The 49,921-nt window shown below is 40.4% G+C and carries 23 protein-coding genes and 1 pseudogene; 12 read left to right on the top strand and 12 right to left on the bottom strand.

From position 1 onward, the window contains the following. Window positions 1–104 precede the first annotated feature (104 nt). Window positions 105–2,036 (top strand): methyl-accepting chemotaxis protein, encoded by a 1,932-nt coding sequence (locus tag KEM09_RS20315; protein ID WP_212231395.1) that lies wholly within the window; start codon window positions 105–107, stop codon window positions 2,034–2,036. Between the two features lie 83 nt (window positions 2,037–2,119). Here the strand turns inward: KEM09_RS20315 and KEM09_RS20320 are convergent, their stop codons facing one another. The 4 genes from KEM09_RS20320 to accC form a co-directional block, all read right to left on the bottom strand. Beyond that, a complete protein-coding gene (locus KEM09_RS20320) occupies window positions 2,120–3,277 on the bottom strand; it encodes an aldo/keto reductase (protein WP_212231397.1) in 1,158 nt (385 codons plus the stop codon). Between the two features lie 192 nt (window positions 3,278–3,469). Next, entirely contained in the window at window positions 3,470–5,008 is a 1,539-nt protein-coding gene (locus KEM09_RS20325; RefSeq protein WP_212231399.1) for an acyl-CoA carboxylase subunit beta, read from the bottom strand. Between the two features lie 15 nt (window positions 5,009–5,023). Next, window positions 5,024–5,530 carry an acyl-CoA carboxylase biotin carboxyl carrier protein subunit gene (locus tag KEM09_RS20330; protein WP_212192965.1) on the bottom strand — a complete coding sequence of 169 codons (507 nt, stop codon included), beginning with the start codon at window positions 5,528–5,530 and terminating at the stop codon, window positions 5,024–5,026. 11 nt (window positions 5,531–5,541) lie between these two features. Further along, window positions 5,542–7,056 carry an acetyl-CoA carboxylase biotin carboxylase subunit gene (accC, locus tag KEM09_RS20335; RefSeq protein WP_212231401.1) on the bottom strand — a complete coding sequence of 505 codons (1,515 nt, stop codon included), beginning with the start codon at window positions 7,054–7,056 and terminating at the stop codon, window positions 5,542–5,544. Window positions 7,057–7,282: 226 nt separating this feature from the next. Between accC and KEM09_RS20340 the strand changes: the two genes are divergently transcribed. Further along, window positions 7,283–7,789, top strand: a complete 507-nt coding sequence (locus KEM09_RS20340; protein ID WP_212231403.1) for a ferritin — start codon at window positions 7,283–7,285, stop codon at window positions 7,787–7,789. A 123-nt stretch (window positions 7,790–7,912) separates the two neighbouring features. On the opposite strand, the gene KEM09_RS20345 is transcribed toward KEM09_RS20340, so the two are convergent. Beyond that, window positions 7,913–9,721, bottom strand: a complete 1,809-nt coding sequence (locus KEM09_RS20345; protein WP_212231405.1) for a glycoside hydrolase family 15 protein — start codon at window positions 9,719–9,721, stop codon at window positions 7,913–7,915. Between the two features lie 253 nt (window positions 9,722–9,974). Here KEM09_RS20345 and KEM09_RS20350 point away from each other — a divergent pair, with 253 nt between their 5' ends. Then, window positions 9,975–12,182 carry a bifunctional alpha,alpha-trehalose-phosphate synthase (UDP-forming)/trehalose-phosphatase gene (locus KEM09_RS20350; RefSeq protein WP_212231407.1) on the top strand — a complete coding sequence of 736 codons (2,208 nt, stop codon included), beginning with the start codon at window positions 9,975–9,977 and terminating at the stop codon, window positions 12,180–12,182. A 71-nt stretch (window positions 12,183–12,253) separates the two neighbouring features. Here KEM09_RS20350 and KEM09_RS20355 read toward each other — a convergent pair whose 3' ends face one another. Genes KEM09_RS20355 through KEM09_RS20365 form a run of 3 tightly spaced genes read right to left on the bottom strand, consistent with a single transcriptional unit; the run spans window position 12,254 to window position 17,915 of the window. Further along, on the bottom strand, window positions 12,254–13,627 hold the full coding sequence (locus KEM09_RS20355; RefSeq protein ID WP_212231409.1) for an efflux transporter outer membrane subunit: 1,374 nt from the start codon (window positions 13,625–13,627) through the stop codon (window positions 12,254–12,256). Further along, window positions 13,627–16,770 carry an efflux RND transporter permease subunit gene (locus KEM09_RS20360; protein ID WP_212231411.1) on the bottom strand — a complete coding sequence of 1,048 codons (3,144 nt, stop codon included), beginning with the start codon at window positions 16,768–16,770 and terminating at the stop codon, window positions 13,627–13,629. The genes KEM09_RS20355 and KEM09_RS20360 overlap by 1 nt, the downstream gene beginning before the upstream one ends. Before the next feature lie 2 nt (window positions 16,771–16,772). Continuing rightward, entirely contained in the window at window positions 16,773–17,915 is a 1,143-nt protein-coding gene (locus KEM09_RS20365; RefSeq protein WP_212231413.1) for an efflux RND transporter periplasmic adaptor subunit, read from the bottom strand. Window positions 17,916–18,105: 190 nt separating this feature from the next. Here KEM09_RS20365 and KEM09_RS20370 point away from each other — a divergent pair, with 190 nt between their 5' ends. The 9 genes from KEM09_RS20370 to KEM09_RS20410 all read left to right on the top strand — a co-directional run bounded on the left by KEM09_RS20370 (window position 18,106) and on the right by KEM09_RS20410 (window position 46,923). Further along, a complete protein-coding gene (locus KEM09_RS20370) occupies window positions 18,106–18,585 on the top strand; it encodes a PaaI family thioesterase (protein WP_212231415.1) in 480 nt (159 codons plus the stop codon). A gap of 1,500 nt (window positions 18,586–20,085) precedes the next feature. Next, window positions 20,086–21,018 carry a hypothetical protein gene (locus KEM09_RS20375; RefSeq protein WP_212231417.1) on the top strand — a complete coding sequence of 311 codons (933 nt, stop codon included), beginning with the start codon at window positions 20,086–20,088 and terminating at the stop codon, window positions 21,016–21,018. 161 nt (window positions 21,019–21,179) lie between these two features. Beyond that, the gene (locus tag KEM09_RS20380) at window positions 21,180–25,673 is read left to right on the top strand and encodes a hypothetical protein (protein ID WP_212231419.1); all 4,494 of its coding nucleotides are present in this window, start codon (window positions 21,180–21,182) and stop codon (window positions 25,671–25,673) included. A gap of 121 nt (window positions 25,674–25,794) precedes the next feature. Then, a complete protein-coding gene (locus tag KEM09_RS20385) occupies window positions 25,795–27,255 on the top strand; it encodes a fibrobacter succinogenes major paralogous domain-containing protein (protein ID WP_212231420.1) in 1,461 nt (486 codons plus the stop codon). Window positions 27,256–27,278: 23 nt separating this feature from the next. Beyond that, a complete protein-coding gene (locus KEM09_RS20390) occupies window positions 27,279–29,312 on the top strand; it encodes a fibronectin type III domain-containing protein (protein ID WP_212231422.1) in 2,034 nt (677 codons plus the stop codon). A 70-nt stretch (window positions 29,313–29,382) separates the two neighbouring features. Beyond that, window positions 29,383–36,858, top strand: a complete 7,476-nt coding sequence (locus tag KEM09_RS20395; protein WP_212231424.1) for a T9SS type A sorting domain-containing protein — start codon at window positions 29,383–29,385, stop codon at window positions 36,856–36,858. Window positions 36,859–36,899: 41 nt separating this feature from the next. Then, entirely contained in the window at window positions 36,900–38,705 is a 1,806-nt protein-coding gene (locus tag KEM09_RS20400) for an outer membrane beta-barrel family protein (RefSeq protein ID WP_244825135.1), read from the top strand. Between the two features lie 47 nt (window positions 38,706–38,752). Beyond that, window positions 38,753–45,010: a fibronectin type III domain-containing protein gene (locus tag KEM09_RS20405; protein WP_212231426.1), complete on the top strand. Its 6,258-nt coding sequence runs from the start codon at window positions 38,753–38,755 to the stop codon at window positions 45,008–45,010. Between the two features lie 110 nt (window positions 45,011–45,120). Then, on the top strand, window positions 45,121–46,923 hold the full coding sequence (locus KEM09_RS20410) for a fibronectin type III domain-containing protein (protein ID WP_212231428.1): 1,803 nt from the start codon (window positions 45,121–45,123) through the stop codon (window positions 46,921–46,923). A 655-nt stretch (window positions 46,924–47,578) separates the two neighbouring features. Here the strand turns inward: KEM09_RS20410 and KEM09_RS20415 are convergent. The 4 genes and pseudogenes from KEM09_RS20415 to KEM09_RS20425 all read right to left on the bottom strand — a co-directional run bounded on the left by KEM09_RS20415 (window position 47,579) and on the right by KEM09_RS20425 (window position 49,893). Then, window positions 47,579–47,851 (bottom strand): hypothetical protein, encoded by a 273-nt coding sequence (locus KEM09_RS20415; protein ID WP_212231430.1) that lies wholly within the window; start codon window positions 47,849–47,851, stop codon window positions 47,579–47,581. 132 nt (window positions 47,852–47,983) lie between these two features. Further along, window positions 47,984–48,526: pseudogene (locus tag KEM09_RS22150) on the bottom strand (DUF6933 domain-containing protein). A 243-nt stretch (window positions 48,527–48,769) separates the two neighbouring features. After that, complete coding sequence (locus KEM09_RS20420) at window positions 48,770–49,243, bottom strand: hypothetical protein (RefSeq protein ID WP_212231432.1); 474 nt, start codon at window positions 49,241–49,243, stop codon at window positions 48,770–48,772. Between the two features lie 215 nt (window positions 49,244–49,458). Next, window positions 49,459–49,893, bottom strand: coding sequence for a hypothetical protein (locus KEM09_RS20425; protein WP_212231433.1), 435 nt, complete (start codon window positions 49,891–49,893; stop codon window positions 49,459–49,461). Between the last annotated feature and the right edge of the window lie 28 nt (window positions 49,894–49,921).

Raw genomic sequence — 49,921 nt, forward strand, 5'->3', positions numbered from 1 at the left:
TGCAAATTGAAATCCGTTTAATCGAAAATGGCCTACAACTCACTAAATTTCAATATTTTCAAAGAACATTGTTAGAATTTAATGGGACAGTAATGTAGTTGAGTATGAAATTAGGATTAAATGCAAAACTGAATATTTATATTATCTCAGTTTTCATGGTTGTATTTAGCGTCACCTTGGGTGTGATTATTTACAATATACTTTCAAAAGCCAAGGACGATGCAGCCAATCTGGCTCAGGTGATAGGGGAGGATGAAGCAAAGAGCATTGAGAGTTACCTGAACCAGGCTCTTACAACCAGCGAAACACTGGCTCAAACCATGCTTACGCTAAGACAAAATGAAGCAGGGGACCGTTATCTGGTATTGGATCTACTGAAGGAATGTTTAAAGCAGAATGAGAACTACTTTGGGGTGTGGACCATGTGGGAACCCAATGCGTTTGATGATATGGATGCTTATTATGCCAAGAAATACAGTCAGGAGATTGGGCTTTTTACTGCCTCCTGCTTTAGAGAAGGTGATGAGTTGCTGTTTCAAAACTTGGGAACCGATATTGTGAGTCATGTCAGTGACGACAATACAGAAGAGTATGCAGAACCCTATTATGCAGTGCCAAAAGCAACAAAAAAGCAGTTTGTTGATGATCCTTCAGAGTATAGCTTTACAGGCCTCGAAGAAGATATGGAAACAACCATCTCTATTGTAACACCGTTAATTGTGGATGAGGTTTTTTTAGGCGTGGTTGGTATCGACCTCGACTTTGAAAAGCTGATGCAACTGAACGACAGGCTGGAAGTGTATGATACCGGATACGGGTCAATTATTACCAATAATTTAATTATTTCCGCTCATCCCGACAGAAGCCTTGTTGGTGCCAGAATTGATACCTTATTTACAGGCTTTGATGAGGAAACACTTAAGGCAATAAAAGCAGGCCGGTTGCATATCAAGCAAACAGAATCGCAGCATTTGAATACAACAGTAGCCCGCATTTATTCACCTGTTCATCCGGGTAATTCCAACAAACCCTGGACGGTGATGATTGATATTCCTGGTGACGAGATAATGGCGGATACAATTCATTTATCTGTAATGATTCTGGTGATAGGATTAATCAGTACCATTGTGATGCTGAGTATCATCTTAATCATCTCCAAAAATATCACTAAACCAATAGAAATTATCAGTCATGGTATGAATCAAATGGCTGATGGTGACTTAAGTGTTAATATTGATATCAATGAGCGAAGTGATGAAATAGGCACCTTACACTCTGCAGTCAATCGGATGCTCTATAAGATTAAAGAGGTAATAAATGGCATACACGAGGGTGCTGATGGCATTAATGCAGCCAGTCAGCAGCTTAGCTCTGCAGCACAGCAGATTTCTGGTGGAGCCAATGAGCAGGCGGCTTCCGTTGAAGAAATATCTTCTACAACAGAGGAAATTGCAGCTAATGTTGAGCAGAATGCCAGTAATGCCAGTGCCACCAAAACAATTGCCCAAGGCGCTAAGCAAGGGCTTGAGGTGGTGATGTCCAAGGCCTCTTCGAGTTTGGATGCCACACGTAACATTACCGATAAAATTACAATCATCAATGATATAGCTATACAGACTAATATTTTGGCACTTAATGCGGCTGTAGAGGCAGCAAGGGCAGGTGAACATGGACGAGGATTTGCTGTGGTAGCTGCTGAGGTCAGGAAACTGGCTGAGAATACACGAGTTGCTGCTGATGAAATTGTTAACAGTGCAACCAATAGTCTTCATATGGCTGAAGAAGCTGGTGGGCAGTTGCAAAAGATGATACCTGAGATAACAAAAACAACTCAATTGGTGGAGGAAATAGCTGCTGCCAGCAATGAGCAGAATAGTGCAACAACACAAGTGAATGCGTCTATTCTGGAGTTGAGTAATGTCACTCAGCAAAACTCAGCTTCAGCCGAGGAGTTAGCTTCCAGTGCCGAGGAGTTAGCTTCTCAATCTGAAAACTTAAAGCAGATGATTGCCTTTTTTAGAGTCAATAATCAATAAAAAAAATAACGTACCAATTAGATTAAAGCATCTTGTATTGTCCTGCAAATAAATGCATAGGCTAATAGCTAATTGGTGCGTTTTTAGCTTATTACTTTTAACTGTTGAGGAGCTTCATAAAAAGCCTCGTGCAGCTCATGCAGCATTTCTTTCAAAGGGATGTGTTCGGGAACTTTCGAAAAGTCCACTTTATTAATGGCATCAGGTGTGGCAAATACGCCGGGTACCCAATGGTTGGGTGTTTTTAATTCTTTGTAGCGGTAGCGGGCAAAGTTAAGCATGTCATAACATTTCCATAGCTTGCGCCAGTGTAGAAGCAGAGGAATATCCAAATCAGAGCTGTGCTTCAGGTCATAGCCGTCAAAATGTGCGTAAGGATCATCTTTTACCATTCCGTCCAGTTGTAATTTAGCATCAAAATCTGATTGAGCGAGTGGGATATGACTGGGAAATATGCCTTTCATCTCGTTAAAGTGACTGGCTTCGGTCATGCCAAACGATAAAGTATGCATCTCGGCGTGACTCAGACAAAAACGGGCATTCCATTGGATGGGTGTGGCATGTGGAATGGCTTTATGGACTTTTGCTGGTGCCTGAAACAATTGTCCGCCTTTGTCGTTGGGCGAAATAATAAAAACACCCATATCTTTTTCTTTTGCCAGTTGCACTGCAGCATGGTTGCGCTGGTAAAAATAGTAGTAGTGCAGATTAACAAATTCAAACATATCTGTTTGAATGGCTTTAACAATTGTTTCCACTGAGCCGTGGGTACTGAAGCCAACATGTTTGATAATGCCTTCTTCTTTCATCTTCAATAGCTCCTCAATTGCACCACCTGACTGACAGGCTTTATATAATAACTCGTTAGTATTAATGCCATGCCAGGCATAAAAGTCAAAATAATCAGTCTGAAGTGTTGTTAATTGCTCTTCCACCAGGCGACGTGTCTCATCAGCCGTAAGCGGATTTCCTTTGGTCATTAGGTGATACGACGAACGGTCAATATTAAGCTCTTTGTTTAAAGTTCGTCCAAAAACAGTTTCGCTTTTCACATAGCCGTATGCCGTTTCAAAATGATTGATACCCTGTTTGATAGCCAGGTCAACCATTTGATTGCAATGGTCCTGAGTGGCTGCAGGTATTGTTTGACGTGGATTGTCCCAGACGTTTTTAAAACGCATTCCACCAAGGGTGATAACACTAATGTGTTTGTTTGTTTTGCCAAATCGTCTGTATTCCATTTTGCTTTTGTATTGTTTGTATTTGCTTATTGGTTTGCAAAGCTAATCCAAAGTTCAACAACACAAGCAAACTGATGTTCAAATCTCGTGGGGTGTCAGCAGCAAACTGGCTAAAAAAAGAGGGCATTGTATCCTGTTAAGAACAATACCCTCCATGGAATATACGGCTGTAAAGTAAACGATAGTTAACTTTTATAATGGCATATTGCCATGTTTTTTCAGCGGTGCTGTTTCGCTTTTGTTTTGAGTCATTTCCAATGCCTGTATGAGTTTAAAGCGTGTCTCTTTAGGCAAAATGATTTCATCAATATAGCCTAATTCAGCAGCACGATACGGATTGGCAAAGTTCTCGCGGTAATCATCCACGCGTTCAGCTTTGGCAATTTCATCATGTTCGCCTCTGAATATAATGTTAACAGCTCCTTCAGGACCCATCACAGCTATCTCAGCTGTTGGATAGGCAAAATTAATATCTGCCATCAGGTGCTTGGATGCCATTACATCGTAGGCGCCACCGTAGGCTTTACGTGTTATAATAGTAATTTTTGGTACAGTTGCTTCGGCATAGGCATATAGTAGTTTGGCGCCGTGTTTGATAATACCGCCATACTCCTGCACAGTTCCTGGTAAGAATCCTGGTACATCCACAAAGGTCACAATAGGTATATTAAACGCATCACAGAAACGTACAAAGCGGGCTCCTTTAGTCGATGATTCAATGTCGAGGACACCAGCCAGGTAGTTAGGCTGATTGGCTACAATACCTACAGTTCGACCAGCCATACGTCCAAAGCCAGTGATAATGTTCTGGGCGTAATGGGGCATCACCTCAAAAAAGTGTTTGTTATCCACCACTTTGCTAATCAGGTCGTGCATATCATAGGGCTTGTTCGGATCGGCTGGAATTAGCTCCTGCAGCTCAGGACTTTCACGGCGGATATCATCAGTGGTTGGCAGTACCGGTGGGTCTTCCATGTTGTTAGATGGAATAAAGCTTAGTAACTCCCTAATCATCATCAATGTATGTTCGTCGTTATCAGCCATAAAGTGTGCCACACCACTTTTGGCATTATGCGTATGCGCACCTCCCAGTTCTTCCTTGGTCACCTCTTCGTGTGTGACTGTTTTAATCACATCAGGCCCTGTTACAAACATATAACTGGTGTCTTTCACCATAAAAATAAAGTCGGTGAGGGCAGGGGAGTAAACAGCACCACCTGCACAAGGACCCATAATGGCCGATATTTGAGGAATAACACCTGAAGCTTTAACATTAAGGTAGAAGATATCACCGTATCCGGCCAGGCTCTGAACACCCTCCTGTATGCGGGCACCGCCTGAGTCGTTTAGTCCGATAAGTGGGGCACCCATTTTTAGTGCCATGTTAGATATTTTAATGATCTTATCGGCATTGGTACGACTTAATGAACCCCCGAAAACAGTAAAGTCCTGTGCAAAAACATACACGAGTCGACCATCTACTTTTCCATAACCGGTAATAAAACCATCACCCGGAAACTGGGTTTTTTCCATGCCAAAATTATTGCACTGATGTTTTACTAGTTTATCGAGTTCCACAAACGTACCGGCATCCAAAAAGATGTCAATGCGTTCGCGGGCTGTCAGTTTACCACCCTTATGTTGTTTTTCAATACGTGCTTCGCCACCACCTGCTTCGGCTTCGCGGTTACGTTCTTCAAACTTCTTATATTTTTCTTTTAAATTTTGCATCTTTCAAACTATTAGTTATTCAATTTCTACTAGAGGCTGGTGACCTTCAACCGCTTCACCTTCGGCTACATAAACCTTCTTTACAATGCCATCAACAGCACTCTTGTATTCACTTTCCATTTTCATGGCAGAAACAATGACTACTGTTTGACCTTTTTCTACAGTATCACCTTCTTTAACAGGTATTTTAACAATTTTACCTGGCATAGGTGTTGAAATAATATTACCTCCGGCATCCAGTGAGGATTTCGACGAGTTACGATAGCGCGTAGCAGCGTCAATCACTTCAATTTCATAATAGTTACTGATGGTGTTAACCTTGTACTCATTCAGGCTGTCTCCTTCAATCATCTCCATGTTAATGGACTGACCATCCAGCAGTATAGAATACGTATCTGATTCTACCTTTATAAGATCCAGATCGTAAATCCGGCCATCAATATCAACTTTGTATTTCGAGCCATCCTGCTCAAGAATTTTAATTCTGGCAAGGCGCGTATCTATTTTTAATTCTATTGGCATAGTGGCTGATTTTATAGTCGTAAGATGTTTTTGCGGCGTGCATATTCTTTCCAGGCCGATTGATTTGGTGTGGCAACATTGCTTTTATCAGCCGCATCTTTTAGTTTCTGGGTATAATCCAGAAAGGCCACAAACAAGGCGATGTCTTCACAATAATCTGTACAATCGTCCTCGTCCGTCATCAAAAAGTCCATATTCTTTTCGATAAAGTGCGTATCGTAGTTGCCTTCAACAAAATCTTTGGCTTCCATAATGCGGGCTACAAATGGGATGGAGGTTTTTACCCCGGTGATTTTATATTCGTAAAGCGCACGTTTCATACGATCAATGGCTTCCATACGGGTGGGTGCCCAAGATATTACCTTTGATATCATTGGATCGTAATGGAATGGGATTTCATACCCTTCATATACATAGCCATCGGTGCGCATACCCAGTCCCATTGGTTCAGTAATGTTTTTCACTACACCAGGGCAAGGCATAAAATTATTCTTATGGTCCTCAGCGTAGATACGACACTCAATGGCATGGCCATTTTGTCGCAGATCGTCTTGTTTGAATTCAAGAGGTAGGCCGTTTGCAACATTAATTTGTGCTTTCACAAGGTCAACACCAGTGGTACGTTCTGTTATCGGGTGCTCAACCTGGAGGCGTGTATTCATTTCCAGGAAGTAAAAATTATGGTCATTGTCCACCAGGAACTCAACCGTGCCTGCTCCAACATAATCAACCGATTTGGCTGCAGCAATGGCTTGCTCACCCATTTTATTTCGCAGTTCTGGCGTCATAAGCGGAGATGGCGTTTCCTCAACCACTTTCTGATGACGTCGCTGCACTGAGCATTCGCGTTCAAACAGATGAACGTAATTGCCATGTTGGTCGGCCATTATCTGAAACTCAATGTGATGAGGCGATTCAATGTATTTCTCCATATACACAGCATCATCGCCAAACGCTGAACGGGCTTCAGACTTAGCCATGTTATAGGCATTCACCAGGTCTTTTTCTTCACGGACCAGTCGCATGCCTTTACCACCGCCACCAGCACTGGCTTTCAGCATAATCGGATAGCCTATTTCAGCAGCAATTGTTTTCAGCTTATTTGGATCATCAATATTTTCTTTTGTGCCAGGCACTACCGGAACACCTGATTCTATCATTAACTGCCTGGCTGTTAGTTTATCGCCCATGGTATTGATCGCATGAATCGATGGACCGATAAATATGATGCCCGCTTTGTCAACAGCTTCAGCAAAGTTGGCATTTTCAGACAGGAAACCATAGCCGGGGTGTATGGCATCAGATTTTGATACCTTGGCCACTTCAATGATTTTCTCAATATTAAGATAGCTTTCTGCTGATGTGGCCGGACCTACACAGTAGGCTTCGTCGGCGTACCTGACATGCATCGCAGTTCTGTCAGCTTCGGAATAAATGGCTACCGAGCGTAAGCCCATCTCGCGGCACGATCGCATAACGCGGACAGCAATTTCGCCTCGGTTAGCAACTAAGACTTTTCTGATCATAATGGAATAAAGATTTCAATTATAAAAAATTAGAAGTCAAAATGTTTTAAATAACATTAAAAGACCTTTAATTCCGATGTGCAAAAAAGCTGAATTTTATCAAACTTCCAAACGGTTTGATGAATTTGTGTGGAATGATTATAAATAAGAATGTGGCTAAACAGCTGACCGATTGGATGGTTTATTAAGTGTATATTTGCTATTAGAATCTTAATTTTTAACTGTTATGCTTAAGAAAAAAGTCGAAGAAATTCTGGTTAATCAGATTGAAAAAGAAGCTTATTCATCTAATTTATATTTGGCAATGGCTGTTTGGGCCGACACTAATGGGTATGAAGGAACAGCCAATTGGTTGTATGCCCAGGCAGAAGAAGAGCGTTTGCACATGATGAAATTTATTAAATATGTTAATGAGCGTGGTGGTAAGGCCATTATTCCTTCAGTAGAACAGCCACCGTCTGAATACAAAGACATTAAAGCTGTGTTTGCCAAGGTGTATGAGCATGAGCAATATGTGACTGAATTAATCAGTGGTATTGTAGGGGTTTGTTTAGAAGAAAAAGATTTTACTACTCATAACTGGATTCAATGGTTCGTTACTGAGCAGATTGAAGAGGAAGCTTCTGTAGCTGCCATTAACGATAAATTAAGACTGTTAGGTGATCACAACCTGTATATGTTCGATCGTGATATTATGGGTATGCGTGGTCAAGTGCCTGCCAGTGCTGAGTAATGACTTACCAGGTTGTTAATGCAGAGAATAAAATACATCCTGATATTTAAACATTAAGGATTATAAACAATAAAGCCGGCTTTTAGCCGGCTTTATTGTTTATAAGCTATGTAATGATCGCTTTTAATGATGAATCGATTTCATAATCTGAGCTTCTTTTGATATTTGTGCGCCAGATAAAGTAATGGCAGTTTCGATAATAGCCAGGTGTGAATAGGCCTGTGGAAAGTTACCCAACAAACGTCGTGTTTTAAAATCCAGGTCCTCACTGAATAATCCCAAGTGGTTTGAGCAAGCCAGCAAGGCATCAAATTTACGTTTGGCTTCATCTTTAAGCCCAATTTTATATAAGCTGTTAATCAACCAGAACGAGCAAATAGTAAACGCTGACTGTGGTTCGCCAAAATCATCTTCATTCTTATACCTATACATCAGTCCGTCGTGCTCCAGTTCTTTTTGAATAGCCAGCACCGTTTTCTTATAGCGCTGGTCATCAGCCTTAATAAAACCATAGGTTTCCATCAGCAGCACAGCTGCATCTAAATCATTGGAGCCATATGACTGAGTAAATGTATGCTTTTGATCTGACCAGGCATTTTTATGAATATCGGCAGCTATCTTTTCTTCCAGTTTTTTCCATTCGATTGCATAGGTGTCGCGCTTTAAGAGTGTCGCAATCTTGCGTGCACGGTCAATGGCTACCCAGCACAGAACTTTACTAAATGTAAAATGTTTGCCTTCGCTGCGAATCTCCCAGATACCTTTATCAGGTTCTTGCCAGTTCTCATCAACCACTTTTACAATATTACGCACTATGGTCCATAAGTCTTCACTGTTGCCAAGTGTTGAGCGGAATCGTTCGAAATACTGTAGTACCACATCCATCAGGATGCCATAAATATCATTCTGTTTTTGTACATATGCGGCGTTGCCAATGCGCACCGGTTTACTACCTTCGTAGCCTGCCAGGTGATCAAGCTCCACCTCGGTGAGTTCCTTCTCACCATGTATGCCGTACATAATCTGCATCTTCTGTCCTTTATCAGGCATCAGGCTGATGATAAAATTCAGGTAACGCTCGGCAATGCGCTCATGACCCAGTTCAGTCATGATTTTTACCACCATCGATGCATCGCGTATCCAGCAGAAGCGGTAATCCCAGTTGCGCACTTCACCAATGGTTTCGGGCAGTGAAGTGGTGAGTGCAGCCAGAATGGCACCTGATTTCTGGTAATTTAGCAGTTTTAGTGTCAGGGCGCTCCGGTTAATGGCAGCCTCGTAACTCTTAAAACTGGTAGTTTTGTCTGACCAGTTAAGCCAATACACTTTAGTGCGCTGATGCTTTAGGTAAGAGCGATTGGTCGATTGCTTCAGCAGTTTTTGGTTATAGCTTAGCAACAGGTATTCGTTTTGCTTAATGGTTACTGGCAGCTTGTCTTTGATACTTTTCTTGTCGAAAGACGAATACAGATAAACAGAATCGTATTCACCATCGGTGGTGTAGGCTTTTATATATTCCTCTTCAACATCAATAGCTGTGTTTGACATGGCATAAACCAGCTTTGGTTCGAAGTTGATAACCACATTTACCGAGCCTGAAATATGCTTGATGTACCTGACAATATCGGGTGGCGTATAATATACACCGTGCTCATTGCGGTAGCGTGGCATAAAATCATGCAATTCAAAAACACCTGATTCACAAGTGAATTTGGTGACAAGTATATTGGTGCGAGATATATAAAACTGCTCAGTTTCGTAGTCGCCTACCGGTTTAACACTAAAAAATCCGCCTTTCTTATCATCCAGAATTCTGGCAAAGGTTGAAGGAGCGGCAAAGTGAGGTAAACAAAGCCATTCGACAGAGCCGGTTTTCGAAACCAGTGCAGCACTTCTGCAATTCCCAATGATACCGTAATCAAGGTTCTTCATACGCAATCCAACTTATACTTGTATTCTGATAAAACTTCTACTAAGTAAACTTTGAAATAATCTATAAAAATGTATATTTGCTTAGTACTGCAAAAAAAATGGTATTTTTTTAATAATACTACTATTTGTAGTTTTCTTTTATAAAATCATTTATTTAGCGCGAATTGTAACTGTTTTTAGTTGTCAGGCCTTATTTGCAGAAGCATTTATAAAGGCTTGTGGTTGAGACTAAATAATAATCAAATATATCTCTATGTCGAAACTTCATATTGTGGCTAACAGATTGCCATATAGTTTAAAAAAAGAAGCAGATGGATACGAACTGATTGAAAGTGTTGGAGGATTAGCAACGGGCATGAAGTCGGTTTATACCGAGTATGGTGGAAAATGGATTGGCTGGTCGGGTGTAAATTCAGATGAACTTTCGCCCAAAGAAAGTGATGCCATTGACCAAAAGCTGCTTGAAAAAAGTTGCGTTACAGTGCCGCTTAGCGAACAGGAGATTCTGGAATATTATGAAGGATTTAGTAATAAAACCGTTTGGCCGCTTTTTCACTATTTTACCCAGTACGTTGATTATTCACCGGTTAACTGGGAAACCTATAAGCGCGTCAATCAGCGTTTTGCCGACCGTGTGCTGGAGGTAGCCGAAGATGGCGACCGGGTGTGGGTGCACGATTACCAGTTGTTGCTGGTACCCGAAATGATTAAATCTAAAAAACCCAATGTGACAGTTGGTTTCTTTTTGCACATTCCATTTCCATCGTATGAGGTGTTTAGGATACTTCCCTGGCGTATGGAGCTATTAAAAGGGATGCTTGGGGCCGATTTGTTGGGCTTTCATATTTACGATTATGAACGTCACTTTTTAAGCTCGGTGCGTCGCCTATATGGTTACGAAATTGCCTTTAACGAGATACATGCTGATAATCGTATTATCAAGGCCGACTCTTTCCCAATGGGTATTGACTATGCCAAGTTCAAAAACACTTCGGCATCGGTAATGCAGAAAACCATTCAGGAGCGCTCAGAATTACATAAAGAGCTGGAGAAATATTTCATGACATCGCCCGACAGACGCCTTATTCTGTCCATCGACCGTTTGGACTATACAAAGGGTATTCCACAGCGACTAAAGGCTTTCAGGAAATTTATGGAGAAGTATCCTGAATTTCACGGGAAAGTGACCTTGGTTATGTTGGCAGTGCCAAGCCGCGGGCAGGTGGAGGAGTACATGATGCTCAAGAAAGAAGTGGACGAGCTTGTAGGTAATATTAATGGTACCTATGGTAATATAAACTATACGCCTGTGTGGTATTTTTACCGGGCAATGCCGTTCGAGAACCTGGTAGAACTATACAACATGTCTGATGTGGCATTGATTACGCCGCTTCGTGATGGTATGAACTTGGTAGCCAAGGAGTATGTAGCTTCACGAGGTAATCAAACAGGAGTTATTGTGCTGAGTGAAATGGCAGGAGTTGCCAAAGAGATGGGAGAGGCCATTATTATTAATCCAATTAACGAGGATGAGATAGCTGAAGCATTGCACCGTGCGTTAACGATGCCTTTGGACGAACAAAAGCAGCGCATGGGTTACCTGCAGGAACGCATTCAGCGCTACTCGGTATATAAGTGGGCAGGGGAGTTTGTGGATGCTTTGGAAAATGTCAAACGTATTCAGAAAGAATTCCTGGTGAAAAAAATTACGAATAGTGTATTTGGCGAAATCAATAAACGATATGTTAATGCAGCCAAGCGGGCTATTTTCCTGGATTATGATGGTACACTCACAGCCTTTCACAAGAATCCTCAGGAAGCAACGCCCAATGATGAGCTTTATGAAATATTGAATAAGCTACTGGCTGATCAGAAGAATACCGTAACTATTATTAGCGGACGCGACCGTTATACGCTTGAAAAATGGTTTGCTGATGTACCCATTAACCTTATTTGTGAGCATGGTGTTTGGTTGCGTAAGCATGGTGGCGAGTGGCAAACACTTACCAATGTAAACAATGACTGGATGCCGGTGATTCGTCCAGTACTGGAGCGCTTTGTTGATCGTACGCCAGGCTCTTTTATAGAAGAAAAGAACTACTCGCTGGTGTGGCATTATCGTAAGGCAGAGCCTGAGCAAAGTCTTATTCGTGCCAATGAGTTGAAAGATGAGTTGCTTGACCTGGTTGGTAATCTAAACCTGGAGATAATGGAGGGCAGCAAAGTGATTGAGGTGAAGAGCGGAGGTATCAATAAAGGTATTGCAGCTAACCAGTTTATTCATAATGGGAACTTCGATTACCTGATGGCGATGGGAGATGACTGGACAGATGAATACATGTTTAAAGAACTACCGGATGGAGCAATAACCATTAAAGTGGGTATTCAGCGCACCAGCGCCAATTACAAATTAGAATCGGTTGATGCCGTAAGAAAGTTCTTGCGTAACTTGGGTGAATAAATCTCATATAGCATAAAAACTAAAAACGGCGCCTATTCATAGGCGCCGTTTCTGTATGCAGTTAAGTAGTATTATTGCCAGCCACCTCCCAGTGCCTGGTATAACCTAATGTATGCTTCCAGAATATCCTGTTTATTGCCGGTGAGTAGCATTTGAGCATCAAAAGCCTGTCGCTGACTTTCCAGAAACTCAATATAACTGGCAATCCCTTTATCATAACGGTCGGCCGAAAGACTGGCGGCTTCAGTGGCGGCTTCTACATGCTCCTGTATGGCCAACTCTTCCTCCTTCAGCGTTTTAATCGAGAGCAGGGCGTCTTCCACTTCTCTAAATGCATTCAATACGGCATTTTCATACTGATAGACAGCTGCTTCTGTTCTGGCCCTTTCTGCTTTAACGCGGTTGGTGTTTTTACCCCAATTAAAAATAGGTCCCAGTATGCTGCCACTGATATTCCATGCCGGGTCACCAGATGTTAAAGTGCTTAAATCATCGCTGGCCAAGCCAAACATACCTGTAAGGCTGATGGATGGCAGACGGGCAGCCTGAGCCACTCCCACCAGTGCATTTTGTGCCACAAGCTGTTGCTCAGCCATTAAAATGTCAGGCCGGCGATTAAGTATATCTGAAGGTATTCCAGCCGGAATGGTCGGGATGTCTATGAAATCATCAAGCTGAGCCTCAAAGGTATGCAGCTGTGGGTTTTCGCCAATAAGCATATTTAAGAGGTTCTCTGATTGGGCCGCCAATCGCTTGTATTGCGGTATAGCAGTTGCTGCCACCGCTTTTTGTATGCGCGAATGATTGACATCAATTGCAGGAATAATACCCGCATTAAAGCGCTCCTGCAGGATAAGGTATGAACTGTCGCGGATGGCATAGGTTTGTTCCGCGATTACCGTTTTGGTCCTAAACTCAAGTACCTGAAAATAGGTGGTGGCTACAGTTGTTATCAAAGACAAACGTAGTGCATTTAAACCATATTCAGAGGCGAGGTATTGTGCCCTGGCTGTTTCATTCATTCTGCGAAGCTTACCCCAGAAGTCAATCTCCCAGCTTGCTTGACCAATAATATTAAACGCATTCGTAGGTTCTGGTAGGCTGAATCCCTGAAAATTACCTCTTCCGGCAGTGCCTGAATAATTGAATTGCGGCAGAAGATCTGCTTTTTGAATGGCCAGCTGCAAACGCGCGGCTTCAACATTTTGGGCTGTTGCCAACAAGTCCTTATTATTATTTAGCGCCTTGTGGATAAGTGTATCCAAAACCGGATCATTAAACAGGTCCCACCACCTTAGTGTTGCATTGTAGCTTGTATCACCATTAGCGTATATAAAACTCTCCGGAGTGTCAAGCTCCGGTCTTGTATAGTTTTTGCCCATTCGGCAGCTGCCAAACAGCAATGTAATACCAATGACAGGCAGAATATATTTCAGTATCTTCATTACTCTTCTTTCTTTTGGTTAGCTAAGGCTCTTTTTTCTTCGTACCTGGCTAGTTTGCCGATAAAAACAAATAGCATAGGGTACATAACTACTCCCAAAATGGTAGCTACAGTCATTCCTCCAAGCAGTGCCATTCCCATTACTTTACGTGCTTCGGCGCCGGCACCTGAGGCCATCACCAGTGGTAAAACACCCAATATAAATGAGAAAGCCGTCATCAGGATTGGGCGGAAGCGTAGACGGGCCGACTCAATGGCTGCGTCAAATAAGCTGAGTCCCTCATCAAACTTAATTTTGGCAAATTCAACGATTAGAATGGCGTTTTTAGCTGCCATGGCAATCAGCATCACAAGCGAAATCTGCATAAATACATTGTTTTCGAAGCTAGGGCTGACAAAGCGAGCCAATAACACAAACAGCATTGCGCCCAGCACAGCAAAAGGAGTACCTAACAGGATGCTGAAAGGTAATGACCAGCTTTCGTACTGAGCTGCCAGGATTAAAAACACAAATATCAAGGCGAATACAAAAACGATAGATCCTGAACCACTTGCTTTTTTCTCCTGATAAGACATATTTGCCCATTCATAACCCATTCCAGGTGGAAGTACTTCTTTGGCCACCTCTTCAAGCGCGTTAAGGGCCTGGGCCGATGAATAGCCAGGAGCTGGTGTACCTGACAGTTCAACAGAGCGATAAAGATTAAAACGATTGGTAAAATCGGCTCCTGAACTTTTTTCGACTGTTACCAGTGAGGATAGTGGCAAGCTTTCTCCATCCTTGTTTTTAACAAAGAACATGTTCAGCTGCTCTCCATCCTGCCTGAATTCTGGTGCTGCCTGCAGGTAGGCCTTGTATAAACGACCAAAGCGGTTGAAATCATTGATGTAAGCACCTCCAAGGAAAGCACTGATGGTGGTGTACAAATCATTTAGCCTTACGCCGGCTTTTAGCGCCTTATCACGATTGATGTTAAGACGCCTTTGAGGTACGTTTGCCCGATAGGTTGTAAAGACATTGGCAATCTCGGGGCGCTGCTGTGCTGCCGCAATAAACTTAGCTGATTCTTCAGCCAGATATTGTGGCGATTTGCCCAGCTTATCCTGCAGCATTAATGAAAAGCCCGAGCCACTACCTAAACCTGGTATAGCCGGAGGACCAAAGGCAAATACCTGCGCTTCTTTGATGCCTTGATAGAACATAAAATTAAGCTTACGGGCAAGCCAATTGGCTTTAAGTCCGCGATCGTCCCAATTTTTAAGTGTAATGAAAATGATACTTGAGTTGGTTGACATACTACCCGATAGCAGGTTGAAACCCGATACCGAAGCCACACTGGCTATCTCATCCACTCCTTCAAGCATTGCCTCCACATTATTCACTACTTCCTGAGTGCGCTGAAGTGAGGCTGCATCAGGCAGCTGCACGTTCACAAACAGGTAGCCCTGATCTTCTTCTGGTATAAATCCGCCGGGTACAAATCGGCTGATGATAACAATTAGTACAACAGTGGCACCAATAAACAGCATGCTGCGGGTTATTTTACGGGCCACCACATTGGTAGCTTTCATGTATTTTACCGAGCTGCGATCAAATGCTTTATTGAATGATTTAAAAAAACGTCCAAGCAGTCCGCCGGGTAGCTCAGGTTTACGCAATAGAATTGAGGCTAAAGCTGGCGAGAGGGTCAATGCATTAACTGAAGAGAAGCATACTGACACAGCTACAGTTATTGCAAACTGCTGATACAAACGCCCTGTAATGCCCCCCATTGAAGCTACCGGTATAAATACAGCAATCAACACCAGCGTAGTAGCGATTACGGGAGCGGTTACTTCTTTCATGGCGGCAATGGTTGCCTCGCGACGATTCATGCCTTTCTCAATATTCACTTGTACAGCTTCTACCACTACAATGGCATCGTCAACTACAATACCAATGGCCAATACCAAACCAAGCAGTGACAAGGTGTTAATAGTGAACCCCAGCATAGGGAATACAGCAAATGCACCAATAAGAGAAACTGGAATGGCAATGGTAGGAATCAGCGTTGCCCGCCAATCCTGGATGAACAAGAATACTACAAGGATAACCAGTATTAGAGCCACTACTAAGGTGATAGCCACCTCTTTTAATCCAGCAGTAATAGGAGCTGTGGCATCTAAAGCTATATCATAGGTTACACCCTCAGGAAATGAACTGGCCAGTTCGTCCATGGTCTTCAGAATTTCTTCTCCCATGGTAACGGCATTGGTACCTGGTGACTGATAGATAGCAATCAATGCACACGGTTTACCCTGAAATTGTGCATTGGAGTTGTAACTTTCGGAGCCCAGCTCGATAGTAGCTACGTCTTTTAATTTAATCTGACTGCCATCTGGGTTGGTACGGATAGCAACTTCACCAAATTCTTTTTCAGTTACCAAACGGTTGGGCAGAGTGACAGTATATGTTAATTCGGTACCCGGAGGAGCTGGTTCAGCACCAAATTTACCACCTGGTACAATGACATTCTGTTCACGAATGGCAGCTGTAATCTCCGGTACAGTAAGATTAAGTTGCGACAGGCGATCGGGCTTAATCCATATACGCATAGAGTAGTCGCTGGCACCCATTACCTGCACACGTCCCACACCATTAACACGAGCCAGAATGTCCTGAATGTTAATAATGGAGTAGTTGCCCAGAAATTCCTGGTCGTAACGACCATCACTATATACTGCTAAGGCCAATACAATACTACTCATACTTTTTTGAGTGGTCACTCCAAGTCGTTTTACTTCTTCAGGGAGCTTGGCGGTAGCAGCTGATGCCCTGTTTTGGGCAAATACCGTGTTCATATCCGGGTCGGTACCCACTTCAAATGATATATTAATAGCCATACTACCATCATTGGCATTGGTCGATTTCATATATATCATGTTTTCCACGCCATTAAGCTGCTGTTCGAGCGGAGTGGCTACTGATTGCTCTACATTCAGTGCATTGGCACCTGTATAATTGGCTCTTACCTGCACCATAGGTGGTGTAATATCCGGAAATTGCTCCATTGGTAACTGAAGCATAGAAATACCACCTACAATAAGAATGACAATGGCAATAACCATGGCCACAATAGGCCTTCTTACAAAAAAACTTCCCATAACTATTGCTGATTATTGCGTACTGACTCAAATGCTTTATCTTGTGGCTGCACAGTCATGCCCGTTCTTACCCTACTAAGTCCTTCCAAAACAATGCGTTCATTGGCATTGAGTCCTGATGTGACAATTACCATATCCTGAAGTGTTTCACCTAATTCAACGGCCCGGAATTCAACTTTATTTTCAGCATCTACCACAAAAACACTGTATTCTCCTTGCACCTCCTGCAGGCATTTAACAGGTATAAGTAAAGTCTCAACTGGCTCGGTCAGCACCAGCCGAAGGCGTGCAAACTGACCTGGACGTACCAGTTCATCAGTGTTTGGAAACGATGCCTGCACCATTACAGTGCCGGTTGTCGGATCTATGTTACGACCAATAAAATCAAATTTGCCCAATTCGGGATGTTGGCTGCCATCTGCAAAGAAAAGTAGTATATCTGCCTGACGCTCTTTTGGTGGAGTCTTAAGTGTTTCCTGAGCTTTAGCATATTGAGCCAGGTTCAGGTATTGCTGCTCAGTTAAATGAAACTGAACCAGAATAGTATCCAGGCGCGAAACTGTATTTAGTACAACCGGATTGGGCTCACGACCCACGTAATCGCCCGCTTTAGCCATTGAACGCCCGATTATTCCATTGATAGGTGAGTATATTTTAGAATAGCTCTGCTGTATCTTGGCGTATTGTAAAGAAGCTTCAGCAGCTTCGAGTGAAGCTTGTGCGGCACCAAAGTTGGCTACAGCAGCGTCATAATCACTCTGACTGACAGCGTTTGTTTCGGCTAATGGTTTGTAACGGTTATAATCGCTTTCGGCTTTAACCAGATTGGTTTTGGCTTGTGCTACCATACTCAGGGCTTCAGCCACCTTGGCATCTAACGGTGCTGGATCGATGGAGTACAGTAGTTGTCCTTTTTTTACGCGTCCACCTTCTTTAAAATGTATGCCTTCCAGGTAACCATCAACCCTTGCTCTGATTGAAATGTCAAACAGCCCATATGTCTGTCCTACAAAGTCTTTAGTTAATTTGATTTGTTCTGTTTTAGCTGTAAACACCGGAATTACTGGAGGTGCCATTGCTGGTTGTTTGTTTTTACAGCCAGCAAATACAACCAGTACCATAAGAAGTGCTAGATAGTTTCTCATAATCATAAGTGTGAATGATCAATTTTTATTGTTCGTAAAAGTTCTTGTAAATGTAGGGAATTTAGCACGTAGAATGCAATTCTATCTACCATGTCTTTAACTTTTTGATAAAAACGATGCATATTTATAATTGTTTAAATAAACAGGTAGGAGTTGTTAATTTTTGATATGATATATGGTAATGATGGAGATGAAAAAAATACTTAATCCTTTTGAAGTCAATAAGGGTGCAGATTATCAGTGTTTTGGTTGTTCGCCGGCCAATTCAAATGGCTTACAACTGAGTTTTTATTCCGATGGTGAAAAGTTATTTGCCAACTGGTTGCCTCAAAAAGCTTTTGAAGGCTATACGAATGTGGTACATGGCGGTATACAGGCCACACTAATGGATGAAATTGCCAGTTGGTATGTATATGCATTGCTTGATACGGCAGGAGTAACCAGTGCTATGGAGTTGAAATACCACAAGCCTCTGTATATGACAAATGGTGAAGTGCAAATTGTAGCAGAGTTAAAGGAAAAGAACAGACGAAGTGCAATTATTGACACTAAAATATACAATGCCAGCGAGGTGTTATGCAGTTCAGCTTTAGTCGAATATTATTTGTTTCCTTCCAATGTAGCGTGCACTAAATACAAATATCCGGGTAAAGATAAGTTTTGGGAATAAAAAAGCCCCGCTCAATAGGAAAGAGTGTGAGAACGGGGCAAGGGGAAAACAACCTGTCAGGAAAGATGAAACGAATATAGTGAAAATCAATCGGAGAGCGGAATGTTTGGTTTTGTGATTGTGATAAACTGCGGTATTTTTTAGACTAAATTGAAGAATTATTCCATTAAAAGCATTTTATTTTATTGTCAATAGGACTGAAAGAAGAAGCTGTTTTTATTTGTAAATATTATTGCGAAAATGGGAATCTGTTCGGAGAATGATCTAGAGACAATAATGGTATCATACATTCTGCCTCTTAGGCTTGCTTATTAGTTAAAGCGATAATAAATAATGTTACTAAAGAAGCTGGAAATGGTTTTCAAATGGCGTGCTCTTAAATTACTAACTATAAATATATGTTTTGCTGCTACCAAATTAACCTGGCTATTTTCGTAAGTGGATCTTTAGTTTAGGCAAGGAGCAATAATTTAGTTGTAATTACATTGCTCTCAGGTGGGGAAATCTATGAAAATATTGTAATTTATTCTAAATCATAATACTTCGTCGAACATACCTAGTAGTTTGCAACTACATCATTTGTATGTCCGGGTTAAGAGTAATTTACGATAACTATCATAGTTATCCGTTCCGCCTGGCAACAAAAACGAAAAGTTCGGCGCAGCGTTTCGCTAGGTCTTATTCAATAGGCCTCTGGTTAATAATCATAGTTGATTAAATAATATCGCACTTTTAATGTGAGTAATGGCTATCAGATAGATGAATAAAAAGTTGCCTATTCTCAAGCCTTACAAAAGTTAATTGGGCTGATTTGTTTTGCGCAAGATTTCATCGGGGAGGAACATACTAACTACTCGCCGATAACGCATACACTATGGATACAAAAAACGATAACTATCCATTTCAAAACCGATAGGTATCGGTTGGCGATCCGATCACTATCGGTTTGTCGATCGATCACTATCGATATTTGAGCGCTTATCATGTGGCTAATTTGCAATAGTAGCGAAAGTAAAAAGGAAGCATCATTTGTGGCTTGGAGTAAAACCTAACATGGTTTCAATCCAAACTATATTAGGTTTTCAGAATGCATGTGCGTATACAAAAAAAATCCCCGTAAGTTCAACTTACAGGGATTCTTAATTTAGTGCGGAGAGAGGGATTCGACTAAATATGCAAAACCTGCAGTCAATCTCAATATTGTAAGATTTCATTTGGATTGTTCATCTCTGAGTTCACTAATTAATTACATACCTTCAATTTTAGGAATTAAGATATATATTATGTGTTTATTATTGTTGTTTGTATTGTGCAGATATCCAGTGTGGTATAATTTTTTATTCAAATTATTCACCAAAAATGTGTTACGTTTTTAAGGTTGTGTAATTAATAAGTAAGGGGAATGTTATTCAGATAGGATTCCAATATTATAAAACGTGAAACTATTGTATCTTAAATTAGTATTAGTAAGAAGAATAGATATAATTTATAACAAACCTAATGACAAAATACATCTTTAATATTATATCATTTTTGTGTTTTTCATTGTATTGTCAGGCGCAGAAAAGCATTTCCTTAGATAATATCTTTGAAAGTTTCAGACAAGGTAAGTATCCATATAGTGCAGTAAAGGAAGTGTTTAGGGAATATGAAAGCCAGGAAATTATTGATATAGCCAATAAGTATATTTCATCAGAAGATGAAAGAGACCGTCAATTGAGCTATCGATTATTATATGACATAGTTGAATATAACAAAATTAATAAAAGCTCACAAAATGCAGTTTATCACCTTATTGAGAAAGGACTTACTGATAAGTCATCTAAGTTAGTATCTTCAACATTGGATTACCTCGATGAATTTCCTGAAGAAGTATTTGATAACCGATGCAAGAATCGATTAGCTGGAATAATTATGGAATATCCCAGCCATTATAAGCGTATCGTGATGCTTTCGGGTAAGCTGAAAATGGAGCAGCTTACCTCATATTATAAGAATCGTTTGAAAAGAGATTCAATCATTAATTATAGAGATAAATGGGCATTGCAGTTGACCTTAGCCAGAATGGGAGATCCATTGATGGTTAATCAATGTATTGACCAAGTAGAAGCCATTGGTATAAATGATCAGGTTATTTATAACCTGATTCCTGATTTGCTTTATATAGAAGATAAGCAGATAACTGACTACTTATTAGATGAATTGGCTGTTGAGAATCTCAATTGTACATCTGCCGATCCTGATAATGATGTAGTCATTGACTGTGGTTATCGATTGGCAGAATATATTGCACCAGTTATACAAGGTTTTCCAATAAGTGTGGGGGCATCGGGGGACCTTGATTGTGACAACTATGAACAAGCTTTGCTAGCTATTAGAGCTTGGATTGCAGAGAATAGAGAGAGTTATAAAGTGGTATTTGGCCCTAAATAAGGAAGTAAGACTATGATAGCTCTCAAGTGAGAAATGAGTTAGGGTCGAAGATGCGATTAGGTCAAGCTACAAGATAGAATTAGAATAAAGAGATATTTAAAATGAGAATTATATGGATTATGAGGGGATAATCCGCATTAACTCACACACAATCCCAACATATGAATAAGCAGTTAACTGAAAATCTAAAACGGTTTTCTTTATCTATACTATTGGCTTTTTATTTTCTGAGCTCTCTGTTTAGTAATAACTATGAGGCACAGAACGTCCGTTATTTTGATGAGTTTGAATTACCTGATGAAGCTGTTTTTATTGCCGAACAGTTTGATATGCAAGAGCCTGCAAATACTATTGAGGCTGAGCATGAATATGATTTGATTCTTGATAAGGTAATCTCTGAAGGTCGTATAACCAATCAACTAAATAAATCCGCACTTTATAGTCTACCGATAGGGATTTCAGTTGGTGGCAATGCTTCATATATGATTGTTATTAATGAGGCGAAAATACTGAACAACCATGCCATCTTTAATGCCTTTATGGTATTGACCAACCCTCTTGATGGTTCCAAACTACGCTTTGAAGCCAGGAACATAGCTTTTACATTTGGAAGTGGCTTATTAGATGGGTTTCAACTTGAGTTGATTGAAAAGAAAGAAGTGAAAATCATTAACGATGCTTCACTCTGGATTAAAGAAGGTAGTTATGTTGATTGGGATTGTAACGGTTTTAATCAATTAGGTTTAAATGCTGAGTTAGAGTTAAACGAAAAACGTTTTAAGAAAGTCAATCCACAGACTGGACAGGAAGAAGGGAAAGTATCAGCTTTATTTAGTGTGACTGTATCTAGTTTTCAGGATATTTTAGTGGACTTATCACTGGCTCCTTTTAAAATGGTTGGATTTAATGAAGCCTATTTCTCATTTGAAAACCTGACATTTGACTATAGTGATGCCAGAAATTCATCTGAGTTTGCCTTACCAAGTGATTACCCGGGTGATTTTAGTGGTGAGATGACCACTCTTTGGAGAGGTATCTATGTTAATGAAGCACGTGTCTATTTATCTGGGAAGCTATCGAATAAAAATGGGCAGGTTACATCTATATATGCTAAAAAGTTTCTGTTGGACAATTATGGCTTGACTGGCTTTATAGGTGCCACCAATGTTCTCTCATTAAAAGATGGAGAGATGGGGAACTGGCCTTTTTCCATTAAAGAACTTGAGTTGGAGTTGTTCACTAGTGAAGTTCGTTACTTTGGACTTGAAGGACAAGTTCAAGTTCAGGGTGCAGATAAAACACTCGATTATGATGCTTTTTATGATGCAGAAGGCATTTATCACTTTGGAATTAGTGTTGGCGAAGATTTACCTTTTAATGCATTAGCAGCTGAGGTTAATCTGCATCAGTCGTCCAGAATTGAGGTAACAGTAGATAACGGTAAGTTTTATCCGGCAGCTGAGCTGCATGGTCAAATAACTTTCGCTTGTGCCAAAGGTGGAGGTGGTAAATTATTGAATATTCCTAAGCTTGATTTTGAGGGCTTACGAATCGCGACATTAAAGCCATACTTAGATATAGATTACCTGGGTATGGCTTCTGATGAGGATATGTCATTTAACGAATTTCCAATAACAATAACGGAAGCCTCTTTTCGGAAGACCTCAGATGCCGGTTTGTTTACCTTCGGTGTCAAACTTAACTTGTCTCCGGCAAAAGACGATGGAATTGTTGGTGAGACAGTGTTAGGAATAAAGACTGATACATCGGGTGATAAGTGGAAGTATGATGGCTTATCAATTGATAAGATATATGTCAAAGCAAGCAAAGAGGGTGCATTTGAAATTGAGGGTACCATACTGTTTGCTAAAGGAGATCCTGTTTATGGCGATGGTTTTCGGGGTGATTTAGATGCTAAGTTTGCCAACTCTTTTGATTTGCAGGCAATCGCTGTATTTGGAAAGGTTAATGGATTTCGATATTTCTTCGTTGATGCCTTCCTTACTTTGCCAAGTCCAGGTGTCACAGCCGGACCATTCATTATGAATGGCTTTGGTGGAGGAATGTATTACCGTATGAAGCAGAATGGCGATGGCGATCCGGGTGGCGAAATGGGCAAATCAATATCAGGCTTAACCTACTCTCCGGATAAAGATAGTCATCTGGCCATACGGGCGGCAGTGCAGGGCGGCATCGTTTATCCAAAAATCATAAGTTGTAAAGTTAATTTTCTTATACAGTTTAACCGACATGGTGGGATCAACTTGGTTTCATTTGATGGACAAGCTGTTGTTGCCACTCCACAGTTAGAAGCAAGTGTGGGTGAAGTGAAAGCCATGTCACGCACAGTTGTTGAAGGTAAAAAGCTAAAAATACCATCACATGAGGTAATGAAAGCCACCATCTCAATAGTAATGGATTTCGAACATGATGTTTTCCATAGTGAAATGGAACTATTTGTAGATGCGGGACTTATCAGGGGCATAAATAAAAACAATAGTGCTGGCCGCGGAGTTATGCACATCGATCCGAATAAATGGTACTTACACCTGGGACGCCCCGATGCACCCATTGGATTGGAACTGGTTGGTTTGGTCAAAGTGGGAGGCTATTTTATGGCTGGCCATGATATACCAGATGCGATGGTGATGCACCCGAAAGTATTGGAATATCTGAATATGGATAATTCCGACTTCAATGGTAATCGTTCAGAGGGTGAGATTATCATGGGTAAAGGCTTGGCATTTGGAGCTAATTTTGAACTGGATACAGGAGATTTACGCTTCCTGATATTCTATGCCCGCTTTGAACTTGGAGGAGGATTTGATGTAATGTTGCTTGATTACGGCGATAAGGCCTACTGTGAAGGTCTTAGCGGTGGCGTTGGTATCAATGGATGGTATGGTAAAGGGCAAGCCTATGCTTATTTTGGAGGAAAGATTGGCATTAAAGTTAAGCTTTTCTTCAAGACACGAAAGTTTGATATCATTAGTTTACAAACGGCAGCAGCCATCCGGTTAGAAGGACCTAACCCAACCTGGATGAAAGGCGTTGTAGGAGGGCAATATCGTATTCTTGGAGGACTGATTAAAGGTAAATGTAAGTTTGAGATGAGGGTCGGTACAAAGTGTGAGCTTCGCACCATGAGTGACCTGTCTGATTTAGAGATTATCGCAGACCTGGCTCCGGCCAGTGAATCAAAAGATGTTGACATATTTACTTTACCACAGGCGGTATTTAATATGCCAATAGATAAGGTCATCCGTATTTCGGAAGATGTAAAGCTGACAAAGACTTTTAAAGTTCAATTAGCCGAATACAGTATCTATAAAGACAAACACAAGATAAGCGGTTCCTATGAACTGGATGCTGAACAAACCACGCTAGCCTATACCCCAGACCGTATTTTCGATCCAAAATCTACTTATAAAGTGGTAGCCAAAGTTAGTTTCCAAGAGTATAAAGATGGCCAGTGGCAAGCCTATAAGGATGATTCAGGTAAGGTTTATTACGAAACTAAGGAAGCACAGTTTACTACAGGCGTATTACCCGACCGTATTCCAAGTGACTATATTCAGTACAGTTATCCAATGGACAGGCAAGTTAACTTTTACAAGAAGGAATATGGTACGGCTTATATCACCTTTAAGTCTGATCTGGAACCATTCTTTGTACCACAAGAAGGCTGGAAGCAACAGGCGCGATGGACGCCGGTTAATGGACAAGCCATTTATTCGGATATCAGTTATAGGGCCAATGATAAAACAGCTGAAGCAGTTGTGCCTGAAAGCCTGGTGAGTGGTAAAGTACATGCTTTTGAGTTAGTTAATGTTCCAATAGACAGTAACAATGCTATCAACCGAAATGTGAAAGAGACAACAAGCTCAACGGTTGATTCTAATACAGGAAGCACAACTGAGGTGACAACGCGTGAAGCTCTTGGTTCGATTAGTGAAGCTGAAGAAAAGGCCTTTTATACCATTCCATTCCGGGTTAGTAATCACGATAGATTCCTTGATAAAGTTTCGGCTAATGAGATGAATGTTCGATTCCTTTATAATGCAAGTCCGGGAGTGGACTTACTTGGGGCCACTTATTATGGGCCAGAATTCTTTGACCGCTATGAAATAAACGGTGATGGAGATATTCAACCATTGATACAGCGGGAAGCAGTGCTTAATGGAGCTGATTGGTACCAGACTAATATCTATCCATTGATATATGAAGGGTATCCGATTCATTCGAAAGCACTTATTGACTATCGTGATACAAACGAATATGGTGTGCCACCAGTTAAACGTATTGATATGTGGCAGGTTGGTTACAACTACCTGCTGACAGATGCAGATATTGAATCGGGGACTGTTACACAACAAGCCGAAATGACTCATCTCATATACACTTTGCAAGAAGTGTGGTCAGCTGACTATGCCAACATCAGAAACAATATTGCCAATACCGTAAGTAATGGTTTAACACCAACATCGCGCATGACGACCATTTTAAATAAATATCCGGCTCCGCAGGTTAGTGCAGGTAATTACCCGATTAAGTTGAGTTATGTATTGCCGGGACGAAATACTGTAACCAGCGAGAAGGTAATAAATATGAAGAATGGATTTGAAGTGAAGCAGGTGGATTTGATTGAGGAGTGAGAAGATAGAGATGAGTAGTGAGAGGTGAGTGAAAATGGAACACAGAGGCGCAAAGGCGCGGAGCTTAATGGTTAATGAGTTGAGGAGTTGAGGAGTTGAAAAGAAAACAGATAAAAATATAATGATGAAGACAAAAGGAATTTTTAGGGGTTTATTGATGGCTGCTTTGGTGGCGGTGGTTTTTAGTTGTGAGAAGGATGAAAAGAGTAATCCGACTATTAGCTGGAGCAACCCGGCGGATATCCAGTATGGGGTGGCGTTAAGTGCAGAGCAGTTAAATGCGACGGCCAGTGTAGAGGGTACTTTTTCATATATGCCTCGTATTGGGACTGTGCTGGAGGCAGGAGCTGAGCAAGAGTTGACGGTGAATTTTACGCCGGAAGATAAAGGAAGTTATAAAGAAGTAAGTGCTTCTGTTTTGATTAATGTATTACCAGGAGAGCCGGAAATAACATGGGAGAATCCTGCAGATATCGTTTATGAAACTGCTCTGGGGGAAACTGAATTAAATGCTACTGCCAATATAGCAGGTACATTTGTTTACACACCTGAGTTAGGTACCGTATTAACGGCCGGCAATGAGCAAGAGCTTATGGTAGCGTTTACGCCTGAGGATACCGACAATTACCAAGTAATTAGCAAAACTGTATTGATTAATGTACTCAAGCAAGATCCGGTTATCACTTGGGAGCAGCCAATGGATATGTTTTTTTACATGGGAGACCCTCAGCCATTAACTGAGAAACAATTAAATGCTACAGCCAATATGGAAGGTACAATGAATTATATCGGTATTGTAGCAGGTGCCACTGTATTACCACCCGGCAAAAAAGAATTACAGGCAGAGTTTGTACCAGCCGATGCAGATAACTACAACACCGTTACCAAGTCTGTTACTGTTCATGTATCGGAATCGGCAGGTATTGTAACCGATATTGAAGGCAATAAATACCACACGGTACAGATTGGTGAGCAGGTATGGATGGCCGAGAATTTAAGAACAACAAAGTTAAATGATGGGACGGAAATCACTTTATATGATGGTAGTAGAAACCAAATCCCAATGTATTTATGGCCTGATTTACAAGAGGGTATCAAATACCAAGATGCGGTTGGTGCTTCTTACAACTGGTATGTTGTTGAAACAAATAAGGTTTGTCCATCTGGGTGGCATGTTCCTTCAAGAGAGGAATGGGAAGTGATGTTCACATATTTAGTAAATAATGGATTTGCAGTAGGCGATGGTTATTTATATAATGACCCTAACCTACCAACTGTTAGTAAAGCATTGTGTTCTTCCAATTGGAATTCTGCCAATATTGAAACAGATGGAGCACCATGTGATAAAACTGATTCTGAGTTAATTAACAAAACAGGTTTCACGGCTTTAGAAAACGGTTTCACAAGATTTAATCATGGCAAGGAAGATGAGTTTGATAATTACTATGCTTTATGGCATAGTAGTTCAAAGAGAACATATAACAGAAGTGAGGTTATTAGAATATATGGTCGTAGTTCAGCAATTGCATTTTATGACTACACTGAAGATCATCAGATAGCAATAAGATGTGTTAAAGATTAATGACTGCTGTAACCAATAATCTTATGAAGTTGAGAGGATTTAAAATAACGATTTATTTATTTATTATTTGTTGGGGTGTTACGACAGGGCTAAATGCCCAGGACAAGCTTGAGCACGAGATGCGTTTACTGGCTCGTCCTCTACCAGATAGTATTGTATTGCGTTGGGCTCCTACCAGCTACCAATTGTGGTTAAACGGCAATGAATATGGTTATCACGTTACGCGTACTACCATTATTAAAAATGGGAAGTATATCAAGGAGAAAACCACGCGTTTAACCAAGCAACCATTAAAGCCGCGTCTGCTCGCTGAATGGGAAGCATTGGTTGATAAAAACGATTATGCAGGAGTGGCAGCCCAGGCTATTTATGGTGATGGTTTTGAGGTGGAGGCCGGTGATGGTGAAGCCAGTATGATTGATATCATCAACCGCTCTACCGAACAGGAAAACCGCTTTGGTTTTGCCTTGTTTGCGGCCGACCAGAGTCCGGAAGTGGCTCAATATTCAGGCTTGTGGTTGGCGGATAAAAATGTCAAGCCGGGCGAGAAATACCTGTATAAGGTGTTTCCGGCGCAGGTGGCTGAAGGTATGACATCCGATACTGCTGTGTTTTTTACCGGTGTGGATGAATATATGCCCCTGAGCCCTCCGGCTAATGTGAAGGCTGAAGCTGGTGACAAAATGGTCACTTTAACTTGGGATAAACAATACCAAAGTGAGTTGTACAATAGTTTTTGGGTGGAACGTTCGTCGGATAAAGGACAAAGTTTTCGACGATTAAACGATGTGCCACTGGTTAATACTACGCCTGAAGGGTACGATGAGGCCAACTTTCATTTTTATGTGGATTCGTTACCCGATAATGAAACAGCCTTTCTGTATCGTGTGATTGGTATTTCCCTTTTTGGCGAATTAAGCCCAGCTTCAAAAGAAGTGAGTGCCAAAGGTATTTTTATGATAAGCTCTGTCCCTAAGATGACAGCCAAGACCGGGCCACAAGGTCAAACGGTAGTGCTTAATTGGGAATTTTCCAATGATAAGCAAGAAAAGGTGGATGGGTATCGCATTTATCGCTCTGAAAAGTTTGACAGTGGGTTTAAGATATTAGCGGATAAGTTACCATTAATTAGTCAACAATACGTTGATATGCAGCCCATGTCCAATGCTTATTATCGTATTCAGGCCTTTAATCATGACTTTGATGGGCCACAGAGTATTCCGATAATGATGCAGCTGGTGGATTCCATTCCACCTAAGGTGCCAGTTGGTTTACAAGCAGAAGCCGATACCTCAGGACTGGTTCGTATCCAATGGACAGCCAATACGGAGAAAGACCTGTTTGGATACCGTGTTTACCGTGCCAATAGCTCACGGGAGGAATTCTCACAACTGACCAGTGAAGCTATACCCGTTAATGCCTATGTAGATACCATTAACCTTAAGACCTTGACCAAGGAGGTTTTCTACAAGGTGGTGGCTGTTGATAAGCGGCAGAATAAATCTGATTTCTCAGAGGTGCTAAAAGTAGAACGACCGGATATTGTGCCCCCTGCCTCACCAATATTTAAAAAGGCATCAGCTGATGAAAAGGGTGTTTATTTAAGTTGGGCACAAAGTGCGAGTAATGATGTGGAACAACAAATTATCTATCGCAATGCCAAAGGTAGCCAAGCATGGACGCTGGTCGTTTCGCTTCCTACGGATAGTATTCACTATACAGATATCCCCTCTCAAACAGGTACTATCTATCGCTATATCATCATGGCGGTTGATAAGGCCGGTAATGAATCAAAGCCCGCAAAGCCGGTGGCTGTTAAGTATAATGCCCCCATACAAAAAGATGTATGGATTACGCCTGAGGTAAAATACAATAAGCGCAAAGGATTGGTTGAGTTAAGCTGGGAGAAGCCGGAAGGTGATGTGAAGGAGTATTGGGTGTATGAGAAGAAGCAAGGTGGAAGTTGGGAGTTGAAAAAGACCAATATTAGGATATGTAAGTTGCTACTTAATATTACAAATAATGAAAGCGAATATCGTGTACTCAGTAAGAATTAATTTATATAAGTTATTATTCTTGATGCTTTTACTGTTTTCAGGGACATCAATATTATTTGGTCAATATCTTGTGAAATATAGTTTTACAGTGGATACAGAAGGAGATGGTTGTCCCTTAAAAAGTACGGTTTATAGCTTTACGCCAAATCAAGGTTCATCTTTTAGTGAAGATGTACTTCCTGGTGATAATGGTAGTGTTCTGAAAGAGGAATCTATGAATAATTTTCCAACGATGATCACCCTAGATAAAAGGCAGAGACCCGATAAAGGCGCACCGGCTGGATGTACATACGATAATATAACAATTTCCAAAGGAATAAAATCTAATTGTGAACAAACGATAAATTTTGGTGATGATTTTGGATGCAGTGGTACAATTACTATACTACCATACTATAATATTACGGAATCTCCAACTTTAGGTTGTGTAGTTGGGCAAGGTGTTAAAGTACAACTCGAAAATTCTAAAATTTATTGTGGAGTAACAAAGTTTAGAATAAACCCTGTGGGCAAAATAAACGACTATATAGACTATACAAAAACGATATCCTCAAGTAATGTTGAAATCAAATATTCAGCAATAGCTTCAAAACCACATTGGGTAAATGAAGAACTTGAAATAACAGTATTTCATCCTGATGGAGGGTTATCCAACACAGTAAGGGGTTTTTATTTTCTACCCACTCCTGATATTACGCTTACACCCTATCCACCTAGTTGTTTCGATTCCAAAGATGGATATGTGGTGATAAAAAATAATTCGGAATATCCATCAAATACCACTGTTGATCTACGAATCAATTTGATTACTATGAGTACCCAAAGTAGTGTTGATTTTCCATCAGTAGAATGGACAGATCCAGAAACTGGTATTAAATATTATGTCACAGACTCAGATACTGGCTTTGAAAATATGAGTCCAGGTGGGACCAAAAAAATTGGGCAATTAGGAAATGGAGCATATTGTTTGGAAGTATTCTTTGATGGCTCTTTGTGTCCTGTTAAAAAATATTTTGTATTTAATATTGAACCTATTAAAATAACCAACTTAACACTAAATACCTATACTGCCACAGACGGCACTATTTATTATACAAATAAGACTTCAGGTGGAAAAGCCTCAGGTACAATAAGCATAACTGGACGAGGTACAGATAGAAGTTTTGAAGTTGTTGAACCTGCAGGAGCTACTTTAACCTATGTTTCAGGTGATACTTATAAAATTGAGAACATACCTTTGACGGCCACACAGGTCCAGGTCAGCTATACTGGTGATAGCAATGGCTGTGTAAGCAATATAATTGATATTGAGAAATTAACTGCTCCATCAGCTGTTACTGCATCGAAGGGAACCGTTGTTAACGTTGATTGTCATGGAAATACAACAGGTCAAATTCCAATAACAATTACAAATGGTTTTGGACCTTTTAAAATAGAATTGACATCGCCAGTGTATAATGAAACAGTTCCTTCACATAATTCGACATCAAAAACATTCACTAATCTTGCGGCATCCACTTATTCTGTAACGGTTACAGACTTGGCTAATCCAGCGAATACATCAACAATAACAAGTATTGCAGTTACTGAGCCAGATGTATTTACGATTGAGAATGTCAATGTAAGTGACGTTTCATGTAATGGAGGTACTGATGGTTCTGTTAATATAGTTGTTTCTGGTGGAACAGAAACGTATTCTTTTTCAAAAGATAATGTGAACTTTAAAACGACTTCTTCATCTTTTACGGATTTGTCTGAGGGTTCATATAATTTCTACGTAAAGGATGCCAATGGTTGTACAGACTCACAAAGTAAGGTTGTCTCAGAACCAGATGTTTTAAGCATTACCCCAACAAGTACAACAAATGTCAACTGTCCATCATCCGAAGGAGGTAGTTATAGTTTTATGGTGAATGGAGGGCATGATAGTGATGCTTCTTTTAATGTTAAATCAGAACTATCTGATCCTGTTTTTTTTAATCAAGACTTTATAGGCAGAACTATTACACTAACAGGGCTGAAAGAAGGAGAATATACTATAACAATCACGAATAGTGCAGGATGCTCTGTTCAACATGGATTTAAGATAGAAGAACTAAACACTTTTAATTTACAAGTTAATACTGATTATCAACCCTTATGCGATAGTCAAAATACAGGTGTGGTTGAGTTGACTATCTCAAATGGAGTTCCATTAGTTGACGATTCAAAGTATAAATTGTTTATCAATGGCACACAAAGATCAAATATATCAGAAATTGATAATGTATCGGGTCTCTCTGGTACAATGGCTTATACCTTTAAAGTAGAAGATGAACATGGCTGTACGGATGAAGTATCCAATTACACCATTGGCATTCAAGATAACCCCGTTGCTTTTGCTGCTGGTTTTCCAACTTCGGAAAACAGTTCTTGTGCAGAAGGTACAGATGGTGTATTAAAGGTTCAGGGAGTACATGGGAAAAAGACTGATGGCTCCAATACCTCTGGCTATCAGTATAGTCTGGACGATACAAATTATACAGCCCTACAGCCGGCAAGCCAACTGTTTGAATTTAAAGGGAAAACAGCAGGAGCATATACGCTCTATATAAAAGATGAAGCCGGATGTGTTGTTCAAAAGGCAATTACTCTTACAAACAATGTTGATCCTTTAGCAAGCATAACACCGGTGGTAACAGATGAATCGTGCCCGGCCAGTGATAATGGTGTTATTACTCTTAATAATCTGCCAACCAACTGGACAGATAACTTAAGTTTTACAATTGGAGGTAACTTAATTGATAAAGCGGATAAAATCACTCCAGATAAGTCATCGTTTGTTTACAATGGATTGGATACAGGTATTTACCCCATAGTAGTTAGAAACACGGTTAACCAATGCGAAGAATCATTTACGGCTAATATTGCTAACCTTGAGCATGATACGCAAATTGCTATAACATCAACAACAACCATCTTTCCGGCTTGTGATATTGCTGAAAATGGTGAGTTGGGGATTGATGTTCAACGAACTGGTTACACAGGTTCATGGAGTATTAGTTTGGATGGTGGCATTAATGATGATGCTAAAGCAAATAGCAATGGCTTTGATAAGTATTACACCGAGCTTGATAATGCCACATATAATATTGTGGCCATTGATAATGATAATTGCCGCAAGACCGTTCCTGTTTCAATTGAGTTATCTGATAAAGCCGTCAAACTGACCACCCCAATTATCACAAAACCCACCTGTTTAGTTGCCCATAACGGAAGTATTGAAGTATCGGCTATAGATGGTGTATGGAAACCAGGAAATATATATGACTTCTATTTGATTGACAATACGGATGCTTCATTGAATCAGCATGTAACAGGAGCCAGTGCCATATTTACCGGTCTATATCCCAACCATAATTATAATTTAAAAGTTGAAGATGCCGAAGGATGTGCGGATGAAAAGGTGTTGGGAATGATTGGGCATTTACCTATAATCAGTATTAGTGAGCCAATTAAGACAGCTCCTTTGTGCTATCAGGATGAGAATGGTGCAATTGACGTCGCAATTGGTAATATTTATGAGGCGAGAGTCAATTATACTTACGAACTGTTCAAAGCTGATGCCGGCAATAACTATCAATCCCTTCAAAGCTTTACGGATAAGACTGAAAGCTATAATAAATTAGGTGATGGACGTTACATGCTAAAGGTAAGTGGTGATGATAATTGTTCTGCAACGTACAAAGATTTAATACTTACTGAACCTCAAAAAATCGTAGTTGATAACCGTCAATACAGTTGTATTTCAACCCATGGGCAGAAAGCGGGATGGTTTGGTATTGACTTTAGCCTGGGAAGTTTAAACTATGTAATTGAGTGGATAAAAGCTGATGGTACGAAAGAAACCCAGACTGTTAATCTGGCTGCTGTTGGAGATGTTTATCACTTTAAGCGTGAAGACCTTGGTCCTGGCGACTATACTTTCCGTTTGAAAGATAAGAATGAATGTGACTATTTTGATGGTGGTATATGGTACGAAACCAGCGTTACTATAACTGAGCCGGAACCATTGGAAATCAGCTTTAGTAAAGTAGATGAGAGCTGTACTGATTATAGCGACGGACAAATAGTTATTTCGGCTAGTGGCGGTTGGTTATGTCCGGCTACTGAGCACACGGATTGTCAGAACCCGGCACATGATAACTGCCCGGAATGGCAAACTAATACCTGTGGTACACAGGACTATTTGTATTCTATTGATGCAACTAAAGCAGAGTGGCAATGTGAGCCTGTATTTCAATCATTGGCTCCTGGTACTTATGACATTAGTGTGATGGATAAGGCTGGAAATATTACCACCACCCAAGTGGAGATATTAGCACGTCCAAAGCTGAGTTTTCTGCAGATTGATGCTTTCCCGGCTTCATGTCCAGGTTATGATAATGGTCGTATCGCTGCAACGATTGATAATGGTGTGTTTATCACTGACCATCTCGATTATACCATTCGCGAAACTGTTAGCGGAGATTTGGTTATTGCGAAAGAGGATGACCGTGACTATCATTATGGGAAACTATTTGCAGGTACTTATACCCTTGAGGTGATAGATTTAAATGGATGCGTAGATGCGCAAGATTTTACTATCGGAGAGCCGGAAGTACCAGAAATCAGCATTACACATAATTATATTCGTAGGAAAGGTGAAGCCACTGGTGAAATAGATGTTGAAGTGGTTAAGGGTAATGGAGTTTTTAATTATGAATGGTATAAAGATGCAGAGGCAATTGTTTTTGAAAATGGACAAACCATCAAAGACATTAGTCTGAGAGATTTGCTTGCCGGTACTTATACGCTTAAGGTTCAGGATACGGCTCAATGTGTGTATGAAGTCAGCGACTGGATGGAACGTCAGGTGCAGATAATCGAACCTGAGTTACCACTTTCGTTTACCGTGAAAGAAAACAGTCCGGTTACCTGTAACGGATTGTCCGACGGTATTCTGGAGGTAACACCAATTGGAGGCTGGGGTGATTATACTTATGCTATTAATGGGGAGCCTGAACAAGCAAGCCCGCGCTATGAAGGTCGACCAGCAGGCAACTATACCATTACCGTTAAAGATAGTGCAGGCATCACCTGGCAGAATAATATTGAATTGGCTCAACCAGAGGTGTTGACCGCCAGTTTTAGAGCAAAGCAAGATGTTAGGTGTTTTGATGGCAGTGATGGTAGCATTGAACTGGCTATTAATGGCGGTAACCTAAGTTACCAGGTGTCGGTTGATAATACCCAGTGGTATGATGGCATGACTGTGCCCGATTTGTCGATTGGTACTTATACGGTATACGTGCAAGACCCTAAAAACTGTTTAACACAGGTGGATAATATCACCTTAAATCAACCAACAGAAATTCAATTGTTGGATTCAACTATCATAAAATCCCGATGCTCCAATAACGAAGGACAAATTTTTTCTTCCTATAAAGGAGGTGTAGGTGCTTATACATATAAATGGCAAAAAGGTATTGGAGATGATATCGTTGAATTGCCATACGTTACGGCAGATATTACAGATTTATATTCAGGTCTCTATACGATTGAAGTACGTGATGCACATGATTGTTTGATGAAATTTAACTTCCCTCTTGGAGATATTACTGACTTAGCTATTGAATCAATTGATGTAACAGATGTCAGTTGTTGGGATTACTCCGATGGAGAAGTGCAGGCAACAGTAGTTAGGGGTAACCCGGCTTATACTTACACATGGTCTGAAGAGATTACAGCCTCTGACCAGAATAAAGCATGGGGTATGAAAGCCGGCACCTATTACCTTATGGTAACTGATGAAAAAAAGTGTAATGCAGTCCGGGAGTTTACTGTAGGAACCCCTGATAGCTTGTATTACAGCATTGTTGATATGGAACATCCGCTTTGTTTGGGAGGTGAGCAAGGGCATATTGAGATACAAGGAACAGGTGGAACACCGGCGTATGAATACCAATGGAGCACCGGTTCGACCGAGAACCAGTTAAAAGATGTTGTGCCAGGTGATTACGTGTTAGGTATTACCGATGCGCATAACTGTTTTTCTCAATTCACAATACCGTTTGACTACCAGCGCACAGTTGTTCCATTTGTAGGGAATGATACCTTGATTTGTCATTACGATGCCTTACCGCTGGATGCCGGTCAGTACGAACAATTTAAATGGACCTCGCTGAATGGTTTTAGGGCTAAAGAACAGCAGGTAGTGGTAACAGAGCCGGATACTTATTACCTGGAAGTAACTGATGCAGATAAATGTTTGGGCTATGATACATTGAAGCTGGATGTGAGTTACCTGCAAATCACCAACCTTAATGTTAAAGATGTGACGTGTAACAAGTTTGGTGATGGAGAAGCACATGTAGAGGTATTGCCTGCCACATGGGCACACAGCATTGAATGGACGGATGCTTCCAGCGAAAATACCTGGTTAAACCTGAGTGGTGGTGATTACTCTGTCAGAGTATTTGATGAATATGGCTGTGAGGATAAGCGCGATTTCTCGGTTTATGAGCCGGATGCACTGGCGTTGAATGTGAATAAGCTGATGCAGCCTCTTTGTTTTGGTGTGCCGGATGGCCGAATCGAGCTGGAAGCTATTGGCGGTGTTGGCGACTATCGCTATGAGTGGTTGCACGAGACTACTAAGTCGACCATTACTAAATTGGATACAGGTACCTATGTGGTGGATTTATATGATGCTAATAACTGTCACCTGCGCGAAAGCTATGAGATGACGTACGTGCGCACGATTTATCCGAAGCTGGGCGACGATTTAACAGTGTGCGAAGGCAATAATGCGAAGCTCTATCCCGGGGAATTCTATGGTTATCAGTGGTTTAAAAACGATGTGGAAGTTGGCACAGATACAGCTTTAATCGTCTCGGAAGCAGATAGCTATTGGGTGGAAGTGCAGGATGAAGATAATTGTATTGGTCGCGATACGATGAGCTTAAGCACGTATGCCACCGATGTGGCACCGGAATTTCTGACAGCAACGAGTGTGGCAGCTGGTGATACTTTAATCATGGTAGAAGTGACTCAGCCTAAACCGCAGCATATCGACTGGGCTTTTACAGGTGAATACAATATTGTGGAGCAAGGTGCCTACTTCTGTAAGGTCATCTTTAATGAGCAAGGCATGCGTGAGATAACGCTTAATGCGCATACAAGTAACTGCTTTGCTCAGGCTCGCAAAACCATACTAGTGACGCCTCCGGGAAGTGGTAGTGAAGAAGGTGATGAACTAGCTGATAAGGCTTATCAAAATTTACTCAAGCTGGGTGTATCACCTAATCCTACGGATGGATTTTTTACTGTTAGCATTGAGTTGAGTGAGAAAGCCCCTGTTAATATTTACCTGGTTTCATTGGGAACCGGTCAGATACTTGAGCAATGCGAACGTGAAGGCATGGATATCTACAGTGAAACATTTAACCTGAGTATTCCGGGGATGTATGTGGTTGTTGTGGAATCGAATGGAGAGAAGAGAGTTGGGAAGGTGATAGTGAATTAGTCAGTAATGAGCAATGAGCAGTTTAAGAGTTTAAAAAGTGAATGAGTAAAAAGCGAATGAAGATTGACAATATAAATATAGTGCATGGTGCGTGGTGCACAGTGCGCAAAAGCTTAACTATAAAGTGTTTTTCCCGTCTTTGGACTTCAGACTTTAAGCTTCTTACAGTTTTTCCTCCTCGCCTCTGCGTCATTGCAGTATTATTTGTTAATGCCATTAGTACTTATTCGCAGCAACTCGAACAAATAGGAAAAAAAGATGGACTGAAGTTGAATGGTGGGTTGAATGTCAATCAAATGTACCGGAGCAATGCAGCCAGTGGTATAGATCCCTATGCATTGGTGGTGACAGGTAATGTAGCAGCTAATGTGTATGGTATGTCGATACCCGTAAGTTTTACCTGGTCGAACCAAAACTGGACCTATACACAGCCATTTAATCAGTTTAGCATCAGTCCGTCGTACAAATGGGCGACCTTGCACTTGGGGTATTCGAGTATGAGTTTTTCACCTTATTCCCTGAGCGGGCATACCTTTGCCGGAGCAGGCATCGTTCTGGCGCCAACCGATAAGCTTAAATTTAGTGCTATGTTTGGGCGCTTGCGCAAGGCTCTGCCGGGCGATACAGTTTCGGGTTTTGATCCGCAGTACAAGCGCATGGGAAAAGGTATGAAGGCCAGCTATACCTTTAAGAATGCCGAGGTAGGTGTACACTTGTTTCATGGGCAGGATGATACAGATAAACCCTTTGAAAAAATGGACTCTTTAGGCATCACACCAATGGAGAACATGGTGCTGGGCTCTACTTTTATGGTGCGCCCGTGGCAACGTTTGACAATGCGCGGAGAAGTAAGCGTAAGTAGTTTAAGTCGCGACCGACGCATTAGCGGCGCTACCGACTTTAACGGTGCCGCTACGCATCGCTATCATGCTGCTAAATCGGATATTAGCTGGAGCACCTCAATAGGGAGCATAGGTGCTGGTATTGAATACGTGGAGCCGGGGTATGAGACACTGGGAGCCTATTATACGGTGAATGATTTTGTGAACTACACGCTTAATCTGGCCACCATGATGCTTCGTGGTAAAGTGACGATGGCGGCTAATGTGGGACTCAGACAAACGAATCTGGATAATCAGTCGGATACAGATCAAAAAGACATCATTCAGAATTTTAATGTAGGGTTTACACCCAATGAGAAATTTAACCTGAGTGCCTCGTATTCCAACTTTTATAATTACACGCATATCCAAACAGTTTTTGAAGAAACCAATACCCATACCGAATATGAATTGCTTGATACGCTTTCGTTTACGCAGATAAATGAGAACATCAGCTTGTCGGCCAATTGGCAGATAAAGAAGACGGAGACGGCTAAGCACTCATTAAACGGAAATATCAATTTTCAGCAGGCCAGCCAGAACCAAAGCGATGTGATGGAGAATGCGGATAGTCGATTTGTGAATGCTTCGGGTGGATATAGCTGGGCACGTCCCAAGCAAAACTTGAGCATTGGTTTAAACATGAATTACAGCCGAAATAAAACCTCTGCCGGAACGGGCGAAGCTTATGGCCCCATCTTTTTTGTACGCAAGAGCCTGTTTGATAAAAAATGGCGCAACAGCTTATCTGTTTCGTGGAACGGTACTTATATGGAGCAAGAATCCACGGGTAATGTTCTAACGGCACGATTAGGCTCCAATTATGCTTTAAAAAAGAAACACCTGCTGAATCTGAGTATGGCTTATAGCCAACGCGACAGGAATGGCAGTACGAATTCGTATGTGACGGCGAGCCTGGGGTATAGCTATCGTTTTGGGTGGCCGAAAAAGGATACTAACCGCTAAGACGTAGAAGCGCTAAAAAAAATAGATTGGAATAATAATACTGAAAGATGAAAAAGTTAATGCAAAATATAGTTAATGGAATCAGTTCTTACCGCAAAGGCGCGAAGACGCTAAGCAAAATATTCTCTGCGCCTCTGCGTCTCTGCGGTTCACCTTTCATTCCTCTGCGCCTCTACATCTCTGCGGTTTCTCTTTCTTCAAAGCTTTCTCCGCGCCTTTGCGCCTCCGTGGTTTTATTTTTCTTATTCTTTCAAATAGGTGCGCAAACAACCTACCCCATTCGTACCTACACGGTTCTGAACCCGCCAATGCCTTATAGTTTGAGTGCTTTTGCTTCGGAGCCGGGGCGCATGCAGCTAAATGTGGTGGTGGACGATGTGGCGCTTGAACAGTACCCTGTTAAATTTAGTCTGCATATACAGGGTAACGGGGTACATTTATATACCAAACCGGACCTGCGACAGCAGCCTTTTATGCTCGATGGCGGACTCACGGAAACAGTCACGGGGCTTGACCTGGAACCATTGTTTAATCCCAATAACCTGATTTTTGAGGGTTACAGTCGTAATGAGTACCAGCGCAATGGGCGATTGCCGGAAGGTGTCTACCGCATTTGGGTGGATATATTAGATTATTACCGTGCCATGAAAGTGTCGCAGGCTTTTCCGGGCATGGCAATGATCTACCTGACAAGGGCACCGCGTTTGTCATTTCCGTTAGATAAGGCGGAGGTTAACCCGCAAACAGAACCTAACATACGATTTTCGTGGATGGGCACCTTGCCGGCCGACCCGGAGGCCGATGTGTACTATCGACTGAATCTTTGGGAGATAATGCCTGAAGGACGCGATCCCTACGAGGTGGCACGTGTGAGCAGTCCCATCTTTACAGATGAAAGCGATGACCCTAACTTTCTTTACGACATGGGTATGCCACCTCTGCTGGATGGCATGAGCTATGCCTGGCAGGTACAGGCTATTGACCGTGAGAACCGGGCCCGTTTTCAGAATGAGGGTTACTCGGAGGTGAATAGTTTTCGCTATGGACTGAGCTGTGTGACGCCTGAGCCACGCATCAATAGTGTAGTTTATAACGAAGCTAGCATCAGCTGGGCGGCCAATGTTGCGACTCAGCTTTATCGTGTTTTTTATAAAAAAGCCAAAGATACAGAGTGGCAAAGTGAGGAAACCACTATGGTGAATCACACCCTAAAAGGATTGGCGGATAATACCGACTATGAAATAAAAGTAGTAGCCATTTGTGGTAATGAAGAAAGCGACGAGAGTCGTATAATACGCTTAAAAACCGATCGTAATGTAGATTATACCTGTGGAACTGATAACGATGACTTTGACCTGAGTAATCGTGAGCCATTACAGGAACTGTATCCCTTTGATGAGTTTAAGGCCGCTGATTTTGTGATTGAGGTAACCGAAGCTGAAGGCAGCAATGGGGTGTTTAGTGGTAAGGGAATGGCTTTGGTGCCATACATCGGCATGGTTAAATTCTATGTCACATTCGATAATATTACCATTAATACTGACAATCGTATGGTGGATGGCGAGGTGCATTTTGTGTACGACGAAGCAACCGGAATGGTGGTAGGGATTGGCGCCGGAGGTGGTGATGACGATGAAGAGGTAGATGTGACAGATGACTTGGATGATATAGCCGATGAGGTAATCACCATAGATGGTGATGTAAAAGAAGTGAAGGTTAGTGACGACAAGGTAGTTGTGGTGAAAGAAGATGGTACTACCGAAACCATTAAAATTAAAAAGGGCGACAAGGTAGCAGTTGTCTCCAATGGCGGGCAGGTACATGTGGCTGACTCTGGCTCGGGACGCGTTTATACCACACCCAAGAAAAAGTCTGGTGGTAAAAAAGGCAGCGACAGTGTGGGGACAGCCTCACAAACCCGCCAGTATGGTGCATCAGTCAGCTTTAAAGCACCTGACGATATGCATTTTGGCTACGATCCGGTGGGCGATGGTAAAACTAAGCCCAATGCTTATTTTGAAACTAATAAAACAGGCGATCGCATTGCCTGGAAATCGATACAGGCCGGTGGTACTGATTATATAGATGTGATACCACAAGGCACACATGCCGATAGTCTGCGTTATATACGCAAAAGCGGACTGGTAACTCCGACCACCCCACAGGAAAAAGGCAGCCGCCTGTTATTAACCGGCCTTGGTGGTGGCGATGAGGATATATTAACGGTAGCCGTTGCTAAAACAGAGCAGATTGACTCTGTCAATACACGTGAGATACTCACTGAGGCAGGGGCTTTAGGTTTGGTATCCTACGATATGATTACCAAAAATGTGGTGCTGGTGCCGGTGAATAGAGCGCAGTGTCCGCAAAATGCAGCGCCCTTGATAAAGACTCTAAATGAAATCTACGCGCCTGCAATAACAAGATGGCAAGTCAATATTGCACCAGCAATAACTATCTCTAATTTAGATTATAACAATATCAATCCTGATAATCTATTAGATTCTGACAAATACACACGAGAAATGGCTAATGTTGTCAGCCAATATGCTCAAATATCCCCAATCAATAAGAATACTTACTATCTGTTTTTTATCAATAGTCCTGGCATTGAACGTAATGGATATATGCCCTTAGCCGGACAATTCGGATTCATTTACAACTTTGGCAGCAATATCAATACCATAGCTCAGCAATTGGCACATGGAGCTTTTAACTTACGAGCAACAACAGGTTCCGGTGCAACAACTCTTAACCTGTTAGACAAAGCCAATGGTACAGAACTATGGAAAAACCAATGGGATCTTATCCATAATCCAGAACAAGTCCTAATGCCTGAAATAGATATTAATACGGAAGTTCTGGCAGACAATAACGATTCCGATAAAAATGACTCGAACCAGAGCGATTCAGAAATTAACTTGAGTATTGGAGCTAATCTTAAAGCAAATGATAAGGTAAAGTTTGGACCGATTTTGGTTACATTGAAAGCTAATCCAATAACTTTCAATTCTGATAATCAAACAACTTGCAATTACTCTGTTTCTGATGTTGAATTTGAATTGGTATTTAACGATACGTATTATGGTCAATATAAAAAAGATATTTCCAATGCTCAGCTACAGTACAAAGTTGATTGTCAAACTGGTCTGCTTCAAAATGCCAGTATTAATTGGGAAAGCAACAATGGTATAAGCATTAATGACATTGGATTTATTGATGCCCTTATTTCCAAGCTGGAGATTGATATTAATAGTGGTGGCGAAGTGGGCGGTCTCATTAATTTTAACGCTCAGCTCAATGATGACAAATTAATTTGTCCACAACTAATAGTTCGGAAAGGATTAACAGGGAACTTCAACTTTAAATTCTTAGCTACAGGAAGTGCTTTCGGTGGACACTTCAACTTTAATGATTTGAATAATATGGTCATAGATTTTGTTAAATCGGATCAAAAGATTGCCTCTTTAACTAATGGCCAGCTTACTGATAAAGGATTATTTATAGGTGATCTTCAACTTGATAAACCTGCAGCATATTCAGAAAATGGATTTAACATTACTCTGAAAATGCTTTCCGGTAAGCTTACATACAATGTAAGTTTACAAAGCATACTATTTAATTCGTTGAATGGTGAAGCATCTATTGGTAGTTTACCAGGTACAAATACACAATTTGATATTAGCATCAATAAAACCAATGAAATTATACAAGCTTGCATAAAAGATTTAGACCACCTTTCTTTTTACGGAATGAATTTGGATGCTAAGAAGCTGGAAGTTCAATTCAATGAGAGCTTTGAGCTGGTCATATTTGAAGGAAAGGAAATTAACGCCTCTTACAGCAATTCCCAGCAATCTAAATCTCTGAGTGGTGATATTAACATTAGACATATAATAATTGAGAACAACCAGGTCAGCAAAATAACAGGTGGAGGAACGGTTGCCTATTCTCCTTATGCTAACATTCAATTATCAAATGGAGAATATAATCCTGAAGATAGAAGTATTAGCTTTACGGCCAGTGTGGATGCTAGCGCAAATGCCAGCAATACAGGAAATATGACCATTAGTGAGGTAATCATTAATGAGGATGGAACATTTAAGATTGGGGAAGTATCTGTTGATGCACTATTGCAAGCAGGACCTTTAACTGTTGAATTTGAGAAAAAGCCTGGAAATAGCAAAAACATCAAATCCGTTAAAGCAAAGGTAAGCCTTAACGTAAACGAAGGTGAAATTGAGAAGAACCTCTCATTCAATGCCAATGTAGATTACATTAAAGATAAAGAAAAAGGCATTACTTATTTAGCAGTTGATGTTGCAGATTTGGACCTTGAATTCTCAGAGATATACGCTATAAACAGTAAAGTTAATGCTGTAAAATTTGGCTATAGCAAGAATGGAGATGGGACTGAAGATTACAATGGACAAATAACGCTTAATGCTTCGTTAGAAAATGATAAATATATCTACAAAGACCTTGTGAAATTAAGCAAAGGTATAGAAGGTACAATCATCTACCATATAGATTCTAAAGCCAAGGATCGGCCAATCGGAAGTTTTGACCTTAGTAATTTAAAGAAACTTAAACTAGATCTGATTAGGGATGAAAAATCTCTTGCCTCCTTTAGCGGCAATATATCTAAAGATGGGTTGTTAAATGGACGCTTTAAGGTTAATCAGGCACAAACCTATGCATCAGGAGGTTTCAAAACAACTTTGAAGGCATTTGATGTGGAAGCCAGTTACCACTTAAAGGAAAAGATATTTGACTTCAAAGCTGGTAAAGGACAGGCCGTTGTCTCAGAAATTAAAGGTATTGAAGGAGAATTCTTGTTTGATCTGGAATATAAGAACAATAATTGTATTGCTTTGCTTTCAACCAATCAGCAAACACTTAGATTCTGTAAGGTTGATGTTTCTGATCTTTTATTAGAAGTGGTCATAGACACCGAGCTCAACCTTAAAAAGATCAATGGTGGTTTCTCCATTCAACCCGAAGGCATGAGTTCAAAATTAAGTCTTTCCGAAGTGCTTATAGAAGGTGGAGAACTAAAAAGTCTAACGTCAAGCGGGAACATTGAATACAACCAATTCAAGTTTGATATTTCTAAGGCAAGCTATATAAATTCGAATTTGTCTATCACAGCTAAAGTGTTATTGGGCGAATCGTATGTTGCAGTTGACAAATTCGACATTGCCAATGATGGAAAAATAAGTATCGGAAAAGTAGAAGGTAACATCAACCGTTCATTAATGGCCATTCGCTTTGATGCTGCATTCAGTGATAAGCGTTTCATGGGTTCGTTCGATGCAACTATATCCAAAAAGCTGGGAATTAGCGGAGCTGTTGATATAGGATCAAGTGCCTGTACTTCATGCGATGGAGGGGCATTCAACTTTGGTTACTATAATTTGAAAGTAGGAAGTGCTATTCCTATCTTCCCAGGCGTATCTATTTCTAAGTTGGGAGGTCAGTTTGGATATAATTATAAGATTGATTTCTCTAAAAAAGAACGATATGGTAATCCAGACTACGGCACCTATCTGGCAGGGCTCTCATTCGGCTTGCAAGATAACGCAGGTTTGCTCGAATTAGCAGTTGATCCGGCCGTATATCAATGGGGTGATAAAGAAGCCAGCTTATTCTTGAGAGGAACCATTAAAGCACCAAAAGTATCACCTGTCTTTAAGGGTGAAGCCAATATTACATTAGAAATGCCATCGTACGATATTTACGGTAGCATAGAAGCTGATGTTAAAATACCTGCTAAAACAGGTTGGATATTAGATTCGAACCAGGAAGTTAAATTTAACATGACGCAAAATGTAAAACGCTTCTCAACAACAAATATGAATGCATCCATTTTGAGAGTGGTCAAATTTAACGGTAGTTTTGAAAACACACGCAAATACAATGATAATGGTGAACTAACTGGCGCAAAAGGACACCTGAATGGTGATCTGGACTATGGTTTTACCTCAGATTTTAAAACAAGTGGAACCGGTTATAGCTTAGATTGCAAATTTGACTTTAATTTCAATGCTCATTTAGTTACTGATTTCACTGATAAAGGATTAAATACAGCTGAGTTTGGTGGTGGTATCCATGCCTGTGGCTCAATTGATGCATCAGTGCTAGGGTGTGAGTTTAGTCCATATTGTTCTGTAGATGGCGATGCTATGGTTAAATATCAAAAACCGGCCTGGATGATGGAAGCCAATTACAAGTTTATAGTTGGTCTGAAAAGTTTAGGAGAAACCTCATTTGACGGAACTTATTCTTATACATTTGATGAATAATAAGAACTAATTAGAAACAATATAATGATTAATAGCCATCAGTTCATCCTAATGAAAAAGTCTTAAAAAACATTAGGTAAAAGCTGGAAGGTTGACTTTGAAATAAAGCGATGAAAAAGACAGTTATATTTATATTTTACCTGCTGGTAACAGGAAATATCCTGTTTGCACAATCAAATTTTACACTACTGGGAGAAGGTAATGGAGAGAATATCAGTTTAATCTGGTCTGTTGATCATTGGGATGCTAATCTGGATGGTGTATTTATAAAGAAAAGATCGATTCGGAAAGATGGCTCATCTACTCCATGGGAAAATCTCACAAAGGAGATATTAAAGCCCTACAATAAACAAGATAAAAGTCTAAACAATATTTCAAACTCCAAATCAATCATTCGTGCACTGGAAAAGAAAAGAATTGCTCTTCTGCAAAATACTGCCAATGGTTCAACTAAAATTACGGAAATAAATGCCGAATCATTCAAACAGGAAATACAGGCTGATACTGCGGTTTATAAGATGCTATGCCTGATGTTTCTTTTCGATTATGACGTTGCACTTATGTATGGTTTCGGCTTCGTAGATACCGACTACCCTAATCGCGGAAGTGTTGAATATGGGCTTTTTCCTATGATTAGCGGAATTGAATCCAGTGCTCCTGTGGCAACTTTTAAATGGGCAGCAAATGATGTGCCTGATTTAGATGTTAATGTGATTAAAGAAAAAATTAAGAAGAAAGGATCGCGCATTCAATTGCGTATTGAATACGATGGAAAACAGTTGGATAGCAAAGAAACATTGGCCGGTTTCAATATTTACAGGAAAATCGCTAATGAATCATTTAACCGCATCAACAATAAGGTTGTTTGGTTAAGTAAAGCATCCAATAAGCGTGTATTACATTACAGTGACATCCTTAATGATGAGGATCAGGAGTATACCTACTCCATAAAACCAGTTTCAATCTTCAGTAACGAAGGCAATGGTTTTGAGCTAACCTGGAGTATGGCCAATGAAGTAACTCTTCAAGCACCTGAACTTTACACAGAGCAACACCCCAATTATGATTTTATACAAGGTGGTGTAAGCTTACAGTGGAACTTTAATGAGCATCATGAAAGCGAAATTACTGGATTTGTTATCCAACGTCGAATAGGCTCCGAGTCTGACTTTATAACAGTATCAGATACCTTATCTGCTAAAACCAGGGTATACAAGGATCATTCGCTGAATCCCTCAGACACTAAAAACTACCATTATAGAATCATTGTTCAGCCGAAGGAATCTTTTGCTATCTGGAGTAATGTTCTACGCTTATTCTATAATCCGAAGCCTATTGTGGAGGATGTAAAGTCATTAACAGCATCATCCAGGATAGAGAATAACCAGGTACATGTACAATTAAACTGGACGGCTGATGAGGATTTCATTAATCAGATAAATGGATTTCTAGTTTACTGTGACCGATCGGGTGGTGTTTTAGCCAAAGAAGCGAATATTGCACCTCTCAAAGCTACCAGTTATAACTACCTGGTAGAAGGAGGAACTGGGCGAAAATACAAGTTCAATGTTAAATATCAAGACACAGATAACAGCCCTTCTGATTATACCGACACTATAACGGTTGTTATACCTTCGAAGAAACTACCTTTTGTAACAATCTGGCCATTCTCAGTTGAAGAGAATGATCTTTCTTTCGAGTGGCGCTTTCCTAATGACATTGCAGATCTTAAAGGATTCAGAGTATTTCTTAATAATGAATTAGTACGCAATGAAAATGATATTGACGCCGCACAAAGAAGTTGGTTGATTGAAGATCTGGAAGCAGGAGATTATGAGTTGGAAATTCAGGCAGTTAGTGAATCAGGTGTCACCAGTAAACGTTCGCAAAAAAGAATAATAGCAATTGAATAGATACTAAATAAATTATCATACTCTCGAATGTAATTATTCATCGTGACGGTGTATACAAATAACTATCTTGAGCTAAATTATTGACCTATAAACCAACAGCAACATAGATAAAAACCGATAACTATCCATTTCAAAATCGATAGGCATCGGTTGGCGATCCGATAACTATCGGTTTGTCGATGGAGCACTTATCATTTGGCTAATTTGCAATAGTATCGAAAGTAAAAAGGAAGCATCATTTGTGGCTTAGAGTAAAACCTAACATGGTTTCAATCCAAACTATATTAGGTTTTCAGCATGCATGTGCGCATACAAAAAAAATCCCCGTAAGTTCAACTTACAGGGATTTTCATTTAGTGCGGAGAGAGAGGGATTCGAACACTCCTTCTCAAATATCTATTTATCAACCTGATAATCTATTTCTCCATAGTTGGTCACCGAATGCGTCACCGTATAACATACGTTTGTTTTCACTCTTCTGCTTTTCAAAGAACTTTAAAGCAATATAGAATTTGTTTATAACCTATACAAAATGTGGTATAAAATTTTTGCGAATCGGGTAGTCTTACCTGAAAATATAACCTTGAAAATAGATACGGCAATTTGTTCAGAATCCCTTTTATACTGTTTTCTGTTGTGCCTTCGTGCTTTCTATTTATTTAATTATTTGTCTTATTTTCAACGCATACTCCATTGATCCCTTAGGATCTACATTAACGTTAAATGCTTCTTCAATTATTTCGATCATCAACTTGTTTATACGGGCAGGGGAACTTTTCTTATCAATGTAAAATAGAAGGTCTATCGATTCGGCATAGTAGTTATCTAAGTCTTTAAATCTTTTTGCATACTCACCTAATGGATTCCAATCTGTTAGTACTTTTTGTATAGCTTTAATTTGCATTTTGTCTATTGCTTCATTATCCATTTTTTCAATGTTTAATAATCAGTTTTGTTTTGATAATTATCTGTCTCATGGTTTCCAAGGTGCCGCTAACGTTGATTAACGTTGCAAGTATGGCATTTTAAAAACAAAACTATCATTCGCTATTTCAGCGTATTAAATTCTTGTTTTTACTAGTTCATTCATTTCTTTAAGCGGTGAAGTCCAATTTTTTTTGCTGTTTATTGTCAGTTCAATTGGAGTTGTATTTATTATTCCATTTTCATAAATAACATCCATATCATCAAAGTTGGCGTATTTGTATTTGCAATGATATTTAAAGACGCTTACGAAATCATTAATTCTCCCTATAACTCTTCTGTTATTGTTTGTTCGGTAAAACATCTGTTCATATCCGATAAAATCATCTTGCTTAATTCAGTTCCAATATTCAGATTGTCATTGTCGAACTGTGATTTAAACCGTGCCTCTAATATTGAATTTAAGTGTTGTAAATCTTTCTTTAATAATTTGTCAATAAAGACCGTATAACGTATAATAAGTCAAGGCATGAACCAAAATTAAACACTTCTTTCGGTCTAGAATAAAAAGATGAGCGTTCCAATCACATGGTTTTAATTCTAAACTGTCCTGTGGAAGATTTTTGTCAATTGAGCCACTATAATCTCCTAATTTCTTACTGCAATAAACTCGTTTCATGTTGCAATATAAATATGAATCACTCACTTTCCAACTTGCGCCTAAAGGCCTGCCGCAAGGCGCGTAAGGGAATTTCAGCCTTGCTAACCATTAACGTTGCGTGGAGTCGAAGCGTTGGGTTGGGTTTTATATTTTCAATTTTTTTAAGTCAAATCAATTTGACGTTGTTCGCCGAAGCTACGAATCATCCAAATTACTCTGAATCCCTAAGGGCTCTATTGCGGTTTGTTGGCGCTTCGTGCTTTATTTCTTTTTCTGTTTAAATTCAAAGTCTCCCATCAACTTATTTAGTTGTTCAGATTGGGTCTCATTAATATGTCCTGTTTGTTCTGCAACAACAATTGTGTCATTGATAAATTCAAACTCTGCAATGTTCTTAATTTTATTCCTCTTTAGAACTTTTTCAATTATGTTCCGCCTTTCTCGATAAAGTCCTTTTTTATATAATTCAGTCCAAAATCTTTGTCCTTCTGGATTTTCAATTTCATTCCAATGAGCAAAATAGTCGCTTTCCAGATATTTTAAGCTATCCATTCGTTTGAATCCTTTCCGTGGATTTAATGCGTATTCTTTTACCAACTGTCCAAGTTTAAGGTATTCTTTCTTGTCAAAATCAGGCAGTTTTGAAGAAGTGTTTATTATTTCCTGAGCGATGTCGACAACTAAAGCTAGTTTCTGTGCTCTTTCCTCATATGTTTCTCTAGTCTTTTTCATCATTGCATGAGCGCCAACGGTCTCGCTGCATGGCGTCGTGAGGGATTTTAACCTTACAATCTTTCCAAATTGAGCGGAGCCAAAGCGTTGTATTTGTTTTAACTTTTTATTTTAAGCCAAATCAATTTGGCGTTGGTTGCCGAAGTTGTGGACTTATCAAAATGCTAAGTACCCCGAAATGCGCTATTGCAGCGTGTTAGCGGTTCGGCTTTTATTGATTAGTTCTGATGCCAATTATATTTCTTTCTAAGTTGTTCAGGTCCTAATAATTTATATCCTAAATATGTTATTGTCATAAATAAGAGATAAGCATAAAATAGCCAATCACAGACCAAGTTTGTCATTTGTCCGACAACACCAAGCCGATAATGAGCATAATTAACAGAAACTTTCATAATTAAAATGACAGCCAAAATTATTAATGTCTTTTTGGTCAGAATATGTATTGCCTTGGCGAAACTTAATTCTATTAGTTCCTTATCCAATATCCAGTGATGATTCTTATAAAGAAAAAGTATCTGCCTAAAATGCATTTTCTTTTCATCAAGTACTGAGGAATTTAGAACAAATAAATAATCAACTATATCTAACGTACAAGTGCATGATGCTGTGGCCATCTTTATTTTTTTGCGGTCATCCCCATCGATGGCCATGCATTATGCATGTTGTTAGGCGTAGTGA

The sequence above is a fragment of the Carboxylicivirga mesophila genome (assembly GCF_018271975.1).
Lineage (GTDB): Bacteria > Bacteroidota > Bacteroidia > Bacteroidales > Marinilabiliaceae > Carboxylicivirga > Carboxylicivirga mesophila.

Excerpts from the sequence above, each read along its gene's own strand:
- KEM09_RS20355 (WP_212231409.1), bottom strand. The coding sequence starts at position 13,627 with ATGAAGATACTGAAATATATTCTGCCTGTCATTGGTATTACATTGCTG.
- KEM09_RS20415 (WP_212231430.1), bottom strand. The coding sequence starts at position 47,851 with ATGGATAATGAAGCAATAGACAAAATGCAAATTAAAGCTATACAAAAA.
- KEM09_RS20350 (WP_212231407.1), top strand. The coding sequence starts at position 9,975 with ATGTCGAAACTTCATATTGTGGCTAACAGATTGCCATATAGTTTAAAA.
- KEM09_RS20420 (WP_212231432.1), bottom strand. The coding sequence starts at position 49,243 with ATGATGAAAAAGACTAGAGAAACATATGAGGAAAGAGCACAGAAACTA.
- KEM09_RS20400 (WP_244825135.1), top strand. The coding sequence starts at position 36,900 with ATGAGTAAAAAGCGAATGAAGATTGACAATATAAATATAGTGCATGGT.
- KEM09_RS20380 (WP_212231419.1), top strand. The coding sequence starts at position 21,180 with ATGAATAAGCAGTTAACTGAAAATCTAAAACGGTTTTCTTTATCTATA.
- KEM09_RS20365 (WP_212231413.1), bottom strand. The coding sequence starts at position 17,915 with ATGAGAAACTATCTAGCACTTCTTATGGTACTGGTTGTATTTGCTGGC.
- KEM09_RS20360 (WP_212231411.1), bottom strand. The coding sequence starts at position 16,770 with ATGGGAAGTTTTTTTGTAAGAAGGCCTATTGTGGCCATGGTTATTGCC.
- KEM09_RS20390 (WP_212231422.1), top strand. The coding sequence starts at position 27,279 with ATGAAGTTGAGAGGATTTAAAATAACGATTTATTTATTTATTATTTGT.
- KEM09_RS20340 (WP_212231403.1), top strand. The coding sequence starts at position 7,283 with ATGCTTAAGAAAAAAGTCGAAGAAATTCTGGTTAATCAGATTGAAAAA.
- KEM09_RS20330 (WP_212192965.1), bottom strand. The coding sequence starts at position 5,530 with ATGCCAATAGAATTAAAAATAGATACGCGCCTTGCCAGAATTAAAATT.
- KEM09_RS20385 (WP_212231420.1), top strand. The coding sequence starts at position 25,795 with ATGATGAAGACAAAAGGAATTTTTAGGGGTTTATTGATGGCTGCTTTG.
- accC (WP_212231401.1), bottom strand. The coding sequence starts at position 7,056 with ATGATCAGAAAAGTCTTAGTTGCTAACCGAGGCGAAATTGCTGTCCGC.
- KEM09_RS20375 (WP_212231417.1), top strand. The coding sequence starts at position 20,086 with ATGACAAAATACATCTTTAATATTATATCATTTTTGTGTTTTTCATTG.
- KEM09_RS20425 (WP_212231433.1), bottom strand. The coding sequence starts at position 49,893 with ATGGCCATCGATGGGGATGACCGCAAAAAAATAAAGATGGCCACAGCA.
- KEM09_RS20405 (WP_212231426.1), top strand. The coding sequence starts at position 38,753 with ATGAAAAAGTTAATGCAAAATATAGTTAATGGAATCAGTTCTTACCGC.
- KEM09_RS20370 (WP_212231415.1), top strand. The coding sequence starts at position 18,106 with ATGAAAAAAATACTTAATCCTTTTGAAGTCAATAAGGGTGCAGATTAT.
- KEM09_RS20320 (WP_212231397.1), bottom strand. The coding sequence starts at position 3,277 with ATGGAATACAGACGATTTGGCAAAACAAACAAACACATTAGTGTTATC.
- KEM09_RS20345 (WP_212231405.1), bottom strand. The coding sequence starts at position 9,721 with ATGAAGAACCTTGATTACGGTATCATTGGGAATTGCAGAAGTGCTGCA.
- KEM09_RS20315 (WP_212231395.1), top strand. The coding sequence starts at position 105 with ATGAAATTAGGATTAAATGCAAAACTGAATATTTATATTATCTCAGTT.
- KEM09_RS20410 (WP_212231428.1), top strand. The coding sequence starts at position 45,121 with ATGAAAAAGACAGTTATATTTATATTTTACCTGCTGGTAACAGGAAAT.
- KEM09_RS20325 (WP_212231399.1), bottom strand. The coding sequence starts at position 5,008 with ATGCAAAATTTAAAAGAAAAATATAAGAAGTTTGAAGAACGTAACCGC.